The 55,272-nt window shown below is 67.7% G+C and carries 53 protein-coding genes and 1 tRNA gene (2 of these 54 running past the window's edge); 32 read left to right on the forward strand and 22 right to left on the reverse strand.

Annotated elements, in window-relative coordinates:
* The 3 genes in view from dnaQ to lgt are tightly spaced (at most 31 nt apart) and all read right to left on the reverse strand, a layout consistent with a single transcriptional unit that may run on beyond the window.
* A protein-coding gene (gene dnaQ / locus AC3WR5_RS09020) for a DNA polymerase III subunit epsilon (RefSeq protein WP_492483662.1) crosses the window boundary here: on the reverse strand, nt 1-354 show its 5' portion. It extends 354 nt beyond the left edge of the window; 354 of the gene's 708 nt are visible here — the first part of the coding sequence; it begins with the start codon at nt 352-354; its stop codon lies off the left edge, out of view.
* Nucleotides 355-385: 31 nt separating this feature from the next.
* Nucleotides 386-1,384: a tetratricopeptide repeat protein gene (locus tag AC3WR5_RS09025; RefSeq protein WP_492483664.1), complete on the reverse strand. Its 999-nt coding sequence runs from the start codon at nt 1,382-1,384 to the stop codon at nt 386-388.
* On the reverse strand, nt 1,384-2,214 hold the full coding sequence (gene lgt / locus AC3WR5_RS09030) for a prolipoprotein diacylglyceryl transferase (RefSeq protein WP_492483666.1): 831 nt from the start codon (nt 2,212-2,214) through the stop codon (nt 1,384-1,386). The genes AC3WR5_RS09025 and lgt overlap by 1 nt, the downstream gene beginning before the upstream one ends.
* 81 nt (nt 2,215-2,295) lie before the next feature.
* On the opposite strand from lgt, the gene ilvD reads away from it, so the two are divergent.
* The gene (gene ilvD, locus AC3WR5_RS09035) at nt 2,296-3,984 is read left to right on the forward strand and encodes a dihydroxy-acid dehydratase (protein ID WP_492483668.1); all 1,689 of its coding nucleotides are present in this window, start codon (nt 2,296-2,298) and stop codon (nt 3,982-3,984) included.
* Nucleotides 3,985-4,060: 76 nt separating this feature from the next.
* Here ilvD and AC3WR5_RS09040 read toward each other — a convergent pair whose 3' ends face one another.
* Nucleotides 4,061-4,408, reverse strand: coding sequence for a TIGR04438 family Trp-rich protein (locus tag AC3WR5_RS09040; RefSeq protein WP_231012959.1), 348 nt, complete (start codon nt 4,406-4,408; stop codon nt 4,061-4,063).
* A gap of 35 nt (nt 4,409-4,443) precedes the next feature.
* Between AC3WR5_RS09040 and AC3WR5_RS09045 the strand changes: the two genes are divergently transcribed.
* The 3 genes from AC3WR5_RS09045 to opgC all read left to right on the forward strand — a co-directional run bounded on the left by AC3WR5_RS09045 (nt 4,444) and on the right by opgC (nt 7,665).
* On the forward strand, nt 4,444-4,740 hold the full coding sequence (locus tag AC3WR5_RS09045) for a c-type cytochrome (protein WP_492483670.1): 297 nt from the start codon (nt 4,444-4,446) through the stop codon (nt 4,738-4,740).
* A 140-nt stretch (nt 4,741-4,880) separates the two neighbouring features.
* Nucleotides 4,881-6,347 carry a DUF4139 domain-containing protein gene (locus AC3WR5_RS09050; RefSeq protein WP_492483672.1) on the forward strand — a complete coding sequence of 489 codons (1,467 nt, stop codon included), beginning with the start codon at nt 4,881-4,883 and terminating at the stop codon, nt 6,345-6,347.
* A 145-nt stretch (nt 6,348-6,492) separates the two neighbouring features.
* On the forward strand, nt 6,493-7,665 hold the full coding sequence (opgC, locus tag AC3WR5_RS09055; RefSeq protein ID WP_492483674.1) for an OpgC domain-containing protein: 1,173 nt from the start codon (nt 6,493-6,495) through the stop codon (nt 7,663-7,665).
* A 7-nt stretch (nt 7,666-7,672) separates the two neighbouring features.
* Here the strand turns inward: opgC and AC3WR5_RS09060 are convergent, their stop codons facing one another.
* Both AC3WR5_RS09060 and acs read right to left on the reverse strand, forming a co-directional pair.
* Entirely contained in the window at nt 7,673-8,425 is a 753-nt protein-coding gene (locus AC3WR5_RS09060) for an SGNH/GDSL hydrolase family protein (RefSeq protein WP_492483676.1), read from the reverse strand.
* Between the two features lie 141 nt (nt 8,426-8,566).
* Nucleotides 8,567-10,534: an acetate--CoA ligase gene (acs, locus tag AC3WR5_RS09065; RefSeq protein ID WP_492483678.1), complete on the reverse strand. Its 1,968-nt coding sequence runs from the start codon at nt 10,532-10,534 to the stop codon at nt 8,567-8,569.
* A 178-nt stretch (nt 10,535-10,712) separates the two neighbouring features.
* Between acs and AC3WR5_RS09070 the strand changes: the two genes are divergently transcribed.
* Nucleotides 10,713-11,324 (forward strand): TIGR00645 family protein, encoded by a 612-nt coding sequence (locus AC3WR5_RS09070; RefSeq protein WP_492483680.1) that lies wholly within the window; start codon nt 10,713-10,715, stop codon nt 11,322-11,324.
* 54 nt (nt 11,325-11,378) lie between these two features.
* Here the strand turns inward: AC3WR5_RS09070 and nhaA are convergent, their stop codons facing one another.
* On the reverse strand, nt 11,379-12,572 hold the full coding sequence (nhaA, locus tag AC3WR5_RS09075) for a Na+/H+ antiporter NhaA (RefSeq protein ID WP_492483682.1): 1,194 nt from the start codon (nt 12,570-12,572) through the stop codon (nt 11,379-11,381).
* 77 nt (nt 12,573-12,649) lie between these two features.
* On the opposite strand from nhaA, the gene AC3WR5_RS09080 reads away from it, so the two are divergent.
* From AC3WR5_RS09080 to AC3WR5_RS09100, 5 genes are all read left to right on the forward strand, one after another.
* Nucleotides 12,650-14,176, forward strand: a complete 1,527-nt coding sequence (locus AC3WR5_RS09080; protein WP_492483684.1) for a fumarate hydratase — start codon at nt 12,650-12,652, stop codon at nt 14,174-14,176.
* 134 nt (nt 14,177-14,310) lie between these two features.
* The gene (locus AC3WR5_RS09085) at nt 14,311-15,519 is read left to right on the forward strand and encodes a hypothetical protein (protein ID WP_492483686.1); all 1,209 of its coding nucleotides are present in this window, start codon (nt 14,311-14,313) and stop codon (nt 15,517-15,519) included.
* Between the two features lie 52 nt (nt 15,520-15,571).
* Nucleotides 15,572-16,210, forward strand: coding sequence for a TerD family protein (locus tag AC3WR5_RS09090; protein ID WP_492483688.1), 639 nt, complete (start codon nt 15,572-15,574; stop codon nt 16,208-16,210).
* A gap of 25 nt (nt 16,211-16,235) precedes the next feature.
* On the forward strand, nt 16,236-17,288 hold the full coding sequence (locus AC3WR5_RS09095) for a hypothetical protein (protein WP_492483690.1): 1,053 nt from the start codon (nt 16,236-16,238) through the stop codon (nt 17,286-17,288).
* A gap of 49 nt (nt 17,289-17,337) precedes the next feature.
* Nucleotides 17,338-18,069, forward strand: coding sequence for a VWA domain-containing protein (locus AC3WR5_RS09100; RefSeq protein ID WP_492483692.1), 732 nt, complete (start codon nt 17,338-17,340; stop codon nt 18,067-18,069).
* Here the strand turns inward: AC3WR5_RS09100 and AC3WR5_RS09105 are convergent.
* Both AC3WR5_RS09105 and AC3WR5_RS09110 read right to left on the reverse strand, forming a co-directional pair.
* Nucleotides 18,028-19,377: a mechanosensitive ion channel family protein gene (locus AC3WR5_RS09105; protein ID WP_492483694.1), complete on the reverse strand. Its 1,350-nt coding sequence runs from the start codon at nt 19,375-19,377 to the stop codon at nt 18,028-18,030. The genes AC3WR5_RS09100 and AC3WR5_RS09105 overlap by 42 nt on opposite strands.
* A 61-nt stretch (nt 19,378-19,438) precedes the next feature.
* On the reverse strand, nt 19,439-20,374 hold the full coding sequence (locus AC3WR5_RS09110) for a histone deacetylase family protein (protein WP_492483696.1): 936 nt from the start codon (nt 20,372-20,374) through the stop codon (nt 19,439-19,441).
* Between the two features lie 86 nt (nt 20,375-20,460).
* On the opposite strand from AC3WR5_RS09110, the gene AC3WR5_RS09115 reads away from it, so the two are divergent.
* From AC3WR5_RS09115 to rpsU, 10 genes are all read left to right on the forward strand, one after another.
* On the forward strand, nt 20,461-21,390 hold the full coding sequence (locus AC3WR5_RS09115) for an AAA family ATPase (RefSeq protein WP_492483698.1): 930 nt from the start codon (nt 20,461-20,463) through the stop codon (nt 21,388-21,390).
* Between the two features lie 7 nt (nt 21,391-21,397).
* Complete coding sequence (locus AC3WR5_RS09120) at nt 21,398-22,393, forward strand: DUF58 domain-containing protein (protein ID WP_492483700.1); 996 nt, start codon at nt 21,398-21,400, stop codon at nt 22,391-22,393.
* Nucleotides 22,390-24,471 carry a transglutaminase TgpA family protein gene (locus AC3WR5_RS09125; RefSeq protein ID WP_492483702.1) on the forward strand — a complete coding sequence of 694 codons (2,082 nt, stop codon included), beginning with the start codon at nt 22,390-22,392 and terminating at the stop codon, nt 24,469-24,471. Before AC3WR5_RS09120 ends, AC3WR5_RS09125 begins: the two co-directional genes overlap by 4 nt.
* Entirely contained in the window at nt 24,468-25,709 is a 1,242-nt protein-coding gene (gene mltB / locus AC3WR5_RS09130; RefSeq protein WP_492483704.1) for a lytic murein transglycosylase B, read from the forward strand. The genes AC3WR5_RS09125 and mltB overlap by 4 nt, the downstream gene beginning before the upstream one ends.
* Nucleotides 25,710-25,789: 80 nt before the next feature.
* Nucleotides 25,790-26,014, forward strand: a complete 225-nt coding sequence (locus tag AC3WR5_RS09135; RefSeq protein WP_141289973.1) for a DUF904 domain-containing protein — start codon at nt 25,790-25,792, stop codon at nt 26,012-26,014.
* A complete protein-coding gene (locus AC3WR5_RS09140; RefSeq protein WP_492483706.1) occupies nt 26,011-26,355 on the forward strand; it encodes a cell division protein ZapA in 345 nt (114 codons plus the stop codon). Before AC3WR5_RS09135 ends, AC3WR5_RS09140 begins: the two co-directional genes overlap by 4 nt.
* Nucleotides 26,356-26,729: 374 nt before the next feature.
* Nucleotides 26,730-27,203, forward strand: coding sequence for an EVE domain-containing protein (locus tag AC3WR5_RS09145; RefSeq protein ID WP_492483708.1), 474 nt, complete (start codon nt 26,730-26,732; stop codon nt 27,201-27,203).
* Nucleotides 27,203-28,018: a sulfite exporter TauE/SafE family protein gene (locus AC3WR5_RS09150; RefSeq protein WP_492483710.1), complete on the forward strand. Its 816-nt coding sequence runs from the start codon at nt 27,203-27,205 to the stop codon at nt 28,016-28,018. The genes AC3WR5_RS09145 and AC3WR5_RS09150 overlap by 1 nt, the downstream gene beginning before the upstream one ends.
* Complete coding sequence (locus AC3WR5_RS09155; protein ID WP_492483712.1) at nt 28,015-29,265, forward strand: BaiN/RdsA family NAD(P)/FAD-dependent oxidoreductase; 1,251 nt, start codon at nt 28,015-28,017, stop codon at nt 29,263-29,265. The genes AC3WR5_RS09150 and AC3WR5_RS09155 overlap by 4 nt, the downstream gene beginning before the upstream one ends.
* Before the next feature lie 223 nt (nt 29,266-29,488).
* Entirely contained in the window at nt 29,489-29,701 is a 213-nt protein-coding gene (rpsU, locus tag AC3WR5_RS09160; RefSeq protein WP_012346814.1) for a 30S ribosomal protein S21, read from the forward strand.
* A gap of 69 nt (nt 29,702-29,770) precedes the next feature.
* Here the strand turns inward: rpsU and AC3WR5_RS09165 are convergent, their stop codons facing one another.
* Nucleotides 29,771-30,685 (reverse strand): LysR family transcriptional regulator, encoded by a 915-nt coding sequence (locus AC3WR5_RS09165; protein WP_492483718.1) that lies wholly within the window; start codon nt 30,683-30,685, stop codon nt 29,771-29,773.
* A 69-nt stretch (nt 30,686-30,754) separates the two neighbouring features.
* Between AC3WR5_RS09165 and lysA the strand changes: the two genes are divergently transcribed.
* The 5 genes from lysA (at nt 30,755) to AC3WR5_RS09190 (ending at nt 35,173) form a co-directional block, all read left to right on the forward strand.
* Nucleotides 30,755-32,017, forward strand: a complete 1,263-nt coding sequence (gene lysA, locus AC3WR5_RS09170; RefSeq protein ID WP_492483720.1) for a diaminopimelate decarboxylase — start codon at nt 30,755-30,757, stop codon at nt 32,015-32,017.
* A 67-nt stretch (nt 32,018-32,084) separates the two neighbouring features.
* A complete protein-coding gene (locus AC3WR5_RS09175) occupies nt 32,085-32,531 on the forward strand; it encodes a GatB/YqeY domain-containing protein (RefSeq protein ID WP_492483722.1) in 447 nt (148 codons plus the stop codon).
* Nucleotides 32,532-32,550: 19 nt separating this feature from the next.
* On the forward strand, nt 32,551-32,898 hold the full coding sequence (locus AC3WR5_RS09180) for a protein tyrosine phosphatase family protein (RefSeq protein WP_492483724.1): 348 nt from the start codon (nt 32,551-32,553) through the stop codon (nt 32,896-32,898).
* 197 nt (nt 32,899-33,095) lie between these two features.
* Nucleotides 33,096-33,635 carry a TRAP transporter small permease subunit gene (locus AC3WR5_RS09185; protein ID WP_492483726.1) on the forward strand — a complete coding sequence of 180 codons (540 nt, stop codon included), beginning with the start codon at nt 33,096-33,098 and terminating at the stop codon, nt 33,633-33,635.
* Nucleotides 33,635-35,173, forward strand: coding sequence for a TRAP transporter large permease (locus tag AC3WR5_RS09190; protein WP_492484563.1), 1,539 nt, complete (start codon nt 33,635-33,637; stop codon nt 35,171-35,173). Before AC3WR5_RS09185 ends, AC3WR5_RS09190 begins: the two co-directional genes overlap by 1 nt.
* A 69-nt stretch (nt 35,174-35,242) precedes the next feature.
* On the opposite strand, the gene AC3WR5_RS09195 is transcribed toward AC3WR5_RS09190, so the two are convergent.
* Complete coding sequence (locus AC3WR5_RS09195) at nt 35,243-36,325, reverse strand: TRAP transporter substrate-binding protein (RefSeq protein WP_141287764.1); 1,083 nt, start codon at nt 36,323-36,325, stop codon at nt 35,243-35,245.
* A 143-nt stretch (nt 36,326-36,468) separates the two neighbouring features.
* Nucleotides 36,469-37,851 carry a metalloprotease PmbA gene (gene pmbA, locus AC3WR5_RS09200; RefSeq protein ID WP_141287760.1) on the reverse strand — a complete coding sequence of 461 codons (1,383 nt, stop codon included), beginning with the start codon at nt 37,849-37,851 and terminating at the stop codon, nt 36,469-36,471.
* 163 nt (nt 37,852-38,014) lie between these two features.
* Between pmbA and yjgA the strand changes: the two genes are divergently transcribed.
* From yjgA to AC3WR5_RS09215, 3 genes are read left to right on the forward strand one after another with little or no spacing between them, the layout of a single operon-like run.
* A complete protein-coding gene (gene yjgA, locus AC3WR5_RS09205; RefSeq protein ID WP_492483728.1) occupies nt 38,015-38,644 on the forward strand; it encodes a ribosome biogenesis factor YjgA in 630 nt (209 codons plus the stop codon).
* Nucleotides 38,637-39,251: a molybdopterin adenylyltransferase gene (gene mog, locus AC3WR5_RS09210; protein ID WP_492483730.1), complete on the forward strand. Its 615-nt coding sequence runs from the start codon at nt 38,637-38,639 to the stop codon at nt 39,249-39,251. The genes yjgA and mog overlap by 8 nt, the downstream gene beginning before the upstream one ends.
* A gap of 12 nt (nt 39,252-39,263) precedes the next feature.
* The gene (locus AC3WR5_RS09215) at nt 39,264-40,637 is read left to right on the forward strand and encodes a FecR family protein (protein WP_492483732.1); all 1,374 of its coding nucleotides are present in this window, start codon (nt 39,264-39,266) and stop codon (nt 40,635-40,637) included.
* Nucleotides 40,638-40,669: 32 nt separating this feature from the next.
* Here the strand turns inward: AC3WR5_RS09215 and cysE are convergent, their stop codons facing one another.
* Nucleotides 40,670-41,449, reverse strand: a complete 780-nt coding sequence (cysE, locus tag AC3WR5_RS09220; protein ID WP_492483734.1) for a serine O-acetyltransferase — start codon at nt 41,447-41,449, stop codon at nt 40,670-40,672.
* A 140-nt stretch (nt 41,450-41,589) separates the two neighbouring features.
* Nucleotides 41,590-42,312, reverse strand: a complete 723-nt coding sequence (locus AC3WR5_RS09225) for an RNA methyltransferase (RefSeq protein WP_492483736.1) — start codon at nt 42,310-42,312, stop codon at nt 41,590-41,592.
* Nucleotides 42,313-42,632: 320 nt separating this feature from the next.
* Here AC3WR5_RS09225 and AC3WR5_RS09230 point away from each other — a divergent pair, with 320 nt between their 5' ends.
* From AC3WR5_RS09230 to AC3WR5_RS09240, 3 genes are read left to right on the forward strand one after another with little or no spacing between them, the layout of a single operon-like run.
* Nucleotides 42,633-43,580, forward strand: coding sequence for an inositol monophosphatase family protein (locus tag AC3WR5_RS09230; RefSeq protein ID WP_492483738.1), 948 nt, complete (start codon nt 42,633-42,635; stop codon nt 43,578-43,580).
* Between the two features lie 29 nt (nt 43,581-43,609).
* Complete coding sequence (locus AC3WR5_RS09235; protein WP_492483740.1) at nt 43,610-44,746, forward strand: transglutaminase-like domain-containing protein; 1,137 nt, start codon at nt 43,610-43,612, stop codon at nt 44,744-44,746.
* A 14-nt stretch (nt 44,747-44,760) separates the two neighbouring features.
* Nucleotides 44,761-45,285 (forward strand): TlpA family protein disulfide reductase, encoded by a 525-nt coding sequence (locus AC3WR5_RS09240; RefSeq protein ID WP_492483742.1) that lies wholly within the window; start codon nt 44,761-44,763, stop codon nt 45,283-45,285.
* Between the two features lie 25 nt (nt 45,286-45,310).
* Here the strand turns inward: AC3WR5_RS09240 and AC3WR5_RS09245 are convergent, their stop codons facing one another.
* On the reverse strand, nt 45,311-45,754 hold the full coding sequence (locus AC3WR5_RS09245; protein ID WP_492483744.1) for a VOC family protein: 444 nt from the start codon (nt 45,752-45,754) through the stop codon (nt 45,311-45,313).
* Nucleotides 45,755-45,839: 85 nt separating this feature from the next.
* On the opposite strand from AC3WR5_RS09245, the gene AC3WR5_RS09250 reads away from it, so the two are divergent.
* Nucleotides 45,840-46,556, forward strand: a complete 717-nt coding sequence (locus AC3WR5_RS09250; RefSeq protein ID WP_492483746.1) for a helix-turn-helix transcriptional regulator — start codon at nt 45,840-45,842, stop codon at nt 46,554-46,556.
* On the opposite strand, the gene AC3WR5_RS09255 is transcribed toward AC3WR5_RS09250, so the two are convergent.
* The 7 genes from AC3WR5_RS09255 to fdnG all read right to left on the reverse strand — a co-directional run.
* A tRNA-Sec gene (locus AC3WR5_RS09255) sits at nt 46,517-46,609 on the reverse strand. The genes AC3WR5_RS09250 and AC3WR5_RS09255 overlap by 40 nt on opposite strands.
* 17 nt (nt 46,610-46,626) lie before the next feature.
* Nucleotides 46,627-48,567, reverse strand: coding sequence for a selenocysteine-specific translation elongation factor (selB, locus tag AC3WR5_RS09260; protein WP_492483748.1), 1,941 nt, complete (start codon nt 48,565-48,567; stop codon nt 46,627-46,629).
* On the reverse strand, nt 48,564-50,012 hold the full coding sequence (gene selA, locus AC3WR5_RS09265; RefSeq protein WP_492483750.1) for an L-seryl-tRNA(Sec) selenium transferase: 1,449 nt from the start codon (nt 50,010-50,012) through the stop codon (nt 48,564-48,566). The genes selB and selA overlap by 4 nt, the downstream gene beginning before the upstream one ends.
* On the reverse strand, nt 50,009-50,965 hold the full coding sequence (gene fdhE / locus AC3WR5_RS09270) for a formate dehydrogenase accessory protein FdhE (protein ID WP_492483752.1): 957 nt from the start codon (nt 50,963-50,965) through the stop codon (nt 50,009-50,011). The genes selA and fdhE overlap by 4 nt, the downstream gene beginning before the upstream one ends.
* A 69-nt stretch (nt 50,966-51,034) precedes the next feature.
* The gene (locus AC3WR5_RS09275; protein ID WP_141288092.1) at nt 51,035-51,661 is read right to left on the reverse strand and encodes a formate dehydrogenase subunit gamma; all 627 of its coding nucleotides are present in this window, start codon (nt 51,659-51,661) and stop codon (nt 51,035-51,037) included.
* The gene (gene fdxH, locus AC3WR5_RS09280; protein ID WP_492483754.1) at nt 51,658-52,611 is read right to left on the reverse strand and encodes a formate dehydrogenase subunit beta; all 954 of its coding nucleotides are present in this window, start codon (nt 52,609-52,611) and stop codon (nt 51,658-51,660) included. Before fdxH ends, AC3WR5_RS09275 begins: the two co-directional genes overlap by 4 nt.
* 9 nt (nt 52,612-52,620) lie before the next feature.
* Nucleotides 52,621-55,272, reverse strand: the 3' portion of a protein-coding gene (gene fdnG, locus AC3WR5_RS09285) for a formate dehydrogenase-N subunit alpha (protein WP_492484565.1). The gene runs 396 nt beyond the window's last position; 2,652 of the gene's 3,048 nt are visible here — the last part of the coding sequence; the start codon falls outside the window, past its right edge; the stop codon is at nt 52,621-52,623.

Below are 55,272 nucleotides of genomic sequence, written 5' to 3' on the forward strand. Positions count from 1 at the left end.
GGTGATGCGGCCGACATGCTCGGCAAAACGTGGGCGGCCGATGCGGCGCAGTTCTTCGTCCAGGAAGCCGACGTCGAAGCTGGCGTTGTGGATGATGATTTCGGCGCCGCCGACGAAGTCCATCAGGTCATCGGCCACGGCGGCAAAGACTGGCTTGTCGGCCAGGAATTCGTCGGTCAGGCCGTGGATGCGGATCGCGTCTTCGCTGCCCTTGCGCTCGGGGTTCAGGTAGAAGTGGCGGTGCTCGCCGGTGAGGCGGCGGCCGACCATTTCGACACAGCCGACTTCGACGATGCGGTCACCGGTCTCGGGCGACAGGCCGGTGGTTTCTGTGTCCAGGAAGATCTGGCGCATGCGGGTTCTCTCGCTCTTTGGTTCGCGCAGCTCAGCCGAGTTCGGCCAGCCGCTTCTTGATGTCTTCAACGTTCTGCGGGTTCGGGTTCACCGAGCCCAGGTAGCGCTTGTACGCTGCCTTGGCCTGCGTGGTGTCGCCCTTGCCCTGCAGTGCCACGCCAACGCGGTAGTCGATCGGGAAATTCTCATGGCCAGGCAGTGACTCGGCCAGCTTCAGCTCAGCCAGCGCCGCATCCCACTGCTGCAACTCGGACAGGGCCCGCGCCAGGCTGTAGTGCGGGCCAGGTTGCGCGGGCCGTTCGTGCACCATGCGCTCGAACAGCTCGCGCGCCTTGGCCGCCTGCCTGTCCTGCAGCAGGGCCAGCCCCAGCGCATTCCACTGCCCTCGCAGCTCAACCGCCAGCTCCAGGTCATTGCCGGGCTGCACCGAGGCGAGCAGGCGCTCGGCATCGGCCAGCTTGGTCCGGTACAGCTGCACCATGGCGGTCAACAGCTTGCCGTATTCGACGGCCCTTGCGCTCTCGGCCTGCGCGATCTCGCTGGCCTTGGCGACGCTGCCGCCAACAAAGCCGGGCACCATCAGGTAGTACTGCACCAGCCCGGCGCGGGCCGGCGCGAAGGCCGGGTCCAGTTCCAGCGCCTTGGCGAATTCGTCGCGCACCTTGCCGACGCCAAACGCGGCCTTCATGATGCCCTGGGCCAGGATGTTGATGGCCGTGACCGCGCCCACGCCGTAGTGGCAGGCTGCGACCTGCGGCGTCTTCTGCACGCAGGCCTCGAACTTCGCCAGAGCGGCATCGCGGCGCGCGGCGGCGTCGGGCACATTGCGGCCGACCACGCTCTCCAGGTAGGCCAGCCAGGCCGGGCCGTCATCCGGGTGCGCCGCCAGGCGCGTTGTGGCGGCCTGCTCCAGCTCGACCAGCTTGTGCGCGTCGGCCAGGGCCTGGAGTTGCGGGTCGCGCAGGCCTTCGGCGCGCGCGCCTTGCGTGGCCAGCAGCGTGGCCAACGCCAGTGCGGCCGGCCAGCGCATCAGGCGTTCGCCGCCGCTGGCAGCGGCTGCTTGCGGCTCCAGGCAAACAGCAGTGCGCCGCCAATGATCATCGGCAGGCACAGCCACTGGCCCATGCTCATGTTCAGCGCCAACAGGCCGAGGAAGCTGTCCGGCTCGCGGAAGTATTCGGCAATGAAGCGGAACAGGCCGTAGCCGACCAGGAAGGCGGCAGACACCTCGGCTCGGCGGCGCGGCCTGCTGCCGAACCACCACAGCAGCCCGAACAGCAACATGCCTTCCAGCAGGAACTGGTAGACCTGCGACGGATGCCGGGGAGTGAGGCTGCCGGACTGCGGGAAGATCATCGCCCAGGGCAGCGACGGATCGGCCTCGCGGCCCCAAAGCTCCCCGTTGATGAAGTTGCCGACGCGGCCGCTGGCAAGGCCGGTCGGCACGCAGGGCGCGATCAGGTCGGTCACGTCCCAGAACGAACGGCGGCGCAGCAAAGCGAAGACGAACATCGCGGCGATCACGCCCAGCAGCCCGCCATGGAAGGACATGCCGCCCTTCCAGACCGCGAACACCTCCAGCGGGTGCTGCAGGTAGTACATCGGCTTGTAGAACAGCGTGTAGCCTATGCGGCCGCCCAGCACCACGCCGACCACGCCGAAGAACAGCAAGTCCTCCACGTCCCGCCGCGTCCAGCCGGCGTTGGCGAACCAGGGTTTTTTCACGCGCCGCGCGCCCAGGTACAGGAACAGCGCGAAGGCGACCAGGTAGGTGATGCCGTACCAGTGGATCTGGACGGGCACGCCAAATCGCGTGAGGTCCAGCGCGATGGGGTTGAACTGAGGGTGCATCAAAGGCATGGGGCGGGATGATAAGGCGGCCCGCTGTCACCCTGCCTTGCCAGGGCTACACTGAGGCTTCTGGACCAACGCCCTTCCGCCATGGCCTCCGACCTGAACCGCCGCTCCAAGCACATCACCGAGGGCGTTGCGCGGGCGCCCAACCGCTCCATGTACTACGGCATGGGCTATCAGGAGACCGACTTCGGCAAGCCGATGATCGGCGTGGCCAACGGGCACTCCACCATCACGCCCTGCAACTCGGGCCTGCAGAAGCTGGCGGACGCGGCCGTCATCGGCCTGAAGGAAGCCGGCGCCAACCCTCAGATCTTCGGCACGCCGACCATCTCCGACGGCATGGCCATGGGCACCGAAGGCATGAAATACAGCCTGGTCTCGCGCGAGGTGATTGCCGACTGCGTGGAGACCTGCGTCGGCGGCCAGTGGATGGACGGCGTGATCGTCATTGGCGGCTGCGACAAGAACATGCCGGGCGGCATGATGGGCATGCTGCGCGCCAACGTGCCGGCCATCTACGTCTACGGCGGCACCATCCTGCCGGGCCGCTACAAGGGCCAGGACCTGAACATCGTCTCGGTCTTCGAGGCGGTTGGCCAGTTCTCCGCCGGCAACATGAGCGAGGAGGACTTCTGCGAGATCGAGCGCCGCGCCATTCCCGGCACCGGCTCCTGCGGCGGCATGTACACCGCCAACACCATGAGCTCGTCCTTCGAAGCGCTGGGCATGAGCCTGCCGTATTCGTCGACCATGGCCAATGTGGAGGACGAGATCGTCGCCAGCGTGAAGCGCTGCGCGGCGGTGTTGGTGGAGGCGGTCAAGCAGGACCTGAAGCCGCGCGACATCGTCACGCGCAAATCCATCGAAAACGCCGTGGCCGTCATCATGGCCACCGGCGGCTCGACGAATGCGGTGCTGCACTTCCTGGCCATCGCGCATGCGGCCGAGGTCGAATGGACCATCGACGACTTCGAGCGCATGCGCCGCAAGGTGCCGGTGCTGTGCGACCTGAAGCCCAGCGGCCAGTTCCTGGCGATTGACCTGCACCGCGCCGGCGGCATACCGCAGGTCATGAAGACGCTGCTGGCCGCGGGCCTGCTGCACGGCGACTGCATGACCATCACCGGCAAGACCGTGGCCGAGAACCTGGCCGACCTGCCGGACCAGCCGCGCGCCGACCAGCAGGTGATCCGCCCGATCGCCAACCCGATGTATGAAGAAGGCCACCTGGCGATCCTCAAGGGCAACCTGAGCCCGGAAGGCTGCGTGGCCAAGATCACAGGGCTGAAGAACCCGGTCATCACCGGCCCGGCGCGGGTGTTCGACGATGAGCAGTCCGCCCTGGCCGCCATCATGGCCAAGCAGATCCAGGCCGGCGACGTGATGGTGCTGCGCTACCTGGGCCCCAAGGGCGGCCCGGGCATGCCGGAGATGCTGGCGCCCACCGGCGCGCTGATCGGCCAGGGCCTGGGTGAATCGGTTGGCCTGATCACCGACGGTCGCTTCTCCGGCGGCACCTGGGGCATGGTGGTGGGCCATGTGGCGCCGGAAGCCTTTGATGGCGGCACGATTGCGCTGGTGCAGGAAGGCGACTCGATCACGATAGACGCGCACCAGCTGAAGCTGCAGCTGAATGTGGCTGACAGTGAAATCACCCGCCGCAAGGCCGCGTGGGTGAAGCCCAGGCCACGCTACACGCGCGGCGTGCTGGCCAAGTTCGCCTTCAACGCATCCAGTGCCAGCGCCGGCGCAGTGCTGGACCGCTTCGACTAGGCAGGTGCCCGCCCACCCAGCGAAAAACTGCCGCCCGGAGAGCCCGTGCGGCAGCTCGTTGTTTTGGGAAGACGGTTCAGCGCTTGCGGTTGCGATTGCCGCCACGCAAATGGTCCAGGCCCATGTTGGCAATGTTGCGCCGCCGCCGCTCGGCCTTGCGCTCCTCGTCTTTTTCCATTTCGCGCTTGCGCGTCAGGCCACTGGCATCGGCATAGGCCCACCAGGCCAGCGCCAGCACAAAAGGCAAGGCAATCCACCACCAGTCCAGGTGACCCACGAAGCCCCAATCCAGCAGCCAAAGTGCCAGCAGCACCACCCCGATGATGATGAACGCCATGTGCGATTTCCCGGTTGCCGCGCCGCTCGAACGCAAACCCTGCGTCGCAGCCGTCCCTACAATGTTCTGGGCACGAATGTAATTCACACAGCCCTCATTTCCTCACTCACGGAAAGATGCCGATGAAAGCGATGATCACACTACTGGCCCTGGTGGCCGCCTCGCCAGCCTTTGCACAAGCCGAGTTGGCCGCCAAGAAGAACTGTCTGGCCTGCCATGCCGTCGATAAAAAGATCGTCGGCCCGGCCTACAAGGACGTGGCGGCCAAATATGCCGGCCAGAAGGACGCGGTGGCCAAGCTAGCCGAGAAGATCCAGAAGGGTGGCTCCGGCGTGTGGGGCCCCGTGCCAATGCCAGCCAACGCCGTCACGCCAGACGAAGCCAAGCAACTCGCGACCTGGGTGATGTCGCAGAAGTGACGCCGCGGCAGCCGCCGCACACTCACCCGCCCAAGGCCGCACCCGCGGCCTTTTTGCTGCCCGCAACTTTCTCCTGGGCGGTTCACCCCGTTCCTCGCGCTGCGCCGTAGAAGCTGGTATCAAGACCTCAGGATGCCACCATGACCCGGCTCAACCAGCTTGCACTCGCCGCCATCAGCGCCATCGCCTTCGCTGCACAGGCGCAAGCCCCCGCTCCCGCCCTCGCCGGCACGGAACAACGCAGCACGCTGGCCGACCAGCAGGCGATTGCGCTGACCATCTACAACGACGACCTGGCGCTGGTGAAGGACAGCCGCCAGCTCGCGCTGCCGCGCGGCGTGAGCCGGCTGGCGCTGCGCGATGTCAGCGCCCGCATGCGGCCCGAGACGGCGCAGCTGCGCAGCCTGTCGCAGCCCGGTGCCTTGAGCGTGCTGGAGCAGAACTTCGACTTCGACCTGCTCACGCCGGCCAAGCTGCTGGAGAAGTCGGTTGGCAAGACGGTGCGGGTCATCAGGACGCATCCGCAGACCGGCGCCGAGACCGTGGAGACCGCCGAGGTGCTGAGCGCGAACCAGGGCGTGGTGCTGAAGATCGGCGACCGCATCGAGACCGGCATGCCGGGCCGGCTGGTGTTCGACGGCGTGCCGGCCACGCTGCGCGACCGGCCCACGCTGGTCACAGAACTGGACAACCAGCTGGCCGGCCCACAGGCCACCGAGCTGTCCTACCTGACCGGCGGGCTGTCCTGGCACGCCGACTACGTGGCCGAGCTGAGCGCCGATGACCGCACGCTGGACCTGAACGGCTGGATCACGCTGACCAACCAGAGCGGCACGGCCTATCCGAACGCCGCCGTGCAACTGGTTGCCGGTGACGTGAACCGGGTGAAGGAGCAGATGGACATGCGCATGGCGCGCGGCCGGGTCGTGATGGCCGAGGCTGCCGCCCCTGCCGCACCAAAGGTGGCGCAGGAGGCCTTGTTCGAATACCACCTCTACACGCTGGGCCGCGCCACCACGCTGGCTGAGAACCAAACCAAGCAGGTCGCGCTTATGAACGCCAGCGGCGTGCCGGCGACCAAGGAGCTGCTGTTCAGCGGCAGCGACCACTACTACCACGACAGCGTGGGCGAACTGGGCCGCAAGCTCAAGGCACAGGTCTTCGTGGCCTTCACCAACCGCGAGGCCGAGCACCTCGGCCAGCCGCTGCCCAAGGGCGTGGTGCGGGTCTACAAGCGCGACAGCGCCGGCCTTGCGCAATTCGTCGGCGAAGACCGCATTGACCACACGCCGAAAAACGAGACGCTGCGGCTGCACCTGGGCGAGGCCTTCGACGTGACGGCCGACAAGAAGCAGACCGACTTCAAGCGCCGCGAGCCGACCAACCAGGCCAGCTATGTGGCCGAAAGCGCCTACGAGATCGTGCTGAAGAACGCCAAGCCCGAACCGGTGACGGTCACGGTGCGCGAGCCGGTGCCAGGCGACTGGAAGATGCTGGAGAGCTCCCAGCCATACGAGAAGGTGGCGGCCGGCACGGCGCAGTGGCGCATCAAGCTGCCGGCCGAGGGCTCGGTGACGCTGAAATACCGGGTGCTGACGCGGTTCTGAAAAGGGGGCGCCAGGCGGCATGCCGCGTGCCCCTGTGGCGGCATCGGCGTCGCCTTTCGCGCTTCGCCTGCTGCCACCTCAGGAGCCCGTTGCCGATGCGCCCGGTCCATGTTGCCGCTGTTCAAGCTCTCGCAGCGGGTTCTTCGTGACACGCCGCTGGGAAATCGACGCCTTGCGCGGGCTGATGCTGGTGCTGATGACGCTCACGCACCTGCCCACGCGCTTCTCGGACCCGACCGGCCAGCCGTTCGGCTTCGTGTCGGCGGCCGAAGGTTTCGTGATGCTGTCCGGCTACATGGCCGGCATGGTTTACACACGCAAGGCGCGTCAGAAAGGCGACGCCGTGATTCCCGGCGCTTTCCTGCGGCGGGCGCTGAAGATCTACCTGTGCCAGGCCGGCCTGCTGTTGTTCCTGTTCACGCTGATCGCCATCGTGGGCCTGATGGCGCGGCAGGAAGCCGTGACCAACCTGCTGTCCTTCTACCTGGCGCACCCGCTGCAGGCCTTTGTCAGCGGCATGCTGCTGGTCTACAACCCGCCGCTGCTGGACATCCTGCCCATGTACATCCTGCTGATGCTGGTCAGCCCTCTGGTGCTGCTGCACGGCTTGCACCGCGGCTGGGGCGGCGTGCTGGGTTTGAGCCTGCTGCTGTGGCTGGCGGCGCAGTTCGACCTGCCGCACCTGCTCTACGACCGCATGGCCGAGGCCAGCAGCCTGCAGTGGATGCCGTTTGCCGAACTGGGCTCGTTCAAGCTCTTCGCCTGGCAGTTCCTGTGGGTGCTGGGCCTGTGGATGGGCGCCAGCGGCGCCGACGACGGCCCGACGCCGGGTTGGGACTTTCCGCGCTGGATGGTCAACACAACACTCGCCGTTGCGACGGTGATGCTGATCTGGCGCCATGCGGTCGGCCAGGTGCCGTTCAGCGAACCCAGCGCCTTCAACCTGCTGTTCGACAAGTGGCAACTGGGCCCCATGCGCTTGATCAACTTCTGCGCGCTGCTGGTGCTGGTGATGCACTTCGGGCCCTGGCTGAAGACCCGGCTGCCGCGTGTGACAGCGCTTGAAACCCTGGGCAAGGCCTCGCTGCCGGTCTTCTGCATGCACCTGCTGCTGGCCCTGGTGGCGCTGACCATCTTCGGCTCGTCCACGCCGGAACGGCCGGTGTGGATCGACGTTGTGATCCTGTCCGCCACGCTGGGCGTGTTGTACGGCGTGGCCTGGGGCAGCCTGCGCATTGATGCCCGGGCGGCCGAAGCGCGCAAGAAGCTGGCGGCCCGGCGGCAGATGCGCCGCGGGCCGCATGCCCCGGCCGCGTGAAGCGGGCTCAGCGAGCGGCGGTCTGCACCGCTTGCGGCGCCTGGCGCGGCAGCAGGTGGGACGCGATCTCCTTGCGCCACAGCGCATAACCCTGCTCGTTCATGTGCAGCCGGTCTTCCAGGAACAGCTCCGGGCGCGGCTGGCCCTGGCTGTCCAGCATCTTCGAATAGATGTCGATGAAATCCAGGTTGGCGGTCTTGTCGGCGTAGGCTGCGATCAAGGCATTGGTGTCGTGGATGGACGGCATCAACGAGGCGCGCAAGGGGCTGGGCTTGATCGACAGGTAGGCGATGCGGGTGTCCGGCAACGCTGCCTTCACGCCTTCGACAAGCGTCTGGAAGCTTTTCAGCACGTCCTGCGGCGTCGCGCCTTCGGCCAGGTCGTTGTCGCCGGCATAGACCACCACCAGCCGCGGCTGGTAGGGCAGCACCAGCCGGTCCAGGTAGCGGGCCACGTCCGACAGGCGCGAGCCGCCGAAGCCGCGCTTGATGACGCTGGGCTGCTGGTCGAACTGGGTCTCGAGATTGCCCCACAGCCGGATCGACGAGCTGCCGACGAACAGCACGCCGCCAGGCTGGGGCGCCGCGGTGCGGTCCGCCGCGGCAAAGGCGTCCAGGCTTTCGCGCCAGCGGGCGTCGATTTCGGACCTGGCGGAGTTGGGCGACCGCAGCGGGGTTGTCAGCGACTGGGCACGGGCGGCGCCCAGCGCCGCCATGCTGAGGCCAGCCACGGTCGCGGCCGTTCGCAAGGACTTTCTCATGTGATCACTCCTGCGTGACAAAGCAGTCAGGTGCAGGCGGCACGGCGAAGTTCCGGCCCCAAGGGATTTCAAGACGTAACAGGAACGCCCGGACAGCAAAAAGGGCGGCACTGCGCCGCCCTTTCACCGTTCCTTAGCGCCTTAGTTGACCTGGGAGAGCTGGTCGAGGATGGCAGGGTTCTCCAGCGTCGAGATGTCCTGCGTGATGGCCTCGCCCTTGGCCACCTGCCGCAGCAGCCGCCGCATGATCTTGCCCGAGCGGGTCTTGGGCAGGTTGTCGCCGAAGCGGATGTCCTTGGGCTTGGCGATGGGGCCGATTTCCTTGCCCACGTGGTCGCGCAACTGCTTGGCAATCGCCTTGGCTTCTTCGCCGGTGGGGCGCGGGCGCTTGAGCACCACGAAGGCGCAGATGGCTTCGCCCGTCGTGTCGTCCGGCCGGCCCACCACGGCCGCTTCGGCCACCAGCTCGGTGCAGCTGACCAGCGCCGACTCGATCTCCATCGTGCCCATGCGGTGGCCGGAGACGTTCAGCACGTCGTCGATGCGGCCGGTGATGGTGAAGTAGCCGGTCTTGGCGTCGCGGATCGCGCCGTCGCCCGCCAGGTAGTACTTGCCCTGGAAATCGGCCGGGTAGTAGCTCTTCTTGTAGCGCTCCGGGTCGCCCCAGATGGTCCGGATCATGCTCGGCCAGGGCTTCTTGACGACCAGGATGCCGCCTTGCCCGTTGGGCACGTCCTTGCCGGTTTCGTCGACGATGGCCGCGGCGATGCCGGGGAACGGCAGCGTGCAGGAGCCAGGCACCATCGGCGTGGCGCCCGGCAGCGGCGTGATCATGTGGCCACCGGTTTCGGTCTGCCAGAAGGTGTCGACGATGGGGCAGCGGCTGCCGCCCACGTGCTGGTAGTACCACTCCCAGGCCGCAGGGTTGATGGGCTCGCCAACCGAGCCGAGGATGCGCAGGCTGCTCAGGTCGTAGCTCTTCGGATGCACCTCGTCCTTGGCCTCTGCCGCCTTGATCAGCGAGCGGATGGCCGTGGGCGCGGTGTAGAAGATCGTGACCTTGTGGTCCTGGATCATCTTCCAGAAGCGGCCGGCGTCCGGGTAGGTGGGCACGCCTTCGAAGACGATCTCGGTGCCGCCCAGTGCCAACGGACCATAGGTGATGTAGGTGTGGCCGGTGACCCAGCCGATGTCGGCGGTGCACCAGAAGATGTCGTCGGCCTTCAGGTCGAAGGTCCACTTGGTGGTGAGTGCCGCGTGCAGCAGGTAGCCGCCGGTGCTGTGCTGCACGCCCTTGGGCTTGCCGGTGGAGCCGGAGGTATAGAGCAGGAACAAGGGGTGCTCGGCCTCAACCCATTCCGGCTCGCAGGTCTCGGGCTGGTCCTTCATCAGCTCGGCCAGCCACAGGTCGCGGCCTTCGGTCATGCTGACCTGGGCGCCCGCGCGGTTGACCACCAGAACCTTGCTCACCGAGTCGCAGCCGCCCAGCGTCAGCGCCTCGTCAACGATGGCCTTCAGCGGCAGCTGTTTGCCGCCGCGCACCTGGCAGTCGGCCGTGATGACGGCCTTGGCGCCGGTGTCTTCGATGCGGTCGCGCAAGGAGTGGGCCGAGAAGCCGCCGAACACCACCGAGTGGGTCGCGCCAATGCGGGCGCAGGCCTGCATCGCGGCCACGCCGTCGACCGACATCGAGATGTAGATGATGACCCGGTCGCCCTTGCCGATGCCGATGGCCTTCAGCGCATTGGCCATCCGGCAGGTCTTGGCCAGCAGCTGCGCGTAGCTGGTGTGGGTGACCTCGCCGCCGTCGGCCTCGAAGATCAGCGCAGTCTTGTCGCCCAGGCCGCGCTCGATGTTGCGGTCCAGGCAGTTGTAGGAGGCGTTGAGCAGCCCGTCCTCGAACCACTTGAAGAACGGCGCGTCGGCCTCGTTCAGCACCTTGGTGAAGGGCTTCTTCCAGCTGAGCAGCTCGCGCGCCTGGCGGGCCCAGAAGGCTTCGTGGTCCGCTTCGGCTTCGGCGCACAAGGCGTCGTAGGCGGCCATGCCGGACACATGGGCCTGGGCCACCAGTTCGGCGGGCGGCGCGTAAATCTTGAGGTCTTCACTCATGTCGTCTGTCTCCTCGGTCTTGATTGCCTGCACGGGCCTGCCTGCCGATGGGCTTTGCCCGTTTGGCCTGCACTGTGGTCCGCTCGTCTGACGAAGGGCTTACTGGATCACACCCATAGAATTCCCGGCATCGGCCAGCCCTCCGGGCCTGCCCCCATCCCTGACGCCCTCGCACCTCATGACGCCAACACCCAATCCTCCGCCCCGCCCGCGCCTGGGCGTGCTGCCAGCCGTGATCTTTGCCAGCCGCTGGCTGCAATTGCCGCTGTACCTCGGGCTGATCCTGGCACAGGCGGTATACGTGTTCCATTTCTGGGTCGAGCTGGTGCACCTGATCCAGGCAGCGCTGGGGGACTCGCATGCGCTGGAGATCCTGGTCAAAAGTGTGGGCTACGGCCATGCAGACGCGCCGCCCAGCGGGCTGAACGAGACCATCATCATGCTCGTGGTGCTGGGACTGATCGACGTGGTGATGATTTCGAACCTGCTGATCATGGTGATCGTCGGGGGCTACGAGACCTTTGTCTCACGCATGAACCTCGAAGGCCATCCAGACCAGCCCGAATGGTTGAGCCATGTCAATGCTTCCGTACTGAAAGTCAAGCTCGGCACCGCCATCATCGGCATTTCGTCCATCCACCTGCTGAAGACCTTCATCAGTGCCGAAAACTACAGCGAGAAGACCCTGATCGCGCAGACCGTGATCCACCTGGCCTTCCTGCTGTCGGCCATTGCCATAGCGGCGTCTGACCGCATCCTGTACGCCAGCAAGAACCCCGACCCGCATTGAGCCGCCCCCTTCAGCGTCGGGGCGTGCATGAAAACGCCGGGCCGCCCCAAGTTTTCATGACCCCCTCGGGGGGCGGGCCGGGCGCAGGCCGGTCCTGGGGGTACTCAGCACCCAAGCCCCGAGGGCCGCGGCAATGATGGAGCCGCCCAGCACGCCCAGCTTCAGCTCGGTTTCCAGCAGCGGGTTGCCCTCGAAGGCCAGCCCGCCGATGAACAGGCTCATCGTGAAGCCGATGCCGCACAGCAGCGACACGCCCAGCACCTGGCGCCAGGCGGCCCCTGCCGGCAGAGCGGCCCAGCCGGCGCGCACCAGCAGCCAGACGGTGCCGAACACGCCCACCGCCTTGCCCAGCACCAGCCCGGCGGCAATGCCAAGCGTGACGGGCGCCAGCAGCACCGAAGCCGAAGCGTCCAGCAGGCTCACGCCGGCATTCGTGAACGCGAACACCGGCAGCACCAGGAAGGCCACCCAGGGATGCAGCGCATGTTCGGCGTCTTCCAGCGGCGAGCCGCCGTCCGGCCGCCGCACGGGGACCGCCAGCGCGGTGGCCACACCCGCGAGCGTGGCGTGCACGCCGGACTTCAGCACGAAGACCCACAGCACCAGTCCCAGCACGACATAGACGCCCACATTCGTCACCCTGGCCCGGTTCAGTCCCCACAGCCCGACCAGGCAGGCCCCGGCGCCCAGCAGCATGCCCATTGACAGCTGGCTGGTGTAGAAAACCGCGATCACGCCAATCGCGCCCAGGTCGTCGATGATCGCGACCGCCGTCAGGAACACCTTCAGCGAGGCCGGCACCCGCGAGCCCAGCAGCGTGACGATGCCGATGGCAAAGGCGATGTCCGTCGCCGAAGGAATGGCCCAGCCACGCAGTGCGACCGGGTCGGCATGGTTGATGGCCGAGTAGATGAGCGCCGGCACTGCCATGCCGCCCAGCGCCGCGGCCGCCGGCAGGATGGCCTGGCTGCGCGAGGCCAGTTCGCCTTCGACGAACTCGCGCTTGATCTCCAGCCCGACCAGGAAGAAGAACACCGCCATCCACAGGTCATTGACCCAGACGACCAGCGGCTTGGCCAGCACCAGCCAGTCGCCGGCAATGCGGACCTCGCCCGGCAGCTTCAGCAAAGCGGCGTAACTGGCGCCCAGAGGGGAGTTGCTGACGACCAAGGCCAACACCGCGGCGACCGCCAACACGATGCCACCTGCGGATTCGTGGGCGAAGAAACGACGCAGTGCTGGGGTCATTGGTGGGCTCCCTTCAGTAAAATCCCGGATGCATTCTGCCGCCTCACGGCAGACCTCCGCCCGCAAGAAAGCCAAGCATGACCACCATCCGCCAGGCCGATCTGATCGAGTCCGTCGCCAGCGCGCTGCAGTACATCAGCTACTACCACCCGGCCGACTACATCGCCCACCTCGCCCGCGCCTATGAGCGCGAAGAAAGCGCGGCCGCCAAGGACGCGATCGCCCAGATCCTGACCAACTCGCGCATGTGCGCCGAGGGCAAGCGCCCGATCTGCCAGGACACCGGCATCGTCAACGTATTCCTGAAGATCGGCATGGACGTGAAGTGGGAAGGCTTTGGCAAGGGCTCGGTCACCGACGCGGTGAACCAGGGCGTGCGCCAGGGCTACCTGAACCCGGACAACGTGCTGCGTGCCTCGGTGCTGGCCGACCCGATCTTCGAGCGCAAGAACACCAAGGACAACACGCCTGCCGTGGTGCACATGGAGCTGGTGCCTGGCGACAAGGTCGACGTGATCGTCGCCGCCAAGGGCGGCGGCAGCGAGAACAAGTCCAAGATGTACATGCTCAACCCCAGCGACAGCATCGTCGACTGGGTGCTGAAGACCGTCCCGACCATGGGCGCCGGCTGGTGCCCGCCGGGCATGCTGGGCATTGGCGTGGGCGGCACGGCCGAGAAGGCCGTGATGCTGGCCAAGGAAGTGTTGATGGAAGACATCGACATGTACGAACTGCTGGACCGCGGCCCGCAGAACAAGCTCGAAGAGCTGCGCATCGAGCTGTACGAGAAGGTCAACGCGTTGGGCATTGGCGCGCAAGGCCTGGGCGGCCTGACGACCGTGCTGGACGTGAAGATCAAGACCTTCCCGACGCACGCCGCCAGCAAGCCGATCGCGATGATCCCGAACTGCGCTGCCACCCGCCACGCGCACTTTGTACTGGATGGCTCCGGCGCCGTGCACCTGGACCCGCCCAGCCTGGACCTGTGGCCCGACGTGACCTGGGCGCCGGACTACAACAAGAGCAAGCGCGTGGACCTGAACACGCTGACGCCGGCAGAAGTCGCGAGCTGGAAGATCGGCCAGACGCTGCTGCTCAACGGCAAGATGCTGACCGGCCGCGACGCCGCGCACAAGCGCATCAAGGACATGCTGGCCAAGGGTGAAGCCCTGCCGGTGGACTTCGCCAACCGCGTCATCTACTACGTCGGCCCGGTGGACCCTGTGCGCGACGAAGTGGTCGGCCCGGCCGGCCCGACCACCGCCACCCGCATGGACTCGTTCACCGAGATGATGCTGGCCCAGACCGGCCTGATCTCGATGATCGGCAAGTCCGAGCGCGGCCCGGTCGCCATCGAAGCCATCAAGAAGCACAAGAGCGCCTACCTGATGGCCGTGGGCGGCAGCGCCTACCTGGTGTCCAAGGCCATCAAGGCCGCCAAGGTCGTCGGCTTCGCCGACCTGGGCATGGAAGCCATCTACGAGTTCGACGTGGTGGACATGCCAGTGACCGTGGCCGTCGATTCGACGGGCACCAGCGCCCACATCGAGGGCCCGAAGACCTGGCAAGCCAAGATCGGCAAGATCCCAGTGGTGGAGGCTTGAGCAAGTAGAAATGCAATTCAGCCCGCCAGAACCGCAGCTGGCGGCGCTGGATTGCGTTTTGTCTCAAGGGGTGGCCGTGGGGGCCCGTGTTGGGATAGGCTAGGCGCCCTGTCATTCCCCAGGGAAAGAACGCCTTGAGCAACACCCCGAGTTCGCTGCCCACGACGCTGGCGACCACCTCGTTGTCACCGCTTTCGCCGCTGCCCGGCAGCAGCAACTTTGCGCTGGTCGGCATTCCGGCCGACTTCCCCGTTGCCTTGAACGACGAGCAGCGCAACGCCATCGGCGCGCAGATCGCCAGCGTCAGCCTGGCGCAGACGCCGATGCTGGACATCGCCAAGCTGGGCGGCGAAGCCGAGCAGTCGCTGCACCGCACGCTGGGCCAGTTCCTGGACCGCATCGAGAAAGCCGAACAACCGCGCATCTTCAAGCTGGTGGCCGGCCTGAGCGAAGCCGTCGAAAGCGAGAAGCTGGACGCGCTGGCCGACAAAATCCTGAACGCCCAGCCCAGCGCCATGGAGCGCTTCATGGGCATGTTCAACAAGAAATCTTTGAGCAAGGCCATGAGCCGGGCTTACGAAGAGGTGCGGCTGGCCGCGTCCGGTAAGAGCAAGAAGCTCTCGGACCTGATCAAGACCATGGAAGTGGAGCTGCAGCAGGAGCAGCAGCGGCTGGACGGCGAGGTGCGCAACCTCGAACAGCTGAAAAACGCCTACCGCGAGCGCTTCGTCGAGTTCGCCCAGGTGGCGGCCTTCCTGATGGGCTTTGTCAACAAGGCCCGCGCCGAGCTGGGCGAAGCCATCAGCAATGGCGCCGACAGCGGCACCGTGGCCACGCTGCAGGACAAGCTGCAGGCGCTGGAAAGCCGCGCGCTGGCCATCGAGAGCACACTGTCGCGCCTGCCATCCGACCAGATGGTGATCCGCCAACTGCAGAACGCCGGCATCTCCACGCTGCAGGAAACCACGACCACCGCATCCTCGCGCTTTGCCAGCATCAAGATGACGCTGCTGACCATCCACGGCGCGCTGGTCACGCAGGGCGTGCAGCGCCTGGCGGAACAGGGCGCCGCGCTGGACGCCAACCTGCTGGCCGTACGCTCCAAGCTGATGACCGAAGTCGTCGGCAAGGCCGCCACCGCGCCGGGCGACAACCGCCTGGCCCAGGCGCGTCAACTGCAGGCCATCGTGGCCGACACGCGGCAGCTGGTCGGCATCGTCGAGCAGGCACGGGCCAAGAACACGCAGAGCTTCGAGCAGGCCCGGCAGATCTTCGCGCAGGCGCGCCAGGACATGGCGCAGCTTGGCGCGGTGATCCGCCCTGACCTGCCTGCGCAACGCTGAGCGCGCTCGCCCCCTTTTCGTTTTTCGCTCCCTTCCGCAAGGAACCCGCTTCATGTCCAAACTCGTTCTGAACCTGGCCAAGCCCGGCGAGCAAGCGCCCAAGCTGCAGCTCAACCTCAGCAAGGGCGAAGCCTTCACCGCCAAGCTCTCGTGGGACGGCGAGACCGACCTCGACCTGCACGCCATCGTCTGCGTCAATGCCGGCGATGGCGCCAAGGCGCAAAGCCTGGAAGACATCCTGTCGACCTACAACGTGCGCCGCAAGATCGGCGGCCAGGAAGTTGGCGTGCTCGACAAGCAGTCCGACGGTTCGTTCCAGGTGCACGGCGGCGCGCTGCGCCACAGCCCGGACGCACTGGATGGCGCGCTGGATGGCGTGGACGAATGGATACGCGTGGACCCGTCCAAGCTGCCTTCGGTCAGCAGCGGCGTGCTGGAGATTCCGCTGGTCGCGATGATCCACACCCAGGCAGCAGCCAAGCGCTTCGGCCAGGTGCAGAACGCCGAGATCGCCATCGTCAACGCCAGCGGCGCAGAACTGATGCGCGCCAGCCTGTCCAACCAGTTCGGCGACTTCATCGGCGTGCAGATGGGCTCGATCATGATCGAGGCCGGCGGCAAGGCCAACTTCGTCGCGGTCGGTGTCGGCTTCAACGGCGACTTCAACAGCGTGCTGGGCCACTTCTCCTGAAGCACGGCCCGCTCCCCCAGGCTGCATGGCCACCCGCCCGACGGTGATCGGCGGTGCAGCACCGCCGCCCGCCGACAGCGGCGCTCCGCCGGTGCCGACGCGCATCGGCTCGCCTGTGCCTGCCGCGCCGGCGAGCGCGTTGCCGGCCGCTCCTTCGCCCGCCGCCGCAGCGCCCTTGCCCAGCGCCATGCCCACGCGCCTGCCGGCTGCCCCATCATCGCCAGCAGCACCGTCCGCCAGCCCGCCACTCAGCGTCGTCACCACCAAGACCGATGCCACGCCCAGTCGCCTGCCCGGCGTGCCGCGCAAGCCGTTGGCGGTCGACGACGCAACGCTGACCCAGCAGTTTCCGGACGCCCCACCCGCCCTGCTGGCACGCGCCCGGCAGCTGCTGGCTGGCGTCGTGCCAGCGGTGTTCGACCGGCCCGCTGCCGAGCGCTTCGGCCGCGAGACCCAGGCGCGACACGCCGGCCTGGTTGACGAGCTTCTGCAGCTGATGGACCACGAGCCGCTTCGCGCGGCGCCCCGCCACATCGAACGCCTGCTGGCGCTGCTCGAAGACCTGGCCGAGACGCTCGCGCCCTCCACTTCCGCGCTGCCCTGGAGCCGGCGCAAGGCGCCACGCGCACGGCTCGCCGCGCTGCGGCCGGAGATCGACACGCTGCGCGCAGCGCTGGAAGCCGCGGACGGCCCACTGGCCCAGCTGCGCGCGCAGCTGGCCACGAACCAGCAGGCCGCCGCCGAACTGCTCACCGAGCTGCAGGCGCTGGGCCTGGCCACCGAAGCATTGCCTGCCCTGCTCCCCGCGGCACAGCGCGAAACCCTGGCACTGTCGCTGCAGGACCGCCTCGTCTCATTGGCCCGCACCCAGGCCACGCTGCAACAGCACCGCCTGCAAGCCGAGCAGGCCGATCACCAATTGGCGCAACTCGCCAGCCGGCTGCACGACACCGTGCGTGTCAGCCTGCCGGCATGGCTTGCCAGCATGGCCGCGCTGCCCGCCGAACCCGCGCACGACACCGAACGTTTCCTGCTGCAAGAGCGCCTTCAAGCCGTGATCCACGGCCTCAGAAGCTGAGCGCCACCCCCGCAGTGCCGATTGATCCTCCGAAAGAACCGAGCTCACCATGGCCCTGACCCTGAACCTGCAAAAGTCCCAGGCATCGCTGCAGCTGTGCCTGCAAAAGGCCGGCGTCACCAAGCCACCTGTCGTCGACATGGCCTTCCTGCTGGACGTCAGCGGCTCCTTCGAGGACGAGCACCGCGAAGGCATCACCAACGACCTGCTGACCCGGCTGGTCCCTTGGGGCCTGACCTTCGACCCGGACAAGAAGCTCGACGTCATCACCTTCAGCCACACCGCCGCCTCGGTGTTCGAGGTCGGTGCGGTAAAGGCCGACAACTACCAGGGCTACATCGGCCGCGAGATCGTCGCCAAGGTACCCGGCTGGTGCGGCGGCACCGACTACAGCTACGCACTGGAGCAGGCGCTGCGCGGCTTCGGTTGGCTCAAAGGTGCCGAGCCTGGCCTGCTGGGCAAGCTGTTCGGCCGCAAGGCCGAGGTGAAAGAGAAGAAGCGCTCGCTGGTGGTGATGGTCACCGATGGCGAGAACAACGACCACGCGCGCACCCGCCAGGTGCTGCGCGACTCCCAGCAGCGCGGCGACGAGGTCTACTTCCTCTTCCTCGGCATCTCCAACCAACCCGGCCAGTTCGGCTTCCTCGAAGCCATCGGCGACGAGTTCGACAACACCGGCTTCCTCGCCGTCACCAACCTCCGCCGCTTCGTCGGGCAGTCGGACGACGAGCTCAACAGCTCACTGCTGCTGCCGGAACTGCTGACTTGGTTGAAGCGATGAGGCAGACGCGGCGTCCGGCAACGGAAGCTGATGCACCACCCGCTGTGGATAGGGAATCTCCACGCCGAGCTTTTCCAGCGTGCGCCAGAGCTGCAGGTTGACCGCGGAACGCACGCCGCCGGCGCCGTTTTCGGGGTCGGCGATCCAGAAGACGACCGTCAGCTCCAGGCCGTCGGCGGCGAAGTTGGAGAGTTGCACGGCGGGGCCGGGGTCTGACAGCACGCGGGGGACTTCTCGCGTCACGGCTTCGAGTTGCGGCATCAGCGTGTCCAGGTTGGTGCCGTAGGCGACCTGGACCAGCGTGGACATGGCCACCCGCGAGTCGGCCAGCGAGGCGTTTTCGACGCGCTGGGTGATGAGCAATTCGTTGGGCACGATGGCCTCGCGGCCGTTCAGCGCGCGGATCACCGTGTAGCGCGTGGCGATGTCGGTGATGCGGCCTTCGAAGTTGTCGACCTTGACCATGTCACCGATGCGCAGCGAACGCTCGGCGAGGATCACGAAGCCGGAGACGTAGTTGGCCGCGAGCTTCTGCAGGCCGAAACCCAGCCCCACGCCGAGGCCGCCGCCCAGCACCGACAAGGCAGTCAGGTCGATGCCTACAGCCGACAGCGCGACCAGCAGTCCGACGAAGATCAGCAGCGAGCGAACGATGTTGGCAGCGGCCTTGCGCAGCGACAACTGCTCGCCGATGGCGCCGGCCAAGAGCTTGGCCTCGATCGCGGCCGAAACCCACAGCGTGAGCACCAGCACGAAGCCACCGGACAGCAGCCCGTCCAGCAGGTTGCGCACCGAGACTTCGCTGCCGCCCAGCTTCCAGCGGATCTGGTCCAGCTCTTCCAGCAGTTGCGGCAGCACGCCGGTGATCCAGCCCACCACGGCCAGCCAGGCGACCCAGGAAATCGTGCGTTCGGCCGCGCGCACCAGCCGTGAGGCGGGAAACGCGACACTGAGCACGCGCACCGACAGGCGGATCAGCGCAAACGACATCAGCACCGGCACGACGATCTTGAACACCGCCAGTGGCAGGCCGAAGCCCAGCATGATGCGGCGCGCGGCAAAAGCCAGCGCCAGGGCCAGCGCAGGGAACAGCACGCCGTCCACGATGCGCCGGCCGAACCAGATCGAGGGCTGTGTCGCCGTGACCGTTGCGCCGTCGGCTGCGGGCTTGCCGCGCAAGGCCCGCACCACCGCCCACGCCAGCAACAGGCAACCCAGCGCAACCGCGATTTCGATCAACGCGCTGGGATGGCGCAACGCGTTCAGGAATTCGGTGAGGGTCAGCGTGGTCAGGCCGGCAGTGTTCATCCCAACATTGTCGCGTGGCGCAACGCTGCCCGAGTGAACGCGGCATGACGCCGCGACTGGGTCAGACCCCGGCCAAAGCGCGCAAGTGTGCGACCACGCTGCGGCCCAGCGCGCTCAAGGCATAGCCGCCTTCCAGGCAGGACACGATGCGCCCATGGCTGTGCTGCCTGGCCACGTCCACCATGCGCTGGGTGATCCATTCGTAGTCGGACTCGACCAGGCCGAGTTGGCCCAGCTCGTCTTCCCTGTGTGCGTCGAAGCCGGCCGAGATGAAGATCATCTGCGGCTTGAAGGCTTCCAGCCGAGGCATCCAGTTGGCCTCGATCAACTCGCGCACTTCCATGCCGCGGGTATAGGCCGGCACCGGGAGGTTGACCATGTTCGGTCCCAGCGGCACGCCGCCGGAAAACGGGTAGAGCTGGTCCTGGAAGATGCTGACCATCAGGATGCGCTCGTCGCCGGCAATGATGTCCTCGGTGCCGTTGCCGTGGTGCACGTCGAAGTCGACGATGGCCACGCGCTTCAAGCCGCGCACGTCCAGCGCATGGCGGGCGGCGATGGCCACGTTGTTGTAGAAGCAGAAGCCCATTGCCTGGTCGCGCGTGGCGTGATGGCCGGGCGGGCGCACCGCGCAGAACGCGGTTTCGGCGCGGCCGTCGATCACGGCGTCTGTCGCGGCCACCGCGGCACCGGCGGCGCGCAAGGCGGCCTGCCCGGTGCGCGTGCCGATCACTGTGTCAGGATCCACCGCACAAGGCTGACCCGTCTCGGCCACCTGCTGCATGCGCTCGCCCAGTTCACAGAGATAGCCCTCGGCATGGGCGTGCTGCAGGTCCGCGCGGTCGGCCAGCGGCACGTCGAAGCGGGTCAGCGCCACGTCCAGCCCGGAGGCCAGCAACTGGTCCTCGATCGCGTCCAGCCGCTGCGGGCACTCGGGATGGCCACGGCCCATGTCATGGGCGCGGCAGTCAGGATGGGTGAAGTAGCCGGTGGTCATGAAGGTCCGGCGAGCCGGTGCGTTGTCTCTTGGAAACGGGTTCGGCGAGCCCGTTGCGGCTGCAGAATCTGCGTTATCGTGAGCCGATGAACAGCGTTGAACTGCAGTCCCGGTTGTCTCGTCTCAAGAGCCAGATTAGCACGATCATCGTCGGCAAGCCGATCCAGATCGACGACAGCCTGGCCTGCCTGCTGGCAGGTGGCCACCTGCTGATCGAAGACCTGCCAGGCGTTGGCAAGACCACGCTGGCGCACACGCTGGCGGTCACGCTGGGCCTGCAGTTCTCGCGGGTGCAGTTCACGGCCGACCTGATGCCCAGCGACCTGATCGGCGTGTCCATCTTCGAGCGCCAGAAGGAAGGCTTTGTCTTCCACCCCGGTCCGGTCTTCACGCAGGTGCTGCTGGCTGACGAGATCAACCGCGCCGGCCCGAAGACCCAGAGCGCGCTGCTCGAAGCGATGGAAGAGCACCAGGTCTCGGTCGAAGGCGAGACCCGGCCGCTGCCCAAGCCGTTTTTTGTCATTGCGACGCAAAACCCCAGCGAGCAGCTGGGCACCTACCCTCTGCCCGAGAGCCAGCTGGACCGCTTCCTGATGTGCATCACACTGGGCTACCCGGACCGCCAGGCCGAACGCCTGCTGCTGTCGGGCAGCGACCGGCGCGAAGCGGTCGCGCAACTGCAGCCGGTGATGACCTCCGATGAGTTGATCGAGGCGATGAATGCGGTCAAGCAGATCTTCGTCTCGGAATCGCTGCTGGACTACCTGCAGGCGCTGATCGCCGCGACCCGCTCGGGCCAGTGGTTTGTTGCCGGGCTGTCGCCGCGCGCGGGCATTGCGGTGTTGCGGTTGGCGCGCGCTCGCGCGCTGCTCGCGGGGCGCGACCATGTCGTGCCGGATGACCTGCAGGCCTTGCTGCCGCAGGCCATCGCGCACCGCCTGCAACCGGTGGCGGGCGCCGGCCGCGGCCGGCGCGAGCAGGTGCGCGCGATGATCGAAGCCGTGCCGCTTCCCTGAGCCTGGTGTGAGCACCGCTTCCACCCTGCCGGCGATCGAATCCGCGCGTGGCGGGCCGCGCGCCCGGCTGCGCCACTGGTGGCTGAGTCGCCTGCCGGCAACCGACCAGTGGACGCTGGGCCAGCGCAACATCTACATAGTGCCCACCCGCGCCGGCCTGGCCTTCTGCGCGACCTTGGTCGTGCTGCTGGTCGCCACCATCAACTACCAGCTGAACCTGGGCTACGCGCTGACCTTCCTGCTGGCCGGCAGCGCGCTGGCGTCCATGCACATGACGCATGGCACGCTGCGCGGGCTGACGCTGCACATGCGGCCACCCGCCGCCACCTTCGCCGGCCAGCCACTGGTGATGGAGATCGTGCTGACCAACCCCGGCCGCACCCGCCATGGGCTAGGCCTGGGCACCGAGGCCGATTGGGGCTCGCAGCCGCTGGCCTGGGCAGAAGCGCCGGCGCAGGGCCAGGCCAGCGTGACGGTGAGCTGCATCGCGGCCAAGCGCGGCCGCGTGACGGTGCCGCCGCTGCGCATCGAGAGCCGTTTTCCGTTCGGCCTGTTCAGGGCCTGGAGCATCTGGCGGCCCAATGGGCAGGTGTGGGTCTACCCGGCGCCCGAGACGCCGGCCGCCGAGCTGCCACCGGTCGAGCCGGTGCCGGCCGTGGGCCCGCGCACCATGGCCACCAGCGGCGCCGAGTTCGAAGGCGTTCGCCCCTGGCAGCGCGGCGACAGCCTGCGCCAGGTGGTGTGGAAGAAGGTGGCGCGCAGCGGCGAGATGGTCAGCCGCGAATCGCGCCAGGGCGCGCGCCAGCAGCTCTGGCTGGACTGGCGGCAAACCCCGCTGGGCGACCCGGAAACCCGGCTGTCTCGCCTAGCCGCCTGGGTGCTGGCAGCCGAGCAACGCGGGCTGGACTACGGGCTGCGTCTGCCCGGCCACGAGCTACCCTGCGACCATGGGCCGACGCAGCGCGACGCAGCGCTGCGCATGCTCGCGGAGTGGTCGGCATGAACCTGAACATGAACATTCCGCTGCCCAGCCTGGCGGGCCGCGTGAACCGCTTGCCTCGCGACACGCGGGACACGCTGTTCATGCTGGCGGTCATTGCCTGGACGGTCGCGCCGCATTTGCTGCGGCTGTCCATCGGCATTGACGTGTTGTGCATTGCGGTGCTGGCCTGGCGCGCCTGGCTGGCGGTGCGCGAGGCGCCGCTGCCGGGCCGCTGGACCTTGCTGGGCGTGGTGTTTGTGGCGGCAGGGCTGACCTGGATCAACGAGCACACCCTCATTGGCAAGGACGCAGGCGTGACCTTGCTGGTCGTGCTGATGGCGCTGAAGACCTTGGAACTGCGCGCCCGGCGCGACGCGCTGGTGGTCTTCTTCCTCGGCTTTTTCCTGGTGCTGACACAGTTCCTGTATTCGCAGTCGCTCCTGACCTCACTGGCCATGGGCGCGGCCGTGTGGGGCTGGCTCAGCGCGCTGACGCTGGCCCACATGCCGACTGGCCGGCCGCCACTGCGCGAGGCCGGGCTGCTGGCGCTGCGCGCCGCGGCCTTTGGCACGCCGGTGATGATCGCGTTGTTCCTGGTCTTCCCGCGCCTGCCGCCGCTGTGGGCCATGCCGGGCCGCGGCGCGCACACGGGGCTGTCGGACCAGCTGAAGATGGGTGACGTGGCCGAACTGGCACAGGACGACAGCATCGCGATGCGGGTGCGTTTCAACGGCCCCAAGCCGCCGCCGCAAGCCATGTATTTCCGCGGCCCGGTGCTGAGCGACTATGACGGCCAGACCTGGCGCGCCGAGCCGCCGCTGCGCGAGTTCGGCCGCCGGGCGGCCGCGGCCAAGCCGGTTGCCAAAGGTACAGGCTTTGTCGACTACGAACTGACCATCGAGCCGCTGCGCCTGATGTGGCTCCCGCTGCTGGACTACACCCAGGCCGCGCCCAAGGCCACGCCCCCGCGGGACGACCTGCTGCCACCGGCCGGCGACAGCCTGCAGTGGCGGCTGCGCGCACCATTGGCGGAACGTGTGCTGCTGCAAGCGCGTGCCACGCTGCAGTTGGAACGCAGCCCGGAGTTGGCGGTCTACCAGCAGCGCGACCTGACTTCGCTGCCGGCCGGCCGGCACCCGCGCACCGTCGCCTGGGCCCTGGCGCTGCACGCCCAGCCCGAACTGCAGAACGCCGACGCCACCACGCTGGCCAACGCGGTGCTGCGCCACATCCGCACCGGCCAGTACACCTACACGCTGGAGCCCGGAACCTACGACGGGGACCCGGTGGACGAGTTCTGGCTGGACCGCAAGCTGGGCTTTTGCGAGCACTACGCCAGCGCCTTCACGGTGATCATGCGGGCGATGGGGGTGCCCGCCCGCATCGTCACCGGCTACCAGGGCACCGACGAAACCGAGGCGGACGGCTACTGGATCGTGCGCCAGAGCCATGCCCACGCCTGGGCCGAATACTGGCAGCAAGGCCGTGGCTGGCTGAGGGCCGACCCGACCGCGGCCGTCGCACCCGACCGCATCCAGCGCAGCCGCGCGCTGGAAGTGCCGCAAGGCTTGGTCGCCAACACGCTGGAAGCGGTCAGCCCGGACCTGCGGCTGCAACTGCGCCAGTTCTTCGAGTCCATGGACAACCGCTGGAACCGGTGGGTGCTGGGCTACGGCAAGCAGCAGCAGTTCCAGCTGATGGACAAGCTGGGGCTGGACGCGCGCGACACCGGCCAGCTCGTCCGCGTGCTGGTGCTGGGCTTGGCAGGCCTGGGACTGGCCGGTGCCGCCTGGGCCTGGTGGGACGGCCGGCGGCGCACGCCGTGGCAGAAGCTGCAGGCGCGTGTGGCCAAGGCGCTGGCGCGGCTGGACGTGCCGGCGCCCGCGCATGCGTCGCCCGGCGCGCTGGCGCAGGCGCTGCTGGCGCGGCATGGCGAGCCGGCGCGGTCGTTGGCCGCTTCACTGTCCGCACTGCAGGCGATGCGCTACGCGCCGGCTGCCAGTCCAACACCGCTCACGTTCGCCGCCTGGTGGCGCGACTTCCGCCGCACACTGGCGGCCAGCCCGATCAACGCGCGCAAGACAGCGCGCTTGCCATGACCCATCTCCCTCTGCAGGACACCCGCCCCTTGATGCTGGATGCCAAGTGCCCCGTGACCGCGCTGGCCTTGTCCGCGCTGCTGCTTGCCACCGGTTCGGCCACGGCGCAAAACGCCCCCGCGCCGGCCGCCTCGTCGGCCAAACCGAAAACCGCCGCAAGCCACAAAGCCGCGCCGCACAAGAAGCCGACCAAGTCCGCGCCCGGCAAACGTGGCGCGGTGCAGAGCGACGACGCACCCGATGTCGTGACTTACGGCCAGCGCGAGGACGTGCTGCGCCTGGGCCGCAGTCTGGCGGAGCAGCAGGGGCTGGACGCGGACTGGGTGCTGGCGCAGCTGGCGCAGGCCCGCTACCAGCCCAGCGTCGCCAAGCTGGTGATGCCGCCTGCCGCCGGTGTCGCGAAAAACTGGCAGGCCTACCGGGCGCGTTTCGTCGAGCCGCAGCGCCTGCGCGAAGGCCAGCGCTGGTGGCAGGACCACGAGCGCTGGCTGGACCAGGCCGAAGCGCGCTGGGGCGTGCCGGCTTCGGTGATCGTCGCCATCGTCGGCATCGAGACCTTCTACGGCCGGCACACCGGTGGCTACAAGGTGATCGACGCGCTGGCGACGCTGTCTTTCGACTTCCCCAGCGGCCGCTCCGACCGCACGCCTTTCTACCGCGACGAACTGGCCGGCTTCCTGCGCTGGTGCAACCAGGAAAAGCGCGACCCGCAAAGCGTGCGCGGCTCGTATGCCGGCGCCATCGGTCTGCCGCAGTTCATGCCGAGCAGCATCCTGAAATACGCGGTGGACTTCGATGGCGATGGCCGCATCGACCTGGACACGCATGGCGCCGACGTGGTGGGCAGCGTGGCGCACTACCTGGCCGAATTCGGCTGGCAACGCGGCCTGCCGACGCACTTCGGCGTGACCCCGCCAGCCGCGGTGAGCGACCGCGCCACCTTGCTGGCCCCCGACATCCTGCCCAGCTTCAGCGCCAAGCAGATGACCGAGCTCGGCGCGCAGCTGGACGCAGCTGGCCAGGCCTACGACGGCCCGCTCGCGCTGGTCGAACTGCAGAACGGCGACAGCGCGCCCAGCTACGTGGCCGGCACGCGCAACTTCTACGTCATCACACGCTACAACTGGTCCAGCTATTACGCGCTGGCCGTCATCGAACTGGCGCGCACGCTGCGGCAGATGCGGCCACCCGCACCGGCGCCCGCAGCCACCCCGGCGGCCAGCCCGGCCAGTCCCTGAAAACGGGCGCATGCAGGCGGTCAGCCACGGCGCGGCCTGCATACAATGAACTTCTCCCAGCTCAGCGCTAGCCGAGGCCCATGTCCCGTCTGCCGGAACTTGCCGAACGCATCGACCGCCTTGTGCTCCGCCACGAGGAACTTGCGCGCACCAATGCCTTGCTGACCCAGCAACTGCAGTCGGTGCTCGCCGAGCGGGACAACCTGCGCTCGCGCCTGGCTGCGGCACGCGCCCGGGTCGAGATCCTGCTGGACCGTCTGCCGGCGGACACGCCCAGCGCAGGCAAGGCGGGAGCCGCCGAATGAAGCAGATGGAAGTCACGATCCTGGGCCAGAGCTACCTGCTGGCCTGCCCCGAAGGCGGCGAGACGTTGCTGCTGTCGGCGGTTCAGACGGTGGACCAGGAAATGAGCGCCATCCGCGACGCCGGCAAGGTCAAGGCACGCGAGCGCATGGCGGTGCTGGCGGCGCTGAATCTGGCCTACCGCCTGGCCGAGCGGCCTGCATCCGCGCCGGTTGCCGCACCTGCCATCTCGGCTGTCGCGAGCCCTGCACAAACCGCAGCCGAGCAAGAAGCCGAGTTGCTGGTGACGCAGCTGATCGACCGGCTTGACAGCACCTTGGGCCACGACGGTCAGTTGCTCTGAGCGCCGCCGCCGACGCAGCGGCGTAGCACGGCTGCCCCAGGCCCTGCGGCAGCTTTACAAGACGGCCTTTTGTTGACCACGGTTTTGGCTTCTTTTCCTACGCTTCCCGGCGCCGCACGGCCTAGAATCAAACCGTCCGCTGCATCTGCGTGGGTTTTATATTTCCTTGAACCGATGCTCTCGCGAGCCCGGGCTTGGAACATTGCTCGACTGGTGTGATCGTCTCGCGTCAGATGAACCCGAAGTCTTGCTGACCTCGCCCACCTGAATCCCCTGGGTTCAGGAATGCGGCCCATGGTTTGCGGCGGACACCTTATCCTTCAATGCCGGCCTGTTGCAGCGCCGGCATTTTTTCGTGCCTCGCTGCAGCAGACATGAACGCCGCCCCCCAATACTGGTTGATGAAGATCGAGCCCGACGAATGCTCGATCGACGACCTCGCCACCCTGCCCGGCCAGACCGTGCCGTGGACCGGCGTGCGCAACTACCAGGCGCGCAACTTCATGCGCGACGGCATGCGCGTGGGTGACCAGGTGCTGTACTACCACTCTTCCTGCGCCGAGCCCGGTGTGGCCGGCATTGCCGAAGTCGCCAGCAGCGCCTACCCGGATGCGACCCAGTTCGACGCCAAGAGCCCGTACTTCGACCCCAAGTCCAAGCCGGAGGCACCGCGCTGGCTCAACGTGGACGTGAAGTTCCGCAAGAAGACCCGGCTGCTGCCGCTGAAGGACATGCGCGAGGCACCTGCGCTGGCGACGATGCGCCTGCTGCAGCCCGGCAGCCGGCTGTCGATCACGCCGGTCTCGCCCGAAGAGTGGCAGGCCGTGATGGCGCTGCTGGACCGCTGATGGATTTCTCGCTGACGCTGGTGGCCGAGCTGCTGCTGCTCGGCAGCTTCACCGGCTTTCTCGCCGGGCTACTGGGCGTGGGCGGCGGCATGCTGCTGGTGCCCTTTCTGACGCTGATCATCAGCCACCGCGGCGTGCCGGCCGACCTGGCGGTGAAGATGGCCATCGCCACCTCGATGGCCACCATCCTGTTCACCTCGCTGTCCAGCGTACGCGCGCACCACCGGCACGGCGCCGTGCGCTGGCCCATCGTGCGGGCGATGGCGCCCGGCATCCTGGTCGGCGGGCTGCTGGCGGGCGCCGGCCTGTTCGCGGTGGTCAAGGGCCAGTGGCTGGCGGTCATGTTCTGCCTCTTCGTCAGCTTCTCGGCCACGCAGATGCTGCGCGGCCGCAAGCCCAAGCCACAGCGGCAGATGCCGGGCTGGCAAGGCCAGGCGGCGGCCGGCACCACGGTGGGACTTGCCTCGGGCCTGGTCGGCGCAGGTGGTGCCTTCATCAGCGTGCCTTTCATGACCTGGTGCAACGTGCCGATCCACAACGCAGTCGCGACCAGCGCCGCTTTGGGTTTCCCGATCGCGCTGGCCAACACGCTGGGCTATGTGGTGAGCGGCTGGTCGCTGCCATCGGCGCTACCGGGCAGCTTTGGCTACCTGTATTTGCCAGCGCTCGGCACCGTGGCCGTCATCAGCATGCTGATGGCGCCGCTGGGCGCGAAGGCCGCGCATTCGATGGACGTAGGGAAGCTCAAGCGCATCTTCGCGGTGCTGCTGTACGGCCTGGCCGCCTACATGTTGTGGAAGGCGCTGGCGCAATGAATCGTTTTGATGCCGTGGTGATCGGCGCTGGTGCGGCCGGGCTGTTCTGCGCCGCGCAGGCCGGCCAGCGTGGCCTGAAGGTGCTGCTGATCGACCATGCGGCCAAGCTGGCCGAGAAGATCCGCATCTCCGGTGGTGGCCGCTGCAACTTCACCAACCGCGATGCAGGTCCGGCCAACTTCCTGTCCGACAACCCGCACTTCGCGCGCTCTGCACTGGCCCGCTACAGTTCGGCCGATTTCATCGCACTGGTGCAGAAGCACCGCATCGCCTTCCACGAGAAGCACAAGGGCCAGCTGTTCTGCGACGACTCGGCCGACCAGATCATCCAGATGCTGCTGCGCGAATGCGAGGCGGGTGGCGTGACGCGCTGGCAGCCGTGCGCGGTGCAGCAGGTGGACCGTGCCGACGATGGCGGCTGGCAACTGCAGACCGACCGCGGCCCGGTGCACGCGCCGCAACTGGTGATCGCCACCGGCGGGCTGCCTGTCCCCAAGATCGGCGCCAGCGACTTCGGCCTGCGCCTGGCAGAGCGATTCGGTCACCGGCTGGTGACGCCGCGCCACGCGCTGGTACCGCTGACCTTTGCCACAGCCGACTGGGCACCGTTTGTGCCGCTGGCCGGCATTGCGCTGCCAGTCGAGATCCGCTGCGCAGCGCCTGCCGTCGGCAAGAAGGCGCGTGGCGGCGGTGAAATCAGCTTCCATGAAGACCTGCTGTTCACCCACCGTGGCCTCAGTGGCCCGGCAGTGCTGCAGATCTCGAGCTTCTGGCGCCCCGGCCAGCCGCTGCGACTGAACCTGCTGCCCGGCGTGGACCTGCTGGCAGTGCTGCTGAAAGCCAAGCAGCAGTCCCGCCGACAACTGGGCAACGAGCTTGGCAGCCTGTTGACGCAGCGCCTGGCCGACACCTGGTTGGCCATCCAGGGCCTGGACGGCAGCCAGGCCATGCCGCAGGTGCCGGACGCGCAGCTGCGCCAGCTCGCCACCAGCCTGCAGGACTGGCAGCTGATGCCGGCCGGGACCGAAGGCTGGCACAAGGCCGAGGTGATGGCCGGTGGTGTGGACACCAACGACCTCAGCTCGCAGACCATGGCAAGCAAGCGCCAGCCCGGGCTTTATTTCATTGGCGAAGTGGTGGACGTGACCGGCTGGCTAGGCGGCTACAACTTCCAGTGGGCCTGGGCCAGTGCGTTTGCCTGTGCCGAGGCGCTAGCGGAGGCCGCGCAGGACAGAGCCGCGGCCTGAGGCTCAGGTCTACTGGTCTCGCGTGCGACTGCCAAAGAAGTTTGTCAAGCCCGATTTGGCAAGAGGCGGTTTTCGGGCTAGAATCGTCGTCTTTGCTAGCACTCAAGCGTGTCGATCTGGTGTGGATCTGCCTTTTTGGCATGTCACCTGCGACTTCCGGAAGCACTTCAGGTGCATGTCAGCACTGGACACCGAGCGCATTCATCCGAGGATATTTCGTTAAATGACCACCATCCGTGTCAAGGAAAACGAGCCGTTCGACGTGGCCCTTCGCCGCTTCAAGCGCACCATTGAAAAGCTGGGTCTGCTGACCGAACTGCGCGCTCGCGAGTTCTATGAAAAGCCGACGGCCGAGCGCAAGCGCAAGAAGGCAGCCGCCGTGAAGCGCCACTACAAGCGTGTTCGCAGCATGCAGCTGCCGAAGAAGCTGTACTGATTTCCGGCCACGGATCTCTCTGAAAAAAGCCCGCGCGGGACGCTGCAGCGGGCTTTTTTCATGGGTGTTTCATTTCGGGTTTGCCAGCCTTGCCTGCAGGTCCTGCGCCGCGTCGCGCAGCGCGACCAGCAAGGCCGCACGCAGCGGATGCTCGGTGCGCCACTGCGGCAGCACCACCGCAACGTGGAACGGGATGGCCACCGAAAACGGCCGGATCACCAGCCCGGTGCCGGCCAGCGCCAACGCCGTCAGCGGGTTGACGATGCCCAGCCCCAGCCCCTCGCGAACCAGTGCGCAGACCGAGACCGCGCTGGGTGAATCGAGCAGCAGCTTGCGCTGCACGCCGGCTGCGGCGAACACCGCGTCGGCCTGCTGCCGGTAGGGGTCGGCAGGCGCCAGGCTGACAAAGGGCTCGCCCGCGAAATCCGCCGGCGCCAGCACCGCCTTCTGCATCAGCGCATGGCCCGGCGGCAGCACGCAGACCTCGTCGGCCACCAGCAGCGTTTCCAGCGTGCAGCCCATCGGCGCCTCGCGGCGCTCGCTGAGTCCCAGGTCATGGCGCTGCTCGCTCAGGGCCGCCTCCAGCTGCGGCGACTCCTGCGTCTGGATGGACACGCTGGCCTGCGGCTGCAGCGCCGCAAAGCGCCGCAGCGCAGCGGGCAGCAGCGCATGCGCCAGCGCCGGCAGGCAGGCCAGTTGCAGCCGGCCGTGGGCAAAGTCGCGCAGCGCGACAGCCGTGGCCGCGATGCGCTCCAGCCCCACATAGGACTGCTCCACCTCTTCCAGCAGCGCCAACGCCCGCACTGTCGGCCGCAGCCGCCCTTTCACGCGCTCGAACAGCGCCAGCCCCAGCACCTGCTCCAGCCGCGCCAGCTCGCGGCTGACCGTGGGCTGCGAGCTGTGCAGCAGCTCGGCCGCGCGCGTGACATGGCCGGTGGTCATCACCGCGCGGAACACCTCGACTTGGCGGTGCGTGAGTTTCATATCCAGAATGAATGAATGGCCGACATCTGAGCATTTTGCAATATGGGTTGCCAACGGCATGATGCCGCGATGAACCCGTCCCGCTCACCCTTTTCCGCCGCCCAGCTGCGCGCGCTGGCCCGTGAACACGGCACGCCGCTGTGGGTCTACGACGCTGCCACCATCCGAGAGCGCATTTCCGACCTGCAGGCCTTCGACACCGTGCGCTTCGCGCAGAAGGCCAACTCCAACACCCATTTGCTGCGGCTGATGCGAGCGCAAGGCGTGGTGGTGGACGCAGTCTCGCGTGGCGAGATCGAGCGCGCACTGGCCGCGGGCTACAGCGCCGAGCCGAATGCCCAAGGCGCGTCGGGCATCGTCTTCACGGCTGACCTGTTCGACGCGGCGACGCTGGACACCGTGATCCGCCACAAGATCCCCGTCAACGCCGGCTCCATCGACATGCTGGACCAGCTCGGCGCGCGCTCGCCCGGCCACGCGGTCTGGCTGCGCATCAACCCCGGCTTCGGCCACGGCCACAGCAACAAGACCAACACCGGCGGCGAGCACAGCAAGCATGGCATCTGGCACAGCGACCTGCCCGCTGCGCTGGCCCGCATCGGCCTGCACAAGCTGCACCTGGTCGGCCTGCACATGCACATCGGCTCGGGCGTGGACTACTCCCACCTGCAGCAGGTTTGCGCGGCCATGGTTGCGCTGGTCAAGCAGACCGGCATGAAGCTCGAAGCCATCTCGGCCGGCGGCGGGCTGTCCATTCCCTACCGGGATGGCGAGCCGCGCATCGACACCGCGCACTACTTCAGCCTCTGGGACGCCGCCCGCCGCGAGATCGCCAGCCACCTGGGCCGGCCCGTCAAGCTGGAGCTGGAACCGGGCCGCTACCTGGTGGCCGAATCCGGCGTGCTGCTGGCCGAGGTGCGTGCCACCAAGCGCATGGGCGGCAACCATTTCGTGCTGGTGGACGCCGGCTTCTCCGACCTGATGCGCCCGGCCATGTACGGCAGCCACCACGAGATGAGCCTGATCCCGGCCGATGCGGCAGAAGACCTCTCTACGCGGCCGCTGCAAGCCAGCGTGGTCGCCGGGCCGCTGTGCGAGTCAGGCGACGTGTTCACGCAGGGCGAAGGCGGCGTGGTGCTGCGGCGCGAGCTGCCGCAGGCGCGCGTGGGCGACCTGCTGGTGCTGCACGACACAGGCGCCTATGGCGCGTCGATGTCCTCCAACTACAACAGCCGGCCGCTGATCGCCGAAGTGCTGGTCGACGGCGGCGAGGCACGGCTGATCCGCCGCCGCCAGACGGTGGAAGAGCTCTTGGCGCTGGAATCGGTTTGAACCGGAGGACAATGTTGGGCTGCCTCGCATCACGAGGCACCCAACAAGAACGCCACAAGGACGAGCCATGAGCCTCAAGGATCAGATCACCGAAGACATGAAGACGGCGATGCGCGCCAAGGACAGCGAGCGCCTGGCCACCATCCGCCTGCTGCTGGCGGCCTGCAAGCAGAAGGAAGTCGACGAGCGTGTGACGCTGGACGACGCGATGGTGATCGGCCTGATCGACAAGATGATCAAGCAGCGCAAGGACTCGATCACAGCGTTTGAACAAGGCGGCCGCCAGGACCTGGCCGACAAGGAAGCGGCGGAGCTGAAGGTGCTGTCGGGCTACCTGCCCGAGCGCCTGTCGGCCGAGCAGATTGACGCCGAAGTGGCCGCACTGGTCGCCTCGCTGGGCGCCAAGGGCCCAGGCGACATGGGCAAGGTCATGGGCGCGGTGAAGACCCAGCTCGCAGGCAAGGCCGACATGGGCCTGGTCTCGGCCGCGGTCAAGAAAGCCCTGAATCCTTGAACATTCGGAGAACAACGACATGAACACCCAACTGCCGATCCGCGCGCTGACCGCCGACGTCTACGTCGCCCCGCAACTCGAACCTGCGGCGATGGCCGAACTGGCCCGGCTGGGCTTTCGCAGCGTCGTCAACAACCGCCCCGACGGCGAAGGCGGCCCCGAGCAGCCGACCAGCGCCCAGGTCGAAGCAGCTGCCCAGGCCGCCGGCCTGAGCTACCGCCACCTGCCGGTCAGCGGCGTCTACCAGTCGCCCGAAGAGATTGCCGCGTTTGGCGTGCTGATGGCCGAACTGCCGCGCCCGCTGCTGGCCTTCTGCCGCTCCGGCGCACGCTCGACCAAGCTGTTCCAGTCCAGCGGCGCAGCCTGAGTCGCGCAGGGCCAGCGCACTGTGCGCTGGCCGCATAGTGGCTTTCCCTGAGCACGCCCGTGCCCGGCGTGGAAGCCCCGCATCAGCCGATACAGTGAAGCAGATGGCGCACGTTTTCTCGTGCGCCTTTCCATTTGCTCACCGAAAGCGGCCATGTCGTTTGCCTGCTCGCAACTGCCTCCGCGCTGGAGGCCTGCTTGAAAGCCCTGCTCGCCTTTGCCCACGGCATTGACTGGCTGAACACCCGCTTTGGCCGCCTCGCAGGCTGGGCCGTCATCCTCTCGTGCTTCATCAGCGCCGGCAATGCCGTCGTGCGCTATGCCTTCGGCTACAGTTCCAACGGCTGGCTGGAGATCCAGTGGTACCTGTTCGCCGCCTGCGTGATGCTGGGCGCGGCCAACGTGCTGCAGCACAACGAACACGTGCGGGTCGACATCTTCTATGCGCGGCTCAGCGGCCGCGGCAAGGTCTGGGTGGACCTGTTCGGCCTGGTCTTCTTCCTGCTGCCGGTGATGCTGGCGATGCTGTGGTTTGCCACGCCGCTGTTCTGGCGCTGGTTCCTCTCCGGCGAGGTCTCCAGCAATGCCGGCGGCCTGGTGCGCTGGCCGGCCATGCTGATGCTGCCGCTGGGCTTTGGCCTGATGCTGCTGCAAGGCCTGGGTGAAATCCTCAAGCGCGTGGGCTGGCTGATGAACATCTACCAGATGGACATCCACTACGACAGGCCACTGCAATGATCGCGATGGAGAACTTCGCGCCGGTGATGTTCGCCGGCCTGATCCTCGTGATGCTGCTGGGCTTCCCGGTCGCGTTTTCGCTGGCAGCGCTGGGCCTGGGCTGCGGCATCTTCGCGGTCTTCATGGGCTGGTTCCCGGCCGAGTTCATGGCCGCGCTGCCGCAGAACGTCTTCGGCATCCTGTCCAACGACCTGCTGCTGGCCATCCCGTTTTTCACGATGATGGGCACGCTGCTGGAGAAGTGCGGCCTGGCCGAGGACATGCTCGATTCGATGGGCCAGCTCTTCGGCCCGATCCGCGGCGGCCTGGGCTATTCGGTGATCATCGTCGGCTTCATCCTCGGCGCCATCACCGGCACCGTGGCCGGCCAAGTGATTGCGATGGCGATGATCTCGCTGCCAGTGATGATGCGCTACGGCTACAACATGCGCTACGCCACCGGCGTGCTGGCGGCCTCGGGCACCATCACGCAGATCGTGCCGCCGTCTCTCGTGCTGGTGGTGCTGGCCGACCAGCTCGGCCGCTCGGTGGGCGACATGTACAAGGGCGCCTGGGGCCCGTCCATCCTGCAGGTGCTGATCTTCGCGCTCTACACCTTCGTGCTGAGCCGCGTGAAGCCCGAGCACGTGCCCGGCGTGCCCAAGGCAAGCCGCACGCTGCTGGGCTGGGCGCTGTGGGCCAAGTGCCTGCGCGGCATCATCCCGTCGGCCATCCTGATCTTCGCCGTGCTGGGCAGCATGGGCGGCCTGCCGGGGCTGGACACGGCCGTCGCCACACCCACCGAGGCCGGCGCGATGGGCGCGGTCGGCGCCTTCATCCTGGCCGGCATGTACGGGCGGCTGACCTGGCCGCTGGTGCGCGACGCGATGTACAGCACCGCACGCATCACCGCGATGGTGGTCTACATCCTGATCGGCTCACGCGTCTTCTCGCTGGTCTTCCAGGGCGTGGACGGCGGGCGCTGGATCGAGCACATGCTCTCGGGCCTGCCGGGCGGCCAGATCGGCTTCCTGATCGTCGTCAACATCTTCATCTTCTTCCTGGCGTTTTTCCTCGACTTCTTCGAGATCGCCTTCATCATCCTGCCGCTGCTCGGGCCGGTGGCCGAGAAGATGGGCATCGACCTGGTCTGGTTCGGCGTGATGCTGTGCGTGAACATGCAGACCAGCTTCATGCACCCGCCCTTCGGCTTTGCGCTGTTCTACCTGCGCGGCATTGCCGACTCGCTGTTCAAGAACGGCGCCATCCCGCGCAAGGTCGAGTCCAAGGACATCTACCTCGGTGCCGTGCCCTGGGTGCTGATGCAGCTGATCCTGGTGGCCATCGTGATCTTCGTGCCGCAGTCGGTCACGATCTTCCTGGACAAGCCGCAGGTGCTGGACCTGAACAAGGCCACCGAGACGCTGCAGAACATGGGCGCCGCGCCGGCCGATGAAGCGGCCTCGATGCCCGATTTCCCGGTGCCCGAAGGCGCGTCGGAAGCGGCGTCCGAACCCGACCCGATGGACGTCTTCAAGACGCCGGCCGCGAAGCCCTGAGCGAGCCAACCCAGACGCAAAAAGGGCAACCCGAAGGTCGCCCTTTTTTCATCGCCGAGACGCTGGTGCTCAGAGTTTCTGGGCCTGCATGAAGCTGTCGAAGCGTGCTTCGGTGAAGCGGAACCACAGGTTCTGGTCGCGACGGAAGGCGTCGTAGTCGCTGTAGATCTTCTTCCAGGCCGGGTTGCTGCTGTTCAACTCGGCATAGACCTCCATCGAGGTCTTGAAGGCAGCGTCCATGATGGCCTTGGGGAAGGCGATTAGCTTGGTGTTCGACGCCACCAGCTGCTTGAGTGCCGGCGGGTTGCGGGCGTCGTACTTGGCCTGCATGTCCACATGCGCGTAGGCACTGGCCGCTTCGACGATGGCCTTGTACTCGGCCGACAGGCTCTCATAGGCCTTCTTGTTGATGAACAGGTCGACCTGCGGGCCGCCTTCCCACCAGCCGGGGTAGAGGTAGTAAGGCGCAACCTTGTAGAAGCCCAGCTTCTGGTCGTCGTAGGGGCCGACCCATTCGGCCGCGTCGATCGTGCCTTTTTCCAGTGCCTGGTAGATCTCGCTGCCCGGCAGGTTCTGCGGCACCGCGCCCAGGCGTTCGACGATCTTGCCGGCGAAGCCGCCAATGCGGAACTTCAGGCCCTTCATGTCGTCCAGCGACTTGATCTCCTTGCGGAACCAGCCGCCCATCTGCGCGCCGGTGTTGCCGCAGGGGAAGTTGACGATGTTGTAGCCGTCGTAGAACTCGCGCATCAGCTTCAGGCCGTTGCCCTCGAACATCCACGCGCTCATCTGCCGGCTGTTGAGGCCAAACGGAATGGCCGCGCCGATGGCAAAGGTCGGGTCCTTGCCGAAGAAGTAATAAGGCACCGTGTGGCAGGCCTCGACGGTGCCGTTCTGCACGCCGTCCACGACACCCAGCGGCGGCATCAGTTCACCCGCAGCGTGCACGGTGATCTGGAACTTGCCGCCGGTCATCTCGCCGACCTTCTTGGCGAAGACTTCGCCGGCGCCAAAAATCGTGTCCAGCGACTTCGGGAAGCTGGAAGCCACGCGCCAGCGCAGGGTGGCCTGCGCGTGCACGATGGCCGGCGCGCTGCCGGCCGCCAGCACGCCAGCCAGGCCCGCGCCACGCACAAACGAACGTCGTTCGATCATCGAGTTGTCTCCTGAGAATTGCTGCTTGAGTGCCAGGAATTCTAGGAGTCGTCCCCTGCAGGCTTCCCCGGTGGAAGCCCCTGTGTGACGGACGGCAACACCCCAGCTTTGCGCACTCGCGAAGCCGGGTGCACCATCTCTCAGCTGCCGGCGATCTTCATCTTGTCGAGCAGGACAGAACCTACCGTTTTCGCGCCGAGGTTGTAGGTGTCGGTGCCGACCGCGACGATGCTGCGCAGCATGTGCTGCAGCTGGCCGGCAATGGTGATCTCGTGCACCGGGAAGGCGATCTGGCCGTTCTCGACCCAGTAGCCGGCCGCGCCGCGCGAGTAGTCGCCGGTCACGTAGTTCACGCCCTGGCCCATCAGCTCTGTGACGAACAGGCCGCGGTGCAGCTTGCGCAGCATCTCTTCGAGGTGGTCGCCGGGCTGGGTCAGCCGGCTGGTGAGACGCAGGTTCTGCGAGCCACCGGCATGGCCGGTGGTCTTCATGTCCAGCTTGCGAGCCGAATAGCTGGACAGGAAATAGCCCTGCACCACGCCGCCCTGCACCACCTGGCGCGCCCTGGTGCGCACACCCTCATCATCGAACGGCGCACTGCCCTTGGCACCGCGCTCGAACGGGTCTTCCAGCACGTCGATGTGGTCGGCCCAGACGGCCTTGCCCAGGCTGTCCTGCAGGAAGCTGGCCTTGCGGTACAGCGCGCCGCCGCTGGTGCCCTGCACAAATGCGCCGAGCAGCCCGGCGGCCACGGTGGACTCGAACAGCACCGGCACCTCGCAGGTGGCGATCTTGCGCGACTTCAGGCGCGACAGCGCACGCTCCGCGGCGTAGCGGCCCACGGCCTCCGGCGCGGCCAGGTCCAGCGCGTTGCGCATCGAGCTGTACCAGTAGTCGCGCTGCATGTGGGCGCCCTTGCCGGCAATCGGCGAGACCGACAGCGAATGCCGCGAGCTGGCATACCCACCACGGAAGCCGCGGCTGTTGCCGGCCCAGAAGTGCGACTGCTGGGCCGAGACCGCGCCGCCTTCGGAGTTGGTGATGCGCTTGTCCAGCTTCAGGGCCGCGTCCTCCGTGCGGCGCGCCAGTGCGGCAGCAGTGTCGGCATCCAGCGCCCAGGGGTGGAACAGGTCCAGTTCGCGGGCCACCTCTTCGGCCGTCGCCAGGTCTTCGGCATCCGGCAGGCCGGCCGCAGGATCTTCGGCGGTGAAGCGGGCAATATCGTAGGCAGCCTGCACCGTCTGCTGCAGCGCGGTGTGCGAGAAGTCCGAGGTGCTGGCATTGCCGCGGCGCTGGCCCAGGTAGACCGACACGCCGACCGACTTGTCGCGGTTGCGCTCGACGTTCTCGACCTCGCCCATGCGCACCGAGACGCTCAGGCCGCTGCCTTCGGACACCTCGGCGCCTGCGTCGCTGGCGCCCAGCGCCTTGGCCATGCCCAGCACATCGTCGACGATCTGCTGGAACTGCTCGCGGGAATAGGCAAAGCCCTGGGACGTGGTGGGCGACGAAGAGGAGGTCATCGGAGGCGGCTCGTGCTTGTTATGGGGAAATGCCACGGCGCCCCATTGCAGCCGCGGCTTGCGGCAAGAGGGGCGCGTGCGCTGAATTGCGGGACAATCATAGCGATCTGCAGCCCCGAGGCGCCCCGCCTCGACAACGGCCTTTTCCCAGGCCCTCTCCTTCATGCGTCGCGCGCCTCCCTCGCCCCCTTCCCTGGCTCCGAACCCCGATCCCGACCTCGATTCCGAACTGCCGGACGAAGCGCAGGCCGAGGAGGAAGATGATCGGCCCAGCAAATCGGAGATGAAGCGGCAGAGCCATGTGCTGCAACAGCTGGGCCTGCAACTCAGCGAATTGTCGGGCGCACGCCTGGAGGCGCTGGAGTTGCCCGAGTCGCTGACCGATGCGCTGGACACCTACCGCAAGACGCGCTCGTTCGAAGGCCGCCGCCGCCAGCTGCAGTACGTCGGCAAGCTGATGCGCCAGGTCGACCCGGAGCCGATCCGCGAAGCGATCGCCGCCTCCAAGCTGGGCAGCGCCAAGGAGACGCTGGCGCTGCACCATGCCGAACGCTGGCGCGAGGAACTGCTGGCCGGCGACGACGCCGTGACCCGCTGGATGAACGCCCACCCGCAAACCGATGCCCAGCAGCTGCGCAACCTGTTGCGCTCGGCCCGCAAGGACTTGCTGAACACCACGCCGGACCAGCGCCACGGCCGCCCCTACCGCGAGCTGTTCCAGCTGATCAAGAACGGCTTGGCCGCAGCCCAGGTGGAAGAAGCTGCGCCCGATGAAGACGCCGACGATGAATGACACCAGTTTCGAGCCGGTGCACATCGGCCTGGTGTCGATCAGCGACCGCGCCTCGGCCGGCGTCTACGAGGACAAGGGCCTGCCCGCGCTGCAGGACTGGCTCAGCCGCGCGCTGCGCAACCCCATCGCATGGGAAACCCGGCTGATTCCGGACGAGCAGGAAGGCATCAGCGCCTGCCTGCGCGAGCTGGTGGACGACGTGGGCTGCGACCTGGTGCTGACCACTGGTGGCACCGGCCCTGCGCCACGCGACGTGACACCCGAAGCCACGCTGGCCGTGGCTGACAAGGTCTTGCCGGGCTTTGGCGAGCAGATGCGGGCCATCAGCCTGCGCTTCGTGCCAACCGCCATCCTGTCGCGCCAGGTCGGCGTGATCCGCGGCAAGGCGCTGGTGTTCAACCTGCCCGGCCAGCCGAAGTCCATCGCCGAGACCTTGCAAGGCCTGCCCGATGCGCAGCCGCCGGTGCCTGGCATCTTTGCCGCGGTGCCGTATTGCATCGACCTGATCGGCGGCCCGTACCTTGAATGCGACCCGGCGCTGTGCAAGGCATTCCGGCCCAAGTCCGCCCAACGGCCACAGCCCGGCCCGGCACCTGCTACATCCTGAACCACCACCTGCATGAAGCCACGTGCCCTGCTGCCCGCCGCGCCCCGAACCTGGTTGTTCGCCCTGATCGCAGCAGCAGGTGCAGCGCAGGCCGCCGACGAGCCCAGCACCGTCTACACCGTGGCGCCCAGCGACACCTTGATCGGCCTGACGCGCACCGTGCTGATCTCGCGCGAGGCCTGGACCGAGGTCGCGAAGCTGAACCAGCTGCCGGACCCGAACCGCATCTACCCGAACCAGCGGCTGGCCGTGCCGCTGCGCCTGCTGCGCCGCACCGATCCGCCCGCCCGCATCGTGAGCGCGGACGGCGACGTGCGCGCGGCCGGTCAGCCGGTGAAGGCCGGTGACGCCCTGCCGGCAGGCGCCGTGCTCAGCACCGCCGAGGGCAGTTCGGCCGTGGTCCAGCTGGGCGACGGCTCGCGCATGAAGCTGGCGCCCGCCAGCCAGGCCCAGCTGGCCGAACACCGGCGCTACATGGTCAAGGCCGGCACCAAGGCCACGCCCGAGGGAGAAGGCCTGTTCGCCACCAGCATGCGGCTGGTGAAGGGCACGGTGGAAATGCTGGCCAGCAAGGTGCTGCGCGCCAAGCCGCTGGAAGTCGAAACGCCCACCGCAGTCATTGGCGTACGCGGCACGGAATACCGGGTGCACTACGACCCGGCGCTCGCCGCCCGCACCGAGGTCCTGGAGGGCAAGGTGCAGGCCGACGCAGCCAATGAATCCGGCCAGCGCGGTGAAGGCGCTGCGGTGGACAGCGGCTTCGGTGCCGCGCTGCGCCCGGCCAGGCCGCCAGCCGTGGTGCCGCTGCTGCCGGCACCGGATTTCACCGCGCTGCCCACCCGCGTGACCAAGCCGCTGCTGGTGCTGCAAGTGCCGGCCGGCACCCAGGCGCTGCGAGTGCAGCTGGCAGCCGATCCGGCCTACGACCACATCGTGCGCGACCTTTACCTCGCCCCGGGCAGCACGCTGCCGCTGGACGGGCTGGAGAGCGGCATCTGGCACTTGCGCGCCCGCCAAGTCGATTCGCTGGGCATCGAAGGCTTTGATGCCAAGCTGCGCTTCGAGCTGAAGGTGCTGACCACCGCGCCGGGCCTGGTGCCCTTCACCGTACCGCAGCCGCCAGGCGTGGTCAAGCTTCGCTGGCAACCGGTGGCGGACGTCGACCACTACCGCGTGGAAGTGGCGCGCGACGCCGGCTTCACGCAGATGGAGCATCAGGGCGACGCCGACGCGACCAGCCTGCGCGTGATCGTGGCCCAGCCCGGCACGCATCACTGGCGCGTGGCGGCGCTGAAGGACGTGGCAGGCAAGCCCGAGCTGGGCAACTGGAGCGAGGCCGGCGAGATCGAGATCACCGACCCACGCGCCGAAGGCGCAGCGCGCTGATCAGGGCCGACAGCTCGGCGCGCTGACCGGCGTCACTTCACCAGGCGGTTCAGCCGCTCGGCGTCAAAGCGCTCGGTGGTCTGCGCGTCCTGCGGCACGCAGTCGTCGCCAGGCAACTCGCGCGAACGCTGCGACAGCTTCTCGATCGCCTGCCACAGCAGCGCGATCTGGTGCTCCTGGGTCGAGGCGTTGTCGATCAGGCCCTTCATGGCCTGGGCCACCGGGTCATCGCCATTCGTCACGCCATAGGCCGAGAAGCCCATGCGCGCCGCAGCCGTTTCGCGGGCAGCGTCCACCTCGCGCTGGATGATGCGGGCCGGGTTGCCGACGGCCGTCGCGCCAGCCGGCACCGGCTTGGTCAGCACCGCGCCGGAGCCGATGCGCGCACCGGCACCCACCGTGAAGCCGCCCAGCACCGAGGCATGGGCACCGACGATGACGCCAGCCTCCAGCGTCGGGTGGCGCTTGGCGCCCTTGACCAGCGAGGTGCCGCCCAGCGTGACGCCCTGGTAGATGGTGCAGTCGTCGCCGATCTCGGCCATCTCGCCAATCACCACGCCCATGCCGTGGTCGATGAAGACCCGCCGGCCAATGGTGGCGCCCGGATGGATCTCGATGCCGGTGGCCATGCGACCTAGCTGCGACAGGAAGCGCCCGGCCCACTTGAAGCCTGCTTGCCAGCAGCCATGCGCGGCGCGGTGCCAGATCAGCGCGTGCAGGCCGGGGTAACAGGTCAGCACCTCCCAAGCGCTGCGCGCGGCAGGGTCGCGCTCAAGAATGCAGGCAATGTCTTCGCGGAGTCGGGCGAACATGGCGGCTCCAGGGGAATGCTGGGGAGGCGGGACACGCGGCGGGCAGGTGCCGCGGGCAAGAACAGAAAACGTGATTGCAAATTCAGTGTAGCCGGGGCGATTGAACCCGGCTGGACACGGGATTTTCGCCAGCCGCCCGTTCAGTCCTCGGCGACCCTCTTCGGGGCTGCCTTCACGGCCACCTTTTGCACCGCCCGCGCCACGCCGCGCAGGATGTGCACCTCTTCATGGCTCAGCAAGGCACGGTTGGCCAGTTGGTTCAGCCGCGGCAGCAGCTTGCGCGGCACCTGCGGGTCCAGGAAACCGATCTGCACCAGCGCGTCCTGCCAGTGGGCCAGCAGGCCTTGCACCGCCACGCCATCGGCCCAGTCCACAGGCGCGGTGCGCGGTGCCACGCCAAAGCCACCCAGCGCCTGGCGCCAGTCGTAGGCCAGCACCTGCAGCGCCTGGGCCAGGTTCAGCGAGCCGTAGGCGGGGTCCGTGGGAATCGACAGGCAGGCATGGCAGCGGTACACATCCTCATTGGCCATGCCGAAGCGCTCGCCGCCAAACACAAAGGCCACGCGATGGCCTTCGCCGGCCAGCGAGGCGAAGCGCTCGCGCGGCGAGAAGGTCGGCGGGCCGAAGTCGCGGGGGGTCATGGCCGTGGCGCAGGCGTATGTCACGCCGTCCAGCGCGGCGGTCAGGTCCGGCACGATGCGGGCGCCGGCCAGGATGTCAGTCGCGCCACTCGCCATCGCGATGGTTTCCTCGCGCGCCAACACGTCCTCGAAGCGCGGCGCCACCAGCACCAGGTCGTGGAACCCCATCACCTTCATGGCCCGCGCGGCCGCGCCCACGTTGCCAGGATGGCTGGTGTGCATCAGGACAAAACGCGTCGGATCGCGACTTTCGCCCGCTTGGTCAACAGAGGGCTTCGAGGGGTCAGGCATTGCAGGCACGGCGCAGGGCGCTAGAATTCGCGGTTTCGCACCGGCCATTGTCGCGCGCCGCGCCGCTTTGCAAAAAGCAGTCGCCGCCCTCGCAACCGCGCCCAAGCGACGCTCTTTGTCCGCCGCCAGATCGCCCCGCTGCAGTTCTTCTGCGCCGGCACGCCCCCGTCCCACCTCCGCCGCTGCGGCAGGTGTTACCACGGTCCGTGCCGCCTGTTCCAAGCCCTCTTCCAATCTTCCAAGGTTGAACCATGTCCCAGTCCCTGCACCCCATGTTGAACATCGCCATCAAGGCGGCCCGCACCGCGGGGGCGATCATCAACCGGGCGTCGCTGGACCTGGACATCCTCAAGGTCAACACCAAGAGCCCCAACGACTTCGTCACCGAGGTCGACCAGAACGCCGAAGCGGCGATCATCGAAACCCTGCTCACCGCGTATCCCGGCCACGGCATCCTGGCCGAAGAATCGGGCCGCGAGCACGGCTCCAAGCACAGCGATTTCGTCTGGATCATCGACCCGCTGGACGGCACCACCAACTTCATCCACGGCTTCCCGGTCTACTGCGTGTCCATCGCGCTGTCCTTCCGCGGCAAGGTCGAGCAGGCCGTCGTCTATGACCCGACGCGCAACGACCTCTTCATGGCCTCGCGTGGCCGCGGCGCCTACCTGAACGACAAGCGCCTGCGCGTCTCCAAGCGCACCCGCCTGTCGGACTCGCTGATCGGCACAGGTTTCCCCTTCCGCAAGGGCGACAACTTCCAGCGCTACATGAAGATGTTCGAGACGGTGATGCCCGAGTGCGCAGGCCTGCGCCGCCCGGGTGCCGCCGCGCTGGACCTCTGCTACGTGGCCGCCGGCTACCTGGACGGCTTCTTCGAAACCGGCCTGAGCCCGTGGGACATTGCCGCAGGCTCGCTGATCATCACCGAGGCCGGTGGCCTGGTGGGCAACTTCACCGGCGAGTCCGACTTCATGAACCAGCGCGAAATCGTCGCCGGCTCGCCGAAGATCTACGGCCAGCTGGTGCAGTTGCTGTCGCCGTTCACCCGTGTGATCAACGACGACGAACCCGCCGTCGCACCTGCACCGGCCCCCGCTGCCGACGCAGCGCCCGTCGTGCGCAAGCCAATCCGCCTGCGCAAGAAGCCGGTGGAAGAAGCGCCTGCAGCCCCGGCCGGCGACGACGCCCCTTTCTGAGCGCCACTTCCCTTCCTGCGAAAGACGCCATGCAACGCCGCCTGTTCCTGCGTGACGCCGCCTGTGTCGCCGCCGCTCTGCCCGTCTTCGGCAGCCCCGGTGCCTGGGCCCTGCCCGCCACTGCTGCGGCCGCACCCAGCGTCGCCGATCTGCTGGCCCAGGGCTGGCAGGTGCACGACGTGACGACCACCATCGAGCTGACCGAGCGCACGGCCAACGGCCGCGTCTGGCTGCCGCTGGCCATGGACGAGCTGCCCGGCTACCAGCGCACGCTGGCCACCCGCTTCGACGCGCCTGGCGCCAAGCTGGCCGAGGTCATGGCAACCAAGGGCCAGGACACCCGCCTGCTGCGCGTGGCATTCACCGATCCGGCCGCGCCGCAGCGCGTGGTGCTGGTCCAGCGCATCGCCACCCGCGACCGCGCCGTGGACCTGGGCGCCAAGCCCAGCATGAAGCCGCTGAACGCAGCCGAGTTGCAGCCCTATCTGCAGCCCACTTCGCTCGCACCTCTGGACGGCAAGGTCAAGCAGACCGCCGACCAGATCCAGAAGGACGCCGGCAACCCGGCCGACACCATTGCCAAGGCCCAGGCCATCTACGACTGGGTCATCGAGCACACCCGGCGCGAAGGCAGCGTGCGCGGCTGCGGCACCGGCAACGTGGCCTTCATGCTGGAGTCCGGCAACCTCTCGGGCAAGTGTGCCGACCTGAACGGCCTGTGGGTCGCGCTGGCGCGGGCTACAGGCATTCCGGCGCGGGACGCCTACGGCGTGCGCGTGGACGACTCGGTGCACGGCTACAAGAGCCTGGGCAAGAGCGGCGACATCACCAAGGCCCAGCACTGCCGCGCCGACTTCTACGCCGAAGGCCACGGCTGGATCCCGGTCGACCCGGCGGACGTGCGCAAGGTCATGCTGGAAGAACAGGCAGGCGGCCTGGCACTGACGGACCCCAAGGTGCGCGCCGCGCGCGCCATGTTGTTCGGCGCCTGGGAGATGAACTGGATCGCCTACAACCACGGCCACGACGTGCCGCTGGCCGGCAGCCAGCTGCCGCCCGCCGGCTTTCTGATGTACCCGCAGGGCGAAACCACAGAAGGCCGGCTCGACAGCCTGGACCCGGCCACGTTCAAGTACCAGATCCGCTCGGAAAAGGTCACGGCCTGAACGGAGCCTGCAAGGTGCGCAGAAGAACCTGGCTCGCCGCAGTCACGGCGACGATGCTCGCGGCCTCAGCCCGGGCTGCCATCGTGCTCGGCAAGCTGATGCCCTGGGGCCGGCGTGCCACGCCGGCGCTGCAGGCCAAGGCACTGGAAGACGGCCGCGCGGTATCGCTGACCGAGTTCAGCGGCCAGGTCGTGCTGCTGAACTTCTGGGCAACCTACTGCGAACCCTGCGAGCGCGAGATGCCGGCACTGAACAGGCTGCTGCTGAAGTTCGGCGCGCAGGGCCTGAAGGTCATTGGCGTGAACTGCGGCGAAATGCCGCAGCGCGTACGCGAGTTCCTCGACGAGCGCGTCATCTTCGACGGCCTGCCGCTGCTGGACCGCAGCCAGGCCCAGCTCAAGGCCTGGGGCATCCCCGCACTGCCCGCCAGCGTGCTGATCGACCGCCAGGGCCGCGCCCAGGCCTGGCACGTCGGCGAGTTGAACTGGGATGCGCCTGAGGTGCAGCAGGTGGTGACGGAGCTGCTGGCGCAGCGCTGAGCCCGCCAGCGCCGCGCCGCAGATCTCAGGCGTTGGCCGCAGCCGGCGCAGTTGCCACAGCCCGCCCACCGTCCAGCACCCAGGTGACGCCGAAGCGGTCCTTCACCATGCCGTAGAGCGGCGACCAGCCTGACGCGCCCAGCGGCTGCAGCACTTGGCCACCCTGGCACAGGCCTTCCCACCGGGCCCTCAACACCTCGTGAGAACTGAAGCTCAACACCACGAAGAATGGGCTCTCCCCAGGTGCCCAGGCGCGGCCCGAAGGCACGTCGTAGGCCATGACCCGGAAGCCGTCACCTGAAGCGACCTGCCCCCACATCAGCAGCTGCGCGTCGGCGGCATCCCCCACCTGCCCGGCCTGCTGGTAGGTGACTGCGCTCAGCTCGCCACCGAACACCGCCTGGTAGAACGCGAGCGCAGCGGCGGCGTCGCCGCGGAAGTTGAGATGGGTGATGGTCTGGATCGTCATCGTTCGGAGCCCTGTCGCGGGCCTGTTGCAGTGAAAACAGGCCTTACTATGGCGATCGCTCCTGTCAGTTTCCGGCAGTTATCCAATGCCCCGTTCCGACCGCCTGCTGCGCCTGCTCCAGGCCATGCGCGAGATGCACGCGCCCCTCACCGCCGCCCGCCTGGCGCAGGCCACGGGCGTTTCGCTGCGCTCCCTTTACCGCGACATCGAGAGCCTGCGTGACGCTGGCGCACAGATCGAAGGCGAGCGCGGCTACGGCTACCGGCTGGTCGAAGACAACCTGCTGCCGCCGCAAACCTTCGACCGCATGGAGATCGAGGCCCTGGCGCTGGGCCTGGCCGAAGTGCAGCAGATGGGTGACCCCTCGTTGGCCAAGGCCGCCACGGCCGTGCTCGCCAAGGTGGCCGCCACCCTGCCCACGGCGCGCGAGCGCGACCTCTTCCACGCCGTCTCCAAGGTGTACCGGCCGAACCCGCGCTTCACCGTCACGCCACACATCGAGCCGCTGCGCCAGGCCTGCTGGACCGAGACGGCATTGACGATCGCCTACGCCGACAAGCAGGGCGCGCCCACCGAACGCACGATCTACCCGCTGGCCATCGTGCACGCCGAGCGCGTGCAGTTGGTGCTCGCCTGGTGCTGCCTTCGGCAGGCCTTCCGCATGTTCCGCACGGACGGCATTCGCGAACTGGAGGACGCAGGCATCAGCTTCAAGCCGCAGCGCGCCCGGCTGCTGGGGCTGTATCTGGCGGAACTGCAGGGCGGAAAGCAGCCGGAGTCGAACCGACCAGGGAGCGGCTGACGCCCCCTACCGGGTTTGAAGCCCGGGCCCACCACCGGGTGAGTGTGCCTTCCGTGTTGCGACCCGGCGCTCAGCCGGGGTGCGCCGGGGATTGTAGGAGCGGGGCTTCAGCCTCGGCGCGCAGCACGTGGGCGTCACGCACGCGGCGCGTCACGCCAGTTCGGTCGAAATACTCGAGGATCTGGATCGCGCGCTTGCGGCCCAGGCCAGTGGCGTCGCGAAAGGCGTGCGCCTGGACTTCGCCGCGCGAAGCCTGTTGCGACAGGGTGGCCAGCAAGGCCTGCAGGCGAGCCAGCGTTGCCTGCGGATAGAACAGGTCGCGCACCACCTGGCCGAGTTCGCCGGCCCGCGCCAGCTTGCGGAGCAGCGCCCGCGCGGCATCTTCGCCCAGGCCTTGCGCCTTGGCCAGGTCGCGCACCCACGGCGGGTCGAAGCCACCGGCCAGCAGCAGCGGCAGCAGGCGCTCGGCCGTCGCGCGCTCTGCGGGCGTGATGCTCACGCCCTGACCAGGCAGGTGCAGGCTGGCGCCGCTGCGTTCGATCGCACTTTCGGCCAACAGCGCCTGGTGCAGGCCGTGCCACAACACGTCATGCGCAGTCTGCAGCAGCCCCGGCAGCGCCATGCGGCGCAGGCGTGCGGCGTTGGGCCCGGGCTCGTCCGGCGCGCGTTCATGGTGGCGCGCCAGCGCCTGCAGCACCTGCTCGCGCAAGGCTTGCCAGCGCGGCTCGGCAATCAGCCAACCATCGCCCTCGCCGGCAGGTAAATGGCGAATGTCGACCGCAACGAGCGGATCCGGTTCGCGGCCCATCAACAGGGTCAGCAAGCGGCGACTCAAGCCCTGCAGCGCCTGGCGGATCAGCGGCGCAGGTTCGCCCGACGCAACCAACTGCTCAAGCGCTGCAAGCCAGGCCAGGCGCTCGGCGCTGCGGCGGCGGCGCTCGGGTGCAAACGGGTCCAGCACCTGGCCGCCGCCCAGCGTACGGCTGGCCTGGGCGTTGCGCAGGATGAAGTGGTCGCCGGGCAGCGCAAACACTGGTGCGTCGACCACCAGCTGAGCCAAGGCTTCCGCGCCGGGCTGCAAGGCATCGCCCTGCAGCGGCACCAGGTGGGCCACGTGATGCGCGGTGCCCAGGTGCACGTGCACGGTGGCCCACTGGCCCAGCGCTGGCGCATCGGGCAGCAGCCGCACGCGCAGGTCCAGCCGTTGCGCGGCCTGCAGCACACGCGCATCGGCGATCCAGTCGCCGCGCGAGATGGCTTCCTTGGCGATGCCGGCCAGGTTCAGCGCGCATCGCTGTCCCGCCTGGCCCACTTCGGCCGCGCGGTTCTGCGCATGCAGGCTGCGCACGCGCACCGCCTGGCCAGTGGCCGAATGCTGCAGCATGTCGCCCACGCGCACCTGGCCGCTGAACACCGTGCCGGTGACCACCGTGCCCTGGCCGGCCAGTGTGAAGACGCGGTCCACGGCGATGCGAAAAAGACCGGCGCTGCCCTGCCCTTGCCAGGCCGCCGCGGCGGCTTCGAGGTGCTGGCGCAGCGCGGCCACGCCAGGGTCGCCGGGCTGATTCGCGGCGGTCTCGAACACTGCCGCGTCGGCCAGCAGCGTGCCGGCCAGCAAGGCCTGGATTTCGCCCTTGGCTGCGGCCAGGCGCGCAGCATCCACGCGGTCGACCTTGGTCAGCGCCACGCTGCCCTGGCGCACGCCCAGCAGGCCGAGGATGGCCAGGTGTTCGCGGGTCTGCGGCATCACGCCGTCGTCGGCCGCCACCACCAGCAGCGCATGGTCCACGCCCACCGCGCCAGCGGCCATGGTGTGCACGAACTTCTCGTGGCCGGGCACGTCGATGAAGCCCAGCACTTCGCCGTTGGCAGTGGGCGTGTAGGCATAGCCCAGCTCGATCGAGATGCCGCGCTGCTTCTCCTCGGGCAGCCGGTCGGTGTCCACGCCGGTGAGCGCGCGCACCAGCGTGGTCTTGCCGTGGTCGATGTGCCCGGCGGTGCCGACGATCATGCGGCCAGCGCCTCCGCCAGCTGCGGCAACTGCGCGCTGAACTCGGCTTCGTCCTGCGCTTCCAGGCAGCGCAGGTCCAGCCACAGGGCCTGGTCCGATGTGCGGCCGATGATGGGCCGTGGCAGCTTGCGCAGTGCGGCTTCCAGCCGGGCCAGTTGCCGACCGGCACGGGCAGCCTGTGCAGGCCGCAGCACAAAGCCGCTGCTGGGCAGCGTGTCCACCGGCAAGGCGCCGCTGCCGATCTGGCTGAACATCGGCTGCACGCTGGCGACAAACGCCTCGCCGAGTGCGGCCTGCAGCGCCGGCAGCAAGGCCTCGGCACGCGCACGGATCTGCGCCTGCGGGCGGGTGAACAGGCGCAGCGTGGTCAGTCGCTCGGCCAGGCGCTCGGGCGACTGGTAGAGCCGCAGCACCGGCTCCAGCGCCGCCAGCGTGAGCTTGCCCACGCGCAGCGCGCGCTTGAGCGGATGCTTCTTGATCTTCGCGATCAGGTCCTTGCGGCCGACGATCAAGCCGGCCTGCGGGCCACCCAGCAGCTTGTCGCCGCTGAAGGTGACCAGGTCGGCACCGGCGGCAATCGTCTCGCGCACCGTGGCCTCGCGCGGCAGGCCGTGGCGAGACAGGTCCACCAAGGTGCCGCTGCCCAGGTCCACCACCAGTGGCAGCGACCTGGCATGTGCAATGGCGGCGACCTCGGCCTCGCCCACGCTCTTGGTGAAGCCGGTGACTGCATAGTTGCTGCAATGCACCTTCATCAGCAACGCAGTGCGCGGGCCGACGGCTTCGTCGTAGTCCTTGGCATGGGTGCGGTTGGTCGTGCCGACCTCGCGCAGCTTCGCGCCAGCGCGGGCCATGATGTCCGGGATGCGGAAGGCGCCGCCAATCTCGACCAGCTCGCCGCGCGAGACGATGACTTCCTTCTTGGCCGCCAGCGCGCTGAGCGTGAGCAGCACCGCGGCGGCGTTGTTGTTGACCACCGTGGCGGCTTCGGCGCCAGTCAGTTCGCAGAGCAGGTCGTTGACCAGGTCGTCGCGGTCGCCGCGGCCACCAGTGGCGAGGTCGAATTCGAGGTTGGCCGGCGTGGTCAGCGCTCGCATCACGGCCTGCACTGCAACGTCGGGCAGCAGCGCGCGGCCGAGGTTGGTGTGCAGCACGGTGCCGGTGAGGTTGAAGACGCTGCGCAGGCGCGGCGCGGCGCGGGCAGCGAGGCGGGTCGCCACATCCTGCGCCAGCGTGGGCATGGCCGCGGCCTCGGGCGCCAGCGTGCCGGCCAGGGCCTGGCTGCGCAGTGCGTCCAGCGCGGCGCGCACGGTGTCGGTCAGCAGCGTCAGACCGTGCTCGGCCTTCAGCGCAGCCAGCTCGGGCGCGGCCAGCACGCGATCGACCGCGGGCAGCCGCGCGGCCGAGATCGCACCCTGAGCTGTTGCCGACGCCTCGCCGCTCATTCGTCCGCTTCCGCCGCCAGCGCCAGCAAGGGGTTGGCGCTGGCGCGAGCGTAGTCGGTCTCGCCCATCAGCAGGTCCAGCGTGAGGCTGGCCAGGTCGTCGGCCAGCGGCTCGGCGTACGGATCTTTTTCCTGGTTGACCAGCTTGCGGTAGCTGTAGCAGTGCTCGCAGGTCTCGGCCACGACCACCTCGCCCGCGTCCTCCACGCTTTGGTAGCGGATGCCTTTGGTCGACTCGCAGTTGCTGCACTTCACGCGCACCAGGTGCCACTCGGTGGCGCACAGGCCGCAGTGCAGGTAGCGGTGGCCGCCAGCCTCGCCGCCAATGCGCAGCACGCTGGCAACCGGCGGCAGGCCGCAGTGCGGGCAAACGGTGGCCGGCTCGACCATGGGCAGCGCGCGCGCATCGAGCCGGCTCGCACGGTCGGCATAGGCCACCTGCAAGGCGGCCACCAGCAGCGGCTGGGCGGTGCGGGCGAGCAAGGTGTCGGGCGGTGTGCCTTCCTGCATGCCGTGCAGCACCTGCAATGCAAAGGCTTCCAGCATGTCAGGCGCGGTGTCCTGCAGCTCTTGTGCAAGCAAGGCCAATGCAGGCGGCAAGCCGGCGCTGGGCGGCGCGTTTGCCAGCACGCTGAGCATTTCGTCCAGCGCGGTCAGCCAGGCCGGATCCAGGTGATCGGCGGCGGGGAGTACGGGCATCGCGTGGGTGACGGCACGGGCGAGCAGTGCGGGGTCGACCGGCGCGGTTTCAACTTCGCGCGCGGCGAGGGCCTGGGCGTCGGCCAGCAGCGCGACAAAGCGCAGGTAGTCGGCGATCGGGTGGCCGTCCGCCGCGAGCTGGCGCCAGCGGGCAGCGCGCTCGGCGAACAGCGTGGCCGGCTGCGGCAGGCGGATGCGGGGAAAGTCGATGCGGTCCAGCGCCTCGATCTCGCCGGGTTGCAGGATGCGTTGCACGTGCAGGTCCTTCAGAAATGAAAAAGCCGCCGGCGCGCTGGCTCGGCGGCTGGCAGGGTGCGCCCTGGCTCAGCGATTGTCGCCGGTCATCTTGCGGTACCAGCCGCGGTGGTGCTGCCTGGCCCAAGCGCGGGTGACCGTGCCGTAGAGCATGGCCCGGATGGTGCCACGGGTCCAGATGGCTGCGTAGATGTGCAGCACGATCAGCCCCATCATCCACACGGCGGCAACCGCGTGCAGCAGCGACGCGGCACGCACCAGATCCACTGGCAGATTGAACCAGGCACGCCACATCAGCACACCGGTGGGCAGCAGGATGACCATGCCCACCACCAGGCCCCAGAACAGCACTTTCTGGCCGCCGTTGTACTTGCCCTGCTCGGGCATGTCGTGGTCGTCGCCCTCGACCATCTTCTGCACGTTCTTCAGCCATTCGACATCACGCTGCTCGATCACGTTGAGCCGCCAGAAGCGCAGCGCCATGATCAGGAAGAACAGCATCATCACCAGCCCGATGTACGGATGCAGGATGCGCGCCCATGGGCCGCCCCCGAAAAGCTGGGTCAGCGGGAAAAACGCCGGGTGGAAAAAGGCCAGGCCGGAGAGCGCCAGCAGGATGAAGCAGATGCCGACGATCCAGTGGTTGGCACGCTCCGAGGCGGTGTAGCGCTGCAGGTCGCGGGGGTTGCGTCTCATGGCCGGCCTTCCGGGTTGGGGTCATGGTCGAGCTGGCGGTTCAGGGCCAGCGCTTCCTGGTCCTCCCGTTCCATGTCGTCTTCCAGTTCCTTGGAGACCTCGTTCGGGCCTTTGGTGATGTAGTGGAAGAGGCTGCCCAGCGCCGCGGTGCCCAGTGCGACCAGCGCCAGCGGCTTGGCCAGGCCTTTCCACAGCGACACCATCGGACTGATCTTCGGCTCGTTCGGCAGGCCGGCGTAGAGCGAAGGCTGGTCCGCGTGGTGCAGCACGTACATCACGTGGGTGCCGCCCACGCCAGCCGGATCGTAGAGACCAGCATGCTCGAAGCCACGCTCCTTCAGGTCTTCCACCCGCTCGGCCGCCTGGTCTTTCATGGCCTGCTTGGTGCCGAACATGATGGCCCCGGTCGGGCAGGTCTTCACGCAGGCGGGCTCCATGCCCACGGCCACGCGGTCAGAGCACAGCGTGCACTTGTAGGCCTTGTTGTCCTTCTTGGAGATGCGCGGCACATCGAACGGGCAGCCAGTCACGCAGTAGCCGCAGCCAATGCAGTTTTCCTCGTGGAAATCGACGATGCCGTTGCTGTACTGGATGATGGCGCCGGGCGACGGACAGGCCTTCAGGCAGCCCGGGTCGGCACAGTGCATGCAGCCGTCCTTGCGGATCAGCCACTCCAGGTTGCCGCTCTGCTCGTTCTCGTACTCGGTGAACTTCATCACCGTCCACGCGTTTTCGGTCAGATTGATCGGGTTGTCGTAGACACCCAGCGAGGTGCCCGGCTCCTGGCGGAGGTCGTTCCACTCCATGCAGGCGGTCTGGCAGGCCTTGCAGCCGATGCACTTGGAGACGTCGATCAGCTTGGCAACCTCGCCAGAGGCGGGGGCGCGCGCACTGGGCGAAGGGGTGGTGGTGGCCGAGCGAGCTTTGATGTCGAGAGATTGCAGTGACATGGGCGCTCCTCAAGCGGCGATCTTCTCGACCTTCACGAGGAAGGTCTTGAACTCGGGCGTGTTGGTGTTGCCGTCACCCACGAAAGGCGTCAGCGTGTTGGCCAGGAAGCCGGGCTTGGTCACGCCCTTGAAGCCCCAGTGGATCGGAATGCCCACGTGGTGCACCGTCTTGCCCTCGATCTGCATCGGCTTGATGCGCTTGGTGACAACCGCCACCGCCTTGATGTAGCCGCGCTTGGACGAGACCTTGATGCGGTCGCCAGCCACCACGCCGATGCTTTGCGCCAGCGCCTCGCCGATCTCGACGATCTGCTCGGGCTGGGTGATGGCATTCAGCAGCGCGTGCTTGGTCCAGTAGTGGAAGTGCTCTGTGAGGCGGTAGGTGGTGCCGACGTGCGGGAAGTCCGCGGCCTTGCCAAAGGTCTCCCACACCGACTTGAAGACCCGGGCCGCCGGCGAGCTGGTGACCTTCGGGTGCTTCGGGTGCATGGGGTTGTAGCCCAGCGGCGTGTCGAAGGGTTCGTAGTGCTCGGGGAACGGGCCTTCGGCCATGCCCTTCTTCGCAAAGAAGCGGGCCACACCTTCTGGGTTCATGATGAACGGTCCGGCGCCCGTCTCGGGTGCCAGCGTGGCGCCCATGTCCGGCACATCCGCCCCGGTCCAGGCGCTGCCGCTCCAGCTCACCAGCTTGCGCTTGGGGTTGAAGGGCTTGCCTGCCTCGTCGCAGGAGGCGCGGTTGTAGAGGATGCGGCGGTTCGCCGGCCAGGCCCAGGCCCAGTTCAGCGTGTTGCCAATGCCGGTCGGGTCGCTGTTGTCGCGCCGGGCCATCTGGTTGCCGGCAGTCGTCCAGCAGCCGGTGAAGATCCAGCAGCCGCTCATCGTCGAACCGTCGTCCTTCAGCTCGCCAAAGCCAGCCAGTTGCTCACCCGCCTTGCGCGTGACCTTGGTGGCGTCCTTGGGGTCGACCTGGTCGGCCAGCGCCCGGCCGTTGTACTCCTTGGCCACTTCCTCGGGTGTCGGCTCCTCGGCGTTGGCATACGGCCACCAGAGCTTCTGCATCGGATCCGGGAAGGTGCCGCCTTCCTTGGCATACAGCTCCTTGATGCGCAGGAACAGGCCGGCCATGATGCGCAGGTCGGTGCGCGCCTCGCCGGGCGGCTCGGCCGCCTTCCAGTGCCACTGCAGCACCCGCGAGCTGCTGACCACCGAGCCTTCTTCCTCGGCAAAGCAGGTGGTGGGCAGGCGGAAGACCGTCGTCTGGATCTTGGCCGGGTCCACGTCGTTGTGCTCGCCGTAGTTCTTCCAGAACTCGGAGGTTTCGGTGGCCAGCGGGTCCATGATGACCAGGAACTTCAGCTTGGCCAGGCCGTCGCGCACACGGTCCTTGTTCGACAGCGCGGCCAGCGGGTTGAAGCCCTGGGCGATGTAGCCGTTGACCTTGCCCTGGTTCATCAGCTCGAAGATCTGCAGCATGTCGTACTGCTTGTCGAGCTTGGGCAGGTAGTCGTAGGCCCAGTTGTTCTCGGCCGTGGCGGCCGGGCCGTACCAGGCCTTCATCAGGCTGACGTGGAACTTCGGATAGTTCTGCCAGTAGCTCATCTGGCCGGCGCGCAGCGGCTTCTGCGTGCGGCTGTCGATGTACTTCTGGTAGTCCTGCTCGGACTGCAGCGGCAGCGTCATGTAGCCCGGCAGGCTGTTGGACAGCAGGCCCAGGTCGGTCAGGCCCTGGATGTTGGAGTGGCCACGCAGCGCGTTCATGCCACCACCCGCCACGCCGATGTTGCCCAGCAGCAGCTGCACCATCGCGCCGGTGCGCAGGATCTGCGCGCCGATGGAATGCTGTGTCCAGCCCAGCGCGTACATGATGGTCGCCGCGCGGCCCGGCACCGCCGTGGAGGCGAGCTTCTCGCACACGTGCAGGAACTTCGCCTTGGGCGTGCCGCAGATGCTTTCCACCTTCTCGGGCGTGTAGCGGCTGTAGTGCGCCTTCATCAGCTGGAAGACGCAGCGCGGGTGCTGCAGCGTGGCGTCGGTCTTCACGAAGCCGTCAGCACCCAGCTCGTAGTCCCAGCTGGCCTTGTCGTAAGTGCGCTTCTCCTCGTTGTAGCCGGAATAGAGGCCATCGGCGAAGCTGAAGTCCTCGCGCACGATGAAGCTGAAGTCGGTGTACGCCTTGACGTACTCGTGGTGGATCTTGTCGTTGGTCAGCAGGTAGTTGATGACGCCGCCGAGGAAGGCAATGTCGGAGCCCGAACGGATGGGCGCGTAGAAGTCCGCCACCGAGGCGGAGCGGTTGAATCGCGGGTCCACCACCATGAAGTGCGCCTTGTTGTGCGCCTTCGCTTCGGTGACCCACTTGAATCCACAGGGGTGCGCTTCGGCTGCATTGCCGCCCATCACCAGGATGACATCAGCGTTCTTGATGTCCACCCAGTGATTCGTCATCGCGCCGCGGCCAAACGTCGGGGCAAGACCTGCCACCGTCGGGCCGTGTCAGACACGGGCTTGGTTGTCGAATGCGAGCAGGCCCCAGGAGCGGGCAATCTTGTGGGTGATGTAGCCGGCTTCGTTGCTGGAGGCCGAAGCCGCCAGCATGCCGGTGGTGAGCCAGCGGTTGACGGTCAGCCCGTCTTCCGTCTTCTGCACGAAGTTCGCGTCGCG

Source organism: Ideonella sp. FW305-24 (assembly GCF_058788035.1).

What these genes read in the sequence shown, in the direction of transcription:
- AC3WR5_RS09025 (WP_492483664.1), bottom strand. Translation starts at nt 1,384, where the DNA reads ATGCGCTGGCCGGCCGCACTGGCGTTGGCCACGCTGCTGGCCACGCAA.
- lgt (WP_492483666.1), bottom strand. Translation starts at nt 2,214, where the DNA reads ATGCCTTTGATGCACCCTCAGTTCAACCCCATCGCGCTGGACCTCACG.
- ilvD (WP_492483668.1), top strand. Translation starts at nt 2,296, where the DNA reads ATGGCCTCCGACCTGAACCGCCGCTCCAAGCACATCACCGAGGGCGTT.
- AC3WR5_RS09045 (WP_492483670.1), top strand. Translation starts at nt 4,444, where the DNA reads ATGAAAGCGATGATCACACTACTGGCCCTGGTGGCCGCCTCGCCAGCC.
- AC3WR5_RS09050 (WP_492483672.1), top strand. Translation starts at nt 4,881, where the DNA reads ATGACCCGGCTCAACCAGCTTGCACTCGCCGCCATCAGCGCCATCGCC.
- AC3WR5_RS09060 (WP_492483676.1), bottom strand. Translation starts at nt 8,425, where the DNA reads ATGAGAAAGTCCTTGCGAACGGCCGCGACCGTGGCTGGCCTCAGCATG.
- acs (WP_492483678.1), bottom strand. Translation starts at nt 10,534, where the DNA reads ATGAGTGAAGACCTCAAGATTTACGCGCCGCCCGCCGAACTGGTGGCC.
- AC3WR5_RS09070 (WP_492483680.1), top strand. Translation starts at nt 10,713, where the DNA reads ATGACGCCAACACCCAATCCTCCGCCCCGCCCGCGCCTGGGCGTGCTG.
- nhaA (WP_492483682.1), bottom strand. Translation starts at nt 12,572, where the DNA reads ATGACCCCAGCACTGCGTCGTTTCTTCGCCCACGAATCCGCAGGTGGC.
- AC3WR5_RS09080 (WP_492483684.1), top strand. Translation starts at nt 12,650, where the DNA reads ATGACCACCATCCGCCAGGCCGATCTGATCGAGTCCGTCGCCAGCGCG.
- AC3WR5_RS09090 (WP_492483688.1), top strand. Translation starts at nt 15,572, where the DNA reads ATGTCCAAACTCGTTCTGAACCTGGCCAAGCCCGGCGAGCAAGCGCCC.
- AC3WR5_RS09095 (WP_492483690.1), top strand. Translation starts at nt 16,236, where the DNA reads ATGGCCACCCGCCCGACGGTGATCGGCGGTGCAGCACCGCCGCCCGCC.
- AC3WR5_RS09100 (WP_492483692.1), top strand. Translation starts at nt 17,338, where the DNA reads ATGGCCCTGACCCTGAACCTGCAAAAGTCCCAGGCATCGCTGCAGCTG.
- AC3WR5_RS09105 (WP_492483694.1), bottom strand. Translation starts at nt 19,377, where the DNA reads ATGAACACTGCCGGCCTGACCACGCTGACCCTCACCGAATTCCTGAAC.
- AC3WR5_RS09110 (WP_492483696.1), bottom strand. Translation starts at nt 20,374, where the DNA reads ATGACCACCGGCTACTTCACCCATCCTGACTGCCGCGCCCATGACATG.
- AC3WR5_RS09115 (WP_492483698.1), top strand. Translation starts at nt 20,461, where the DNA reads ATGAACAGCGTTGAACTGCAGTCCCGGTTGTCTCGTCTCAAGAGCCAG.
- AC3WR5_RS09125 (WP_492483702.1), top strand. Translation starts at nt 22,390, where the DNA reads ATGAACCTGAACATGAACATTCCGCTGCCCAGCCTGGCGGGCCGCGTG.
- mltB (WP_492483704.1), top strand. Translation starts at nt 24,468, where the DNA reads ATGACCCATCTCCCTCTGCAGGACACCCGCCCCTTGATGCTGGATGCC.
- AC3WR5_RS09135 (WP_141289973.1), top strand. Translation starts at nt 25,790, where the DNA reads ATGTCCCGTCTGCCGGAACTTGCCGAACGCATCGACCGCCTTGTGCTC.
- AC3WR5_RS09140 (WP_492483706.1), top strand. Translation starts at nt 26,011, where the DNA reads ATGAAGCAGATGGAAGTCACGATCCTGGGCCAGAGCTACCTGCTGGCC.
- AC3WR5_RS09145 (WP_492483708.1), top strand. Translation starts at nt 26,730, where the DNA reads ATGAACGCCGCCCCCCAATACTGGTTGATGAAGATCGAGCCCGACGAA.
- AC3WR5_RS09150 (WP_492483710.1), top strand. Translation starts at nt 27,203, where the DNA reads ATGGATTTCTCGCTGACGCTGGTGGCCGAGCTGCTGCTGCTCGGCAGC.
- AC3WR5_RS09155 (WP_492483712.1), top strand. Translation starts at nt 28,015, where the DNA reads ATGAATCGTTTTGATGCCGTGGTGATCGGCGCTGGTGCGGCCGGGCTG.
- rpsU (WP_012346814.1), top strand. Translation starts at nt 29,489, where the DNA reads ATGACCACCATCCGTGTCAAGGAAAACGAGCCGTTCGACGTGGCCCTT.
- AC3WR5_RS09165 (WP_492483718.1), bottom strand. Translation starts at nt 30,685, where the DNA reads ATGAAACTCACGCACCGCCAAGTCGAGGTGTTCCGCGCGGTGATGACC.
- lysA (WP_492483720.1), top strand. Translation starts at nt 30,755, where the DNA reads ATGAACCCGTCCCGCTCACCCTTTTCCGCCGCCCAGCTGCGCGCGCTG.
- AC3WR5_RS09175 (WP_492483722.1), top strand. Translation starts at nt 32,085, where the DNA reads ATGAGCCTCAAGGATCAGATCACCGAAGACATGAAGACGGCGATGCGC.
- AC3WR5_RS09180 (WP_492483724.1), top strand. Translation starts at nt 32,551, where the DNA reads ATGAACACCCAACTGCCGATCCGCGCGCTGACCGCCGACGTCTACGTC.
- pmbA (WP_141287760.1), bottom strand. Translation starts at nt 37,851, where the DNA reads ATGACCTCCTCTTCGTCGCCCACCACGTCCCAGGGCTTTGCCTATTCC.
- yjgA (WP_492483728.1), top strand. Translation starts at nt 38,015, where the DNA reads ATGCGTCGCGCGCCTCCCTCGCCCCCTTCCCTGGCTCCGAACCCCGAT.
- mog (WP_492483730.1), top strand. Translation starts at nt 38,637, where the DNA reads ATGAATGACACCAGTTTCGAGCCGGTGCACATCGGCCTGGTGTCGATC.
- AC3WR5_RS09215 (WP_492483732.1), top strand. Translation starts at nt 39,264, where the DNA reads ATGAAGCCACGTGCCCTGCTGCCCGCCGCGCCCCGAACCTGGTTGTTC.
- cysE (WP_492483734.1), bottom strand. Translation starts at nt 41,449, where the DNA reads ATGTTCGCCCGACTCCGCGAAGACATTGCCTGCATTCTTGAGCGCGAC.
- AC3WR5_RS09225 (WP_492483736.1), bottom strand. Translation starts at nt 42,312, where the DNA reads ATGCACACCAGCCATCCTGGCAACGTGGGCGCGGCCGCGCGGGCCATG.
- AC3WR5_RS09230 (WP_492483738.1), top strand. Translation starts at nt 42,633, where the DNA reads ATGTCCCAGTCCCTGCACCCCATGTTGAACATCGCCATCAAGGCGGCC.
- AC3WR5_RS09235 (WP_492483740.1), top strand. Translation starts at nt 43,610, where the DNA reads ATGCAACGCCGCCTGTTCCTGCGTGACGCCGCCTGTGTCGCCGCCGCT.
- AC3WR5_RS09245 (WP_492483744.1), bottom strand. Translation starts at nt 45,754, where the DNA reads ATGACGATCCAGACCATCACCCATCTCAACTTCCGCGGCGACGCCGCC.
- AC3WR5_RS09250 (WP_492483746.1), top strand. Translation starts at nt 45,840, where the DNA reads ATGCCCCGTTCCGACCGCCTGCTGCGCCTGCTCCAGGCCATGCGCGAG.
- selB (WP_492483748.1), bottom strand. Translation starts at nt 48,567, where the DNA reads ATGATCGTCGGCACCGCCGGGCACATCGACCACGGCAAGACCACGCTG.
- selA (WP_492483750.1), bottom strand. Translation starts at nt 50,012, where the DNA reads ATGAGCGGCGAGGCGTCGGCAACAGCTCAGGGTGCGATCTCGGCCGCG.
- AC3WR5_RS09275 (WP_141288092.1), bottom strand. Translation starts at nt 51,661, where the DNA reads ATGAGACGCAACCCCCGCGACCTGCAGCGCTACACCGCCTCGGAGCGT.
- fdxH (WP_492483754.1), bottom strand. Translation starts at nt 52,611, where the DNA reads ATGTCACTGCAATCTCTCGACATCAAAGCTCGCTCGGCCACCACCACC.